Consider the following 55950-nt stretch of genomic DNA (forward strand, 5'->3'; position numbering starts at 1 on the left):
CGAGCAGTTCGGGCTGATCGACGCACTGCACCCCGGCCGGATCGACCTGGGGCTCGGCCGCTCGGGCGGCGTCCCGCGCACAGCGGCCGCTGCCCCGGCCGAGGGGTCCGGGAAGACCGGGGCCGAGGAGGCCGGGAGGGCCGAGGAGGCCGGGAGGGCCGAGGAGGCCGGGAGGGCCGAGGGCACCTTCACCGACAGCGGGCTCTACCTCCCGCCGAAGTACACCGGTTTCCCGAAGCTGCTGGCCTCGCCCCGCTTCCGGCTGCACCAGGAACTGCTGCGGCAGCCGGGCGCCACCACACCCGAGTACGCCGAGCAGATCGACGACATCCTGGCCCTGCTGGCCGGCGAGTACCGCTCGGCGGACGGGGTGGAGGCGCATGCCGTTCCCGGCGAGGGCGCCGACGTCGAGGTGTGGATCCTGGGCAGCAGCGGCGGTACGAGCGCGGAGACGGCGGCCGCGCGCGGACTGCCGTTCGCCGCGAACTACCACGTCAGCCCGGGGTCGGTGGTGGAGGCCGTGGAGGCGTACCGCAAGGCGTTCCGCCGCTCCCCCGCGCTGGCCGCACCACGGGTGCTGGTCTCGGCCGATGTGGTCGTCGCCCCCGATGACGCGACCGCGCGCCGGCTGGCCTCCGGGTACGGGCTGTGGGTGCGCTCCATCCGTACCGCCGAGGGGGCGATTCCGTTTCCGACGCCCGAGGAGGCGGCCCGGCACCGGTGGTCGGACGAGGACCGGGCGCTGGTGGCCGACCGGGTCGACACCCAGTTCGTGGGGGCGCCGGAGACGGTGGTGGAGCGCCTGGCGGCGCTGCGCGAGGCGACGGGCGCGGATGAGCTGCTGATCACCACGATCACGCATGGCCACGAGGACCGGGTGCGCTCGTACGAACTGCTGGCCGAGGCCTGGGCGAAGCGCGCGTGACCGGGCGCGGGCGGGGTGTTCCGCCGCGCCGCCCGCGCCCCGATGACCGATGACGCCGGAGAGATCCGGACAGATCAGCCCGATGCTGGAAGGACACCATGAAGTTCTCCGTACTGTCCCTGATCAGCCATGCCCCGCATCCATTGACCGGTGAGCTGCCCCCGGCCGCCGAGCGGTTCGAGGACGTCCTGGAGACGGGGGTGGCCGCCGAGCGGCTCGGTTTCGACGCGTATGCCGTCGGGGAGCGGCACGCGGGGCCGTTCCTGTCCTCGAGCCCCACGGTGGTGCTGGGCGCGCTCGCGGCCCGCACCTCCCGGATCAAGCTGCTCACCGGGGTGACCGTGGTGGCGATCCTGGACCCGGTGCGGGTCGCCGAGGACTACGCGACGCTGGACCAGATCTCCCGGGGCCGGATCGAGCTGGTGGTGGGCAAGGGCGCGGAGGCCGGGCACTTCGATCTCTTCGGCCTCGACGAGGACCGGCAGTGGGATCTCCAGGCCGAGAAGTACCAGCTGCTGCGGCGGCTGTGGAGCGAGGAGAACGTCACCTGGGAGGGGGAGTTCCGGCCGCCGCTGAAGGGGGTGACGACCGTGCCGCGCACCTACGACGGGCTGCCCAGGATCTGGCACGGCTCGGCCACCAGCCGCAACTCCACCGAGCTGGCCGCCCGGCACGGCGATCCGCTGTTCACGGCGAACGCCATCCAGCCGCGCTCGGCGTACGCCGAGCTGATCCGCCACTACCGCGAGCGGTTCGAGGCATACGGGCACGACCCGGCGGCCGCGTATGTGGCGGCCGGGTCCGGCGGGCTGTTCATCGCCGACACCACCCAGCAGGCGATCGCGCAGTACAAGGACTACTACGAGGCGCGGGTCCGGCAGAGCTTCAAGCCCCATCTGGCCGGCAAGCCGGGCTACAACACCCCGTTCCGCACCATCGAGGACGCGATCGAGAACGGGCCGCAGCTCATCGGGAGCCCGCAGCAGATCATTGACAAGATCCTCGCCTATCACGAGGTCTACCGGCACGACCTTCAGTCGATCACGGTCGACGGCATCGGGCTGAGCCGGGCCCGGCAGATCGAGACGTTGCAGAGGTTCGCCGAGGAGATCGCCCCGGTGGTGCGTCGGGAGGCCCCCAGCACCCTGTGGAGCTGAGCCGCATCCCTCCCCCAACGTCCGTCGCACGGAGGCGAGTTGGCGGGCCCCTTCCCGGGGGCCGCCACCTTACTCGCGCGTTAAAAATCAGCTGAATCGCTCTTGCCTTCTTCGGCGGTGCGCGCATCAATGACATCGCCCGTGGATGACGGGCAGTCAGGAACCCCCCACACACAAGCCGCACTTCCCCCACTCCGGAAGGCAGTCCCATGAGACGGATCAAGCTCGGGATCAGCACGGCAATGGGAGCAGCAGCACTGGCCGCCGGCGCGCTCGCGCTGGCCCCGACCGCGACCGCGGTCACCCCGACGACCGCCACCCTGACGGCCGATTGCGGGACCTTCGGATCGGGTCTGGCCACGCTGACGGCCACGCAGAGCGGGACGTCCGCGACCATCACCCTGTCCTCGTCGGCGATCACGTCGCCGATCGACGTCGCGGCGGGTTCGGTGAGCTCGACGCTGACGCTGTCGAAGAACGGCTCCGGGACCACGACCTTCACCGGCAATTCCAGCCCGGCGCTCCCGGCCGGCTCCGCCGTGAGCACCGGCCCGCTCAAGGGCACGGTGGCCGCGGGCGACGTCCTGGAGGCCACGTCGCTGAAGCTGGTGATCTTCGGCCTGATCACGGTGAACTGCACCGCCACCTCGGCCCAGTCGCCGGGTCCGTTCACCTTCTGAGCCGCCCACAGCCGACCGGCGGCGTCCCCGGCGGACGCCGCCGGTCCGGTCACGTCATGGCGCGCGCCATAATGGGCCCGATACATCGGAGGTTTAACTCCCGGGGAGGTCCACCATGGCGGTCACCGACGAGGCGATCGAGAAAATCAAGGGCATGATCGTCTCGGGTGCGCTGCGCCCCGGCGACCGGCTCCCCAAGGAGAGCGAGCTGGCCGCCGAGCTCGGACTGTCCCGCAACTCGCTGCGCGAGGCCGTGCGGGCGCTGTCGCTGATCCGGATCCTGGACGTACGGCAGGGCGACGGCACCTATGTGACCAGCCTCGACCCCCAGCTGCTGCTGGAGGCGCTGAGCTTCGTCGTGGACTTCCACCGCGATGACACGGTGCTGGAGTTCCTGGCGGTGCGGCGGATCCTGGAGCCCGCCGCCACGGCGCTGGCCTGCACCCGGATCAGCGACGCCGAACTGGACCGGCTCCAGGCGCAACTGGACGCGCTCGGGCCGGCGCCGTCCGTGGAGGAGCTGGTCGCCGGCGATCTGGAGTTCCACCGCGGCATCGTCCAGTGCTCGGGCAACTCGGTGCTCTGCTCACTGCTCGACGGGCTCTCCGGGCCCACCACCCGGGCCCGGGTGTGGCGCGGGCTGACCCAGGAGGACGCGGTCAGCCGCACCCTCACCGAGCACCGGGCGATCCTGGCCGCGCTGCGGGACCGCGACGCGGAGGCGGCGCGGTCCTGGGCGACGGTGCACATCGCGAGCGTGGAGCAGTGGCTGCGCGCCACGCTGTGAGTGCTCCCGGGCACGGGCGTCAGAGGCCCTCGGGGCCCCTGGGCCTACGGGCCTACAGGCGGAGGCGGTAGGAGCGGGCCGCGGTGCCGCCGAGGACGGCGGCCCGCTCGTCCTCGCCGAGCCCGAGGGTGGCGCGCTCCGCGAGGGACACCACCTCGTCGTAGGTCGCGGCCAGGGTGCACACCGGCCAGTCGGAGCCGAACAGCACCCGGCCCGGCCCGAAGACGTCCAGGACGTGCCAGGCGTACGGGAGCACCTGCTCGGGCCGCCAGCCGTCCCAGGCGGCCTCGGTGACCAGTCCGGACAGTTTGCAGTCGATGTTCGGCAGGGCCGCGAGCACGGCGAGCCGCCGGGCCCAGGGGTCGCGCTCCCCGCCGGCCACGGGCGGTTTGGCGGCGTGGTCGAGGACGAAGCCCAGCTGGGGCAGCTCGCGGACGGCGTCGATCGCCGCGGGAAGTTCCCTCGGGGTGATCAGCAGGTCGTAGACCAGGCCCGCGTCGGCCACGGCGGCGAGCCCGCGGCGGACGTCGTCGCGGGCCAGCCACCGCCGGTCCGGCTCGTCCTGCACCTGGTGGCGCACGCCCACCAGGTGCTCGCCGCCGGGCCCGGCGGCCAGTTCGGCGAGCACCTCGCCCACCCCGGGGTGGGTGAGGTCGGCCCAGCCGACGACGCCGGCGATACGGTCCCAGCCGTCGGCCAGGGCGAGGAGTTCCCGGGTCTCCTCGACGGAGGAGCTGGACTGGACGACGACGGTGGCGCCGATCCCATGGGCGTCCAGGTGCGGGGCGAGGTCCTCCGGGGTGAAGGTGCGGCGGATGGGGTCGGCCCACGGGCCGTCCATCCAGGGCTGTGCACGGCGGGTCAGGTCCCACAGATGGTGGTGGGCGTCGATACGGCGCGGCACGGGCACTCCTTCGGGTCGCCTTCGGGTCAGGCCGGCCGGACCGGCAGCGGGATGTCGTCGTCGAGCAGACCGCGCCGCACCAGGGTCCGCCACAGTTCGTCGGGGATGTCGCGGGTGAACAGCTCGGCGTTGTCCCGGACTTCGGCCGGGGATGCGCAGCCGACCAGCGCCGCGGCCACCGCGGGATGGCCGAAGGGGAAGCGCAGCGCTGCGGCCCGCAGCTCCACGCCGAACTCGGCGCACACCGAGGCCAGCCGCCGGGCCCGCTCGATGAGCTCGGCCGGCGCCCGCCGGTAGTCGTAGTGGGCCCCGGGGCCGGGGTCGGCGAGCAGCCCGGAGTTGTAGACCCCGCCGGCCACCACGGAGGTGCCGCGCCGCTCGCACACCGGCAGCAGGTCGTCGTAGGCGGTGCGCTCCAGCAGTGTCCAGCGGCCCGCGCACAGCACGACGTCCACGTCGAAGTCGGCGACGAACCGGGCGAGCACATCGCTGTGGTTCATGCCGAAGCCGATGGCCCGGACGAGCCCTTCCGCCTTCAGCTCGGCCAGTGCCGCGAAACCCGTCTCATGGACCTCACGGATGTGGTTCTCCGGGTCGTGGAGGTAGACGATGTCCACCGCGTCGACCCCGAGCCGCTCCAGGGAGGACTCCAGGGTGGCCCGGATGCCGTCCCGGGTGAAGTCCCACTCCCGGACCCGGTCGGGGGTGGCCGCGAACCCCTCCGCCTGGCCGGGCTCTCCCAGGAAGCGGGGCCGCAGCCGCCGCCCCACCTTGGTGGAGAGCGTGTACCCGGCGCGGTCGCGCCCGGCCAGCACCCGTCCCAGCCGTTCCTCGGAGAGTCCGACGCCGTAGTGCGGCGCGGTGTCCATATAGGTGAGACCGGTGTCGAATGCCGCCCTTACGGTCTCCCTGGCGCGCTCCTCCGGCACCGCCTCGTAGAGATTGGCCAGCGGCGCGCAGCCGAGGCCCAGGGGTGGCACCCGCACTCCCGAGCGCCCCAGTTCGCGCGGGCCGCTCGGGGCCCGTCCGCCGTCGACCGCCATGGCTCCCTCCTGCCCGTTGCTCAGTCCTGCTTCTCGCCGCCGGCATAGCGGGAGATGATCAGGGCGACGATGATGATCGAGCCATTGATGAACTGGTTCCACAGCGGCGGTACCCCGCCGAGGGTCATCACATTGACGACCAGTTGCAGAGTCAGCACACCGGTGAGCGCGCCGAAGAGCGTGCCCCGACCGCCCTTGAGGCTGATCCCGCCGATGACCGCCGCGGCGAACACCTGGAAGATCCAGCCGTTGCCCTGGGTCGCCGCGACCGAGCCGTAGTGGCCGGTGTAGAGGACGCCCGCGAAGGCGGCGAGAAGGCCGCCGACGCTGAGCACGATCCAGGTGATCCGGTCCACCCGGATGCCCGCCGCCCGCGCGGCCTCGGGGTTGCCGCCGATCGCGTACAGCGCGCGTCCGTGCCGCAGATAGCCCAGCGCCAGGCCGCCGACCGCGTACAGCCCCAGGCAGATCCACACGGCGGCGGGCACGCCCAGCCATTCGGCCTTGCCGAGGTAGCGGAAGGATGCGGGGACGTTGACGATCGACTGGCCCTCGGCGACGCCGACCTGGAGTCCGCGCAGCATGGTGAGCATGCCCAGGGTCGCGATGAAGCCGTTGACCCGCAGCTTGAGGATCAGGAAGCCGTTGGCCGCGCCGATCAGCGCCCCGACCGACAGACACAGCGGGATGGCGGTCCACACCGGCAGCAGCCCCAGGCCCTCGAACCGCGCCCCGTGCTCGGGCAGCACGAACCATAAGGCGATCACGGGCGCCACGGCGATGGTCGACTCCAGCGAGAGGTCCATCCGCCCGCTGATCAGGATCAGCGCCTCGCCCAGCACCAGCAGCCCCAGCTCGGTGGACTGCTGGACGACGCCGATCAGGTTGTCCTGGGTGAGGAAGGCGGGTGAGACGATGAAGCCGATCACCCCGAGGACGAAGATCACGGGGACCAGCGACAGATCGCGCCAGCGCGCGAGGTCGATCCGCGGCCGGCCCCGCCCCGCCGGGTCGTCGGCCACCGCCTCGGCGGTCCGCCGCCGTGCCGTATCGGTCATGGCTGCCTTCCTTCCGTGCGGTCTCCCGTGTCCCCTGCGCCCCTTGCATCCCCTGTGCCGCTTGCGTCCCCTGTGTCTCCCGCCGTGCCGTCCGGGCCCGTGGTGCCGGGTCCGGTCATGCCCTCCATGGCGGCCACCAGCTGACGGTCGCTCCAGCCGCCGCCGAACTCCGCGACTACCCGTCCGTGGAAGAACGCCAGGACCCGGTCGCAGATCCGCAGGTCGTCCAGTTCGTCGGAGACGATGACCGCGCCGCTCCCGGCCGCGGCCACGTCCCGTACGACGCCGAGCAGCGCGTCCTTGGACCTCACGTCCACCCCGGCGGTCGGGCGGATCGCGACCAGGACGCTGGGCTCACGGGCCAGCGCCCGCGCGATGACGACCTTCTGCTGATTTCCGCCGGACAAACCCGAAACCGGCTGTGAGGGGCCCGAGGTCTTGATGTCCAGGGAGGTGATCATCCGCTGGGCGAAGGCGCGGGTGCGGGAGGGCAGCACGGTGCCGTAGGGCCCCAGCTGGTCGGTGACGGTCAGCGTGGCGTTCTCGGCGACGCTGCGGCCCAGGACCAGGCCCTGGTCGTGCCGGTCCTCCGGGACGTAGCCGATGCCCGCGTCGACGGCGTGCGGCACGCTGCCGGGGCGCACCGGCCGGCCACGCACCGACAGCCGGCCGCCGGCCGGTGTGCGCAGCCCCACCAGGGTCTCGCCGACCGCCGTGTTGCCGCTGGCCGTGGCCCCGGCCAGACCGAGCACCTCGCCGGGGCGCACCACCAGGTCCAGCGGCTCGAACTCGCCCTTGCGGACGAGCCCTTCGGTGCGCAGCACCGGCTCCCCGCCCGGGGCGGCGTCCTTACGGGTGACGCGAACCCGGACGGCCGCCCGGGAGTCACCCCCGGACGCCGCGCCGTCGTCCCCGGTCATCGCCGCCACCAGCGCCTCCTTGGGCAGCTCGGCGACCGGGGCGGTCAGCACGTGCCGGGCGTCGCGGAAGACGGTGACGGTGTCGCAGAGTTCGTAGACCTCCTGGAGGTGGTGCGAGATGAACAGGAAGGCGACCCCCTGGCGGCGCAGCTCGCGCAGCTTGGCGAAGAGCCGCTCGATACCGCCCGCGTCGAGCTGGGCGGTGGGCTCGTCGAGGATGATCAGCCGGGCGCCGAAGGACAGGGCGCGGGCGATCTCCACGAACTGCCGCTGCTCGACGCCGAGGTCCTTCGCCCGCGCCCGGGGGTCCACCGCCACGCCGTACTCGGCCAGCAGCGCACGGGCGTCCTCGCGCAGGGCGTGCCAGCGGATGCGTCCCGTGCCCGGGAACCGGTTGAGGTACAGGTTCTCGGCGACCGTCAGCTCCGGGACCACCATCGACTTCTGGTAGACGCAGGCCACCCGGCGCTGCCAGGCGGCGGTGTCGCCGTAGCCCGGGGCGGGCTCGCCGGAGAAGGTCACCTCGCCCTCGTCCGGGCGCTCCATGCCGGTCAGGACGGACACCAGGGTGGACTTGCCCGCCCCGTTGCGCCCGACGAGCGCATGGGCCTCCCCGGGCCGTACGGCCAGCCGGGCGTGGTCCAGGGCGACGGTGGGCCCGAACCGTTTGACGATGCCCCGGGCCCGCACCACGGCGGGCTGCTCGACCGCGGCCATGGTCACTTCTTCTCGAGCTGGTTGGCCCACAGCTTCGTGTCGTCGACGTTCTCCTTGGTGACCAGCGGCGCCGGGAGCTGGTCCTCCAGGCCGTTCCCGATCTTGACGATCTCGGAGCCGTGATCGGTGGGGCCCGGGGTGAACGTCTTGCCGTCCAGAGCCGCCTTCGCGTAGTTCAGGGCCCACTGGGCGTAGAGGTCGGCGGGCTGGGAGAGGGTGGCGTCGATCTTCCCGGAGCGGATCGCGTCCAGCTCCTCGGGGATCCCGTCGTTGGAGATGATCGTGATGTGCTTGGCCGAACCGGCCGGTTTCAGCAGCCTCTTCTGCTCCAGCAGCGCGAGGGTGGGCTGGAGGAAGGCGCCGCCCGCCTGCATATAGATGCCGTTCACGTCCTTGTGCTGGGCCAGCAGGCTCTGCAGCTTGGCGGAGGCCACATCGCCCTTCCAGTCGGTCGGCAGCTCATGCACCGTGATGCCGGGGTACTTCTTCTTCATGCAGGAGGCGAACGCCTGCGAACGGTCCCGGCCGTTGATGGAGCTGAGATCGCCCTGGAGCTCGGCGACCCGGCCCTTGCCGCCCAGCTTCTCACCGAGGTACTCGCACGCCTTGGTGCCGTACGCCCGGTTGTCGGCCCGCACCACCATGTAGACCTTGCCCGAGTCGGGGCGGGTGTCCACGCTCACCACGGGGATCTTCTTCTCCGCCAGCTGTTCCAGGGTGGCGGAGACGGCCCCGGTGTCCTGGGGGGCCATGATGACCGCCTTGGCGCCCTGGTCGGTCAACGCCTGGACGTTGGCGACCAGTTTGGAGATGTCGTTCTGCGAGTTGGACAGGGGCAGCGCGGAGACCGTGCCCTTGTCGATGCCCTTCTCCAGGTACTGCTGGTAGGAGTTCCAGAAGTCGGTGTCCGTCCGCGGCATGTCGATGCCGACCTTGCCGCCGCCGGCGCCGTTGCTCTCACGGTTGCAGCCGGTGAGCGCCGCGACGGCCAGCAGCACGGCGCAGGCGGCGGTGCCGGTGGTGCGGAGTCTCGTCATCGAGTCCCGTCCTTGGTCGTTCCTGGTCGAGTCGTCCGGGTGGCGCTGCTCCTCGGCGGTTCGGCGGGGTGGACTGGAGAAGGCGGTGTCTCAGGAGGAGGCGGGGCGCAGCCGCAGGCCCTGCATCCCTCCGTCGACGGCCAGCGCGGTGCCGGTGACGGCCGCGGCGGCGGGGCCGGCGAGATACGCGACGGCGGCGGCCACCTCGTCGGCGGAGACCAGCCGTCCGGTGGGCTGCCGGGCCTCCAGGGCGGCCCGCTCGGCCGCCGGATCGGGAGCCTGGTCGAGCAGCCGGCAGACCCACGGGGTGTCCACGGTGCCGGGGTTGACGCAGTTGACGCGGATCCCCTCGCGGATGTGGTCCGCCGCCATGGCGAGGGTGAGTGACAGCACCGCGCCCTTGCTGGCGCTGTAGGCGGCGCGCTGCGGCAGTCCGGCGGTGGCGGCGATCGAGCAGGTGTGGGTGATGGAGACGGCGCCGGGCCGGTCGGCCGCGGCGGCGCGCAGATGCGGCAGCGCGGCGCGCGCGGTGCGGACCAGGCCCAGCACGTTGATGTCCAGCAGCCGGTGCCACTCCTCGTCGGAGTTGTCCTCGACGGTGCCGATCGCGCCGACGCCCGCGTTGCCGACGACCGTGTGCAGGGCGCCGAATTCGGCCACCGCCGCGTCCACCGCGCCCCTGATCGCCTCGTCGGAGGTGACATCGGCCTTGAGCGGCAGCGTGCCGTCCGGGGCGCCCGACGGGTCGCGGTCGAGCACGGCGACCCGCGCGCCGCGGTCGCGCAGCGTGGCGGCGATGGCGGCGCCGATACCGGAGGCGCCGCCGGTGACGAGCGCGGCCAGCCCTTCGAAGTCCCCGGTGGTCACTGGTGGTCCTCCTGTCGTACGGACGGTTCGTGCGCGGACGGTTCGTGCGCGGACGGATCGGGTGCGGGCGGTCCCTGTGCGGGCTGCCGGGCGAGGCGGGTCCGCCATTCGGGCCCGTCCGGATAGCGGTAGGCGGCGATCGACTCGGGGTACATACGAGCGGAGAAGCCCGGCGCGGTCGGTGCGCGGTAGCGGCCCGCCTCGATCACCACCGGGTCGGCGAAGTGCTCATGGAGGTGGTCGACATACTCGATGACCCGGTCGTCCCAGCTGCCCGAGACGGCCACGAAGTCGAACATGGCCAGGTGCTGGACCAGTTCGCACAGCCCCACGCCGCCCGCGTGCGGGCACACCGGACGTCCGTACTTGGCGGCGAGCAGCAGGATCGCGAGGTTCTCGTTGACCCCGGCGACCCGCGCCGCGTCGATCTGGACGAAGTCCACCGCCCCGGCCTGGAGCAGCTGTTTGAAGACCACGCGGTTGGCGACGTGTTCACCGGTGGCGACCCTGACCGGCTGTCCGGCACGGATGGCGGCGTGCGCGAGGACGTCGTCCGGGCTGGTGGGCTCCTCGATCCAGTGCGGGTCGTACGGCGCCAGGGCGCTCATCCAGCGCACCGCCTCCGCCACGTCCCAGCGCTGGTTGGCGTCCACCGCGATACGCACACCGGGACCGACCGCCTCGCGCGCGAGCCGCAGCCGCCTGAGGTCCTCGTCGAGATCGGCCCCGACCTTGAGCTTGATCTGGCCGAAGCCGTCGGCGACGGCCTCCTGCGCCAGCTTGACCATTTTCTCGTCGGAGTAGCCGAGCCAGCCGGGCGAGGTGGTGTAGGCGGGGTAGCCCCGCTCGCGCAGGCGCGCGGCCCGCTCGGCGCGGCCGGGCTCGGCGGCGCGCAGGATCGCGAGCGCCTCGTCGCGGGAGAGCGCGTCGCTGAGGTAGCGGAAGTCGACCAGCTCCACCAGCTCCTCGGGCGACATCTCGGCGAGGAACCGCCACAGGGGCTTGGCGGCGTGCCGGGCGGCGAGGTCCCAGGCGGCGTTGACCACCGCCCCGGCCGCCATATGCATGACGCCCTTCTCCGGTCCGAGCCAGCGCAGCTGCGAGTCATGGGTCAGCTCACGGTGCAGGGCGGCGAGGTCGGCGGCGGTCAACGGCACGGGGCGGCCCACCACATGGGAGCGCAGGGAGCGGATGGCGGCCGCGGTGACATCGTTGCCGCGGCCGATGGTGAAGACGAAGCCGTACCCCTCGCACGCCGTCCCGCCGGACGCCGTCCCACCGAACGCCGTCTCCTCGGACGCCGTGCCCTCCTCGGCGTCCGTGCGCAGCACGACATAGGCGGCGGAGTAGTCGGGGTCCGGGTTCATGGCGTCCGAGCCGTCGAGCTGCTCCGAGGTGGGAAATCGGATGTCGTGGACCTCGAGCTCGGTGACGGACGGACGCAGACTCAACGGGAACTCCCTAAACGATGCGCGCGAGAGAAGATCGGACCTTTCGCGGTGATCCGATGTATAGCGCCGCCCTAACGGTTTCGTCCAGGGGTGTGGCGGACATTTCGAAGGACAGATCGGATGAATGGAGGAACGCTCTGGTGCGGGGGCTGCGGCCGGAGACCCGGAAAGCCGTAGGCTTGGGTGGCACGCAATGGGAACTGCAGCTGGAGGCGGAATTGATCGGTCCGCCCCGGCCGGAAGGAGGCGCTGGGTGATCGAGCTTGAGGGGGTTCCCGAGCTGATCGACCCGGTCATGATCTGTGCCTTCGAGGGCTGGAACGACGCCGGAGACGCCGCCTCCACCGCGGTCGGGCACCTGGACCGGGAGTGGAAGGGCGAGGTCTTCGCCTCGCTCGACGCCGAGGACTACTACGACTTCCAGGTGAACCGGCCCACCGTGGCGCTGGACGGCGGGGTGCGCAAGATCACCTGGCCGACGACCCGGCTCTCGGTGGTCCGGGCGGACACCGGGGAGAAGTCCCGGGACCTGGTGCTGGTGCGCGGTATCGAGCCGAGCATGCGCTGGCGGTCGTTCTGCAACGAGATCCTCGGCTACGCCCATGAGTTGGGCGTGGAGATGATCGTCATCCTCGGCGCACTGCTCGGCGACACCCCGCACACCCGGCCGGTGCCGGTCAGCGGCGTCACCTCCGATCCGGACCTGGCCCGCAGCCTCGACCTGGAGGAGACCCGCTACGAGGGCCCGACCGGGATCGTCGGAATCCTCCAGGAGGCTTGCACCCACGCGGGCGTTCCGGCGGTGAGCCTGTGGGCGGCCGTGCCGCACTACGTCTCGCAGCCGCCGAACCCGAAGGCCACCCTGGCGCTGCTCAACCGCCTCGAGGACCTCATCGCGGTGCGCATCCCGCTCGGTGAGCTGACCGAGGACTCACGGGCCTGGCAGCTCGGCGTGGACCAGCTGGCCGCCGAGGACAGCGAGGTCGCCGAGTACGTCCAGTCGCTGGAGGAGGCGCGGGACACCGCCGAGCTGCCGGAGGCGTCGGGCGAGGCCATCGCCCGCGAGTTCGAGCGCTATCTGCGGCGGCGCGACGGCCAGCCCGGCCCCGGCGGCCACGCGACCGAGACCGGCGGTCTCGCGGACGGCCGGGAGGGCGGCACGGCGGGTCCTGGCACCGGCTCGGGCACCCCGTACCTACGCGACCCCGCCGGCGGCCAGGGCCGGCCGCGCAAGCCGTCCGCCAAGGACGACGAGGCGGACAAGGGCGACGCCGAGGACACGGACGGCACCGGGGCCGACGCCAAGGAGCCGGACGACAACGCCCAGGACACCGAGGACCGGGACGACTCGCACGGCGACCAGGGGGACGAAGGGGACCAGAGCGGCCAGGGGGACCAGGGGTCCGACTCCGGCCAGTAGCCACGGCCCCGCCGCCGTACGGCATACGACGCGCCGTACGGCATACGACGGGCGGCACGGCACACCGCGCGGCACACCTGGAACAGCGCTGAGCCCGCGCCGGGACGATCCCGGCGCGGGCTCTTGTTCTTACGGTCGCGGTGTGCCGGCGACGCGGCCGCGACGCCGCGTCAGAGGGCCACGCCCAGCAGCGCGTCCACGGCGCGCGAGACCAGTCCGGGCGCCCCCTCGTCCGTACCGCCGGCCGACGTCTGCGCGGCGGCCCAGCGGTCGACGGCGGCCAGGGCGGCGGGTGAGTTCAGGTCGTCCGCGAGCGCCTCGCGGATCTCCTCCAGCAGCACGTCGGCCGAGGGCCCGTCCGGCCGCGAGACGGCGGCGCGCCAGCGGCCGAGGCGCTCCTCGGCCTCCCGCAGCACCCCGTCCGTCCACTCCCAGTCCGCGCGGTAGTGGTGGGCCAGCAGCGCGAGCCGGATGGCCGCCGGGTCCACCCCATCGCGGCGCAGCGCCGAGACGAAGACCAGGTTGCCCTTGGACTTGGACATCTTCTCGCCGTCCAGGGCCACCATCCCGGCGTGCACATAGGTCTTGGCGAACGGCCGCTCTCCGGTGAGGACCTGAGCGTGCGAGGCGCCCATCTCATGGTGCGGGAAGGCCAGATCCGATCCGCCGCCCTGCACGTCGAAGCCCATGCCGAGGTGGTCCAGGGCGATGGCCACGCATTCGATGTGCCAGCCGGGGCGGCCGGAGCCGAGCGATCCGCCGTCCCAACTCGGCTCGCCGTCGCGGGCGGCCATCCACAGCATCGGGTCGAGGGGGTTCTTCTTGCCGGGGCGCTCGGGGTCGCCGCCGCGCTCGGCGGACAGCAGCCGCATGGCCTCGGCGTCGAGCCGGCTGACCGAGCCGAAGGAGGGGTCGGACTCCACGGAGAAGTAGATGTCGCCTTCGAGCTCATAGGCGGCGCCCAGGTCGCGCAGCCGCTCCACGAGCGGCACGATCCCGGGTATCGCCTCGACGGCGCCGATGTAGTGGCGCGGGGGCAGCATCCGCAGGGCCGTCATGTCCTCGCGGAAGAGGGCGGTCTCGCGCTCGGCGAGGGCCGTCCAGTCGTCGCCGTTCTGCTGGGCCCGCTCCAGCAAGGGATCGTCGACATCGGTGACGTTCTGGACGTAGTGCACCTGGCGCTTGGTGTCGAGCCATACGCGCTGAACGAGGTCGAACGCGTTGTAGGTCGCCGCATGACCCATGTGGGTCGCGTCGTACGGGGTGATCCCGCAGACGTAGATGCGCGCGACGGGGCCGGGGGTCAGGGTGATCCGTCCCCCGGTCGCGGTGTCGTGAATGCTCAGGTCGCGGCCACTGCCGGGCAGGGCGGGAACCTCAGAAGCGGGCCAGGCATACATGCAATGAGCGTAACCGGATGCAGCGTCCGTATACGAACCGGACCAGCCGTGTTGGCCGGATAGGCGGTCTTGCGCAGACGCCCGTGAGCTGCTTGCGCTCCTTGATCCGGGGACGACGGCGTCCCCACAGGGACGCTCCGGACCCCGGAGCGGGGCGGTCCGCTCAGACCGGCGGCCAGGGGATCGCAGGCCACTGACCGCTGGGCTCGGGGTGCTTCCGGGTCCGCAGCAAAGTGGCCACACGGGCCCGCAGCGCCTCGATCTCGGCCCCGGTGATCAGCTCCGCCAGCCGGGCGCCGAGCGGGCCGCCGTCGGCCAGCCGGTCCGCCAGCCGGCCCAGCACCTCGAGCACGTCGTCCGGCAGCGGCTCCCCGGCCCAGCCCCACAGCAGGGTGCGCAGCTTGTCGTCCGCGTTGAAGGTGACACCGTGATCAATCGCATAGAGCCGGCCGCCGGCCGCGGGCAGCAGATGGCCGCCCTTGCGGTCGCCGTTGTTGATCACCGCGTCGAGCACGGCCAGCCGGCGCAGCCGTACGTCGTCGGCGTGCACCAGCAGCGCGGTGCGGCCCTCGCCCACCTCGGCGTAGCCCACCGCCTTCCAGCCGGGCCCCGGATCGTCGCCCTCGACGAGCGCGAGCAGCTCGGTACCCCGGGTCTCCCCGGACCCGTGGGCCCCGTCGGCCTCTGCCCCGTCGGAGGCCGAGGCCGCCTCGACCTCTATCCAGAGCTGGCACATCCCCTGGCCGTACGGCCCGTCGCGCAGCACGGTGGGCGGGACCAGCCCCCAGCCGGTGGCCTCGGAGATCTCGTACGCCGCGACCTCGCGCTGGGCGAGCGTGCCGTCCGGGAAGTCCCACAGCGGCCGCTCCCCGGCCACCGGCTTGTAGACGCAGGGGGCGCTGTGGCCCTCGTACTCGACCGTGCAGTACAGCACCGCGTTGGACGCCTCCCGGACCCGGCCGCGCACCGTCAGCTCACCGAGAGCCAGCAGCTCGGACGGGGACGGCGGCGTCAGGCTCCGCGGCGGTATCCGTTCTGGCGCGGACATACGTGTCCCTCCGGGTCGAGCGGCAGACTGCACAGCGGGCAGGGCGGGCGGCCGGCGTTGACGACCTCCAGGGCGCGCTTGGCGAAGGCGCGCGCCTGCGTCCCGGTGAGCCGTACCCGCAGCATGGGCGGGCCGTTCACATCGTCTTGGAGCAGCCGCTCCTCGGCCTCGGCCAGGTCCTCCTCGGACTCGGCCTCCAGCTCGACCAGCGCCTGTGCCTCGACGATCATGCGCTGTTCCTCGCCGTCCCAGGCGAGTGCCATGGTGCCGACCCGGAACTCCTCCTCGACGGGGACTTCCAGCGGTGCGGTGTCGGTGAGTTCGGCCGGTGCGACGGCGGGGACCGGGGCGTTTCCGCCGGTGCGCCGCACCACTTCGTCCAGCAGCTCGTCTATCCGCTCGGCCAACGCGGCGACCTGCGTCTTCTCCAGCGCGACGCTGGTGGTCCGGCCACCGGCGGACGCCTGGAGGAAAAAGGTACGACGACCAGGCAGCCCGACCGTACCGGCGACGAAACGGTCCGGCGGGTCATAGAGGAACACCTGACGGGACAACGTCCTGCTCCATTTGGTTCGACTGCTCGGCTGACTGACTGCTGACCGCTGGGTGTCACGACCGCCCGGTCACGGCTGTCACGGCGCGCTCGCACCGCGGCACCACCCTACTGCGCACGGAGATCACGGTGCTCCCGCGTCGCCGCCGACCGCCGCGTCCCCGCCGCGGTCCGCGGGGGTCTCCTCGCGCGGCACCAGTCCGGCGAAGTCGCCGGTGTCCCCGAGCCGGACGAGGAAGGGCCGGGTCGGGGTGTAGCGGATCGCGGTGACCGAGCAGGGCTCGACCGAGATCCGCTGGAAGAGATCGAGATGCAGTCCGAGGGCGTCGGCGACCAGCGCCTTGATGAGGTCCCCGTGGGAGCACATCAGATAGACCGCGTCGGCGCCGTGCTCCCGCTCGATCCGGGCGTTCCACTCGCGCACCGCCTCGACCGCGCGCGCGTGCATGGCGCGCATGGACTCGCCGCCGGGGAAGGCGGCGGCGGACGGATGCTGCTGGACGACGTTCATCAGCGGTTCATCGGCCAGCTCGGCGAGCTTGCGGCCGGACCAGTCGCCGTAGTGGCACTCCCCGATCCGGTCCTCGGTGTGCAGCGGCAGTTCGGGGCGGGCGGCGAGCAGCGGGGCCAGGGTCTCCTGGCAGCGCTGGAGCGGGCTGGTGACGGCGGCGGCGAGGGGCAGCTGGGCCAGCCGGCCCGGCAGCGCCGCGGCCTGGGCCGCACCGCGCTCGTCGAGGGCGACACCGGGTGTCCAGCCCGCGAGGACGCCCGCGGTATTGGCGGTGGACCGGCCGTGCCGGACGAGGATCAGCATGGGCATGCCTGCCACCCTACGACCCCGGCGGCCGCCGCTCGCCCGGGTGCGCACCGGCTCCCGGTCCGGTCCCCCGTGCGGATCCGCGTCACCCGAGGCACAATGCCCGGCGTGATCGTGGATTGTGCCATCTACCGGGACGGGTGCCGCACCGAGGGACCCGCCGACTTCTCCGACGCCCTCGATCAGGCGCGCGCGAGTGGGGACGCCTTCTTGTGGATCGGGCTGCATGAGCCGACCGAGAACGAGTTCGAGCTGGTGACCAGCGAGTTCGGGCTGCATCCCCTGGCCGTCGAGGACGCCCTGAGCGCCCACCAGAGGCCGAAGCTGGAGGTCTATGACGATTCGCTGTTCCTGGTGCTCAAGCCGGTCCAGTACGACGAGAAGGCCGGTACCGTCACCGCGGGTGAACTGATGGTCTTCGTCGGTGACTCCTTCGTGGTGACCGTACGGCACGGCCAGGCCAATCCGCTCGGCTCGGTGCGCGACCGGCTGGAGAAGGCCCCCGAGGTGCTCCAGCACGGGCCGACGGCCGTGATGTACGCGGTGTCCGACGCGGTCGTGGACCACTATCTGGACGTCGCCGACGGTCTGCACGCGGATCTGGAGGAGCTGGAGACGGAGGTGTTCGCCCCGAACGGGACCGCCGGGCAGAACACCGCCGGGCGGATCTACGCCTTCAAGCGCGAGGTGATGGAATTCCGCCGGTCGGCCGGGCCGTTGGCGGACCCGATGGAGCGGCTCGCGGGTACCGGGGTGCCGTTCGTGCACGAGGGCTCACGGCCGTTTTTCCGCGATGTCAGCGACCATCTGACCCGGGTGAACGAGCATGTGGAGGGGCTGGACCGGCTGCTGTCGGACATCCTCTCCGCCCATCTGGCACAGATGGGCGTGCGGCAGAACGACGACATGCGCAAGATCTCGGCGTGGGCGGCGATGGCCGCGGTGCCGACGATGATCGCCGGGATCTACGGCATGAATTTCACGCATATGCCCGAGCTGAGACAGCCCTGGGGGTACCCGGGGGCGCTCGCGCTCATGGCGGGCGTGATCGTCCTGCTGTACCGCTGGTTCAAGCGGCGCGGCTGGCTCTGACCCGGCGCCGCCGCCCCGCCGGGCCCCGTGCTCAGACCAACTCGGGCGCCTCGGAAGCGGTCTGCGCGGACCCGCCCAGCGCGTTCCGCCGCTCGGGCATCCGCAGCGCCACCATGCGCCGCCAGCCGCCCAGCCGCTCATACCCGTACAGGGCGTGGATCCCGGCCGCGAGCAGCGCGCACTTCGCCCTGGACCAGCCGAGAACGCGCCCCATATGGGCCATCACGGCGAGGCTGACGTCCCGGTACACGGCGATCTCGACGAGCGCGCTCTCCCGCAGGGCCCGCTGGATGGTCCGGCCGTACCCGGCGGCGGCCAGGCGCAGTAGCTCCTCGTGGCAGTAGGCGAGATGGTTGTCCTCGTCCTCGGCGATCATGCGCACCGCGCGGCCGAGGTCGGGGTGGTCGCCGAAGTACCTGCGCAACATCACCATCTGCGCGGAGGCGCGCTGTTCGGTGACCCGGCTGTGGGTGAGATAGATCACGATGTCGTGCTCGGTGAGCCGCTCGTCGCGGCGCAGCTTGTCATGGGCGAGGCCAATGCCCCGCGCCTCCAGCAACATCGTGTAGTCGGCCTCGGGCGGCACCTCCATGGGCTCCAGAGCGCGCTTGCGGAGCAGTGCGTTGAAGATCCGGCCGTGTTTGTCCTCGTCGGCGCCGTGGCGGGCGATCTTGGGCGCGAGGTCGCGCAGACTCTCGGGCACGAGGGCGGCGATCCGGCCGTTCTCCCAGCCTCCCTGGGCCTCCCCGCTGGCCGCGACGGAGCAGAAGAGCCGGAACGACTCGTCGTTGTCGAGGATCTCCTGGAACACGCTTTTCGCCGAGAGCATCGCCGCCACCTCCGTGCGCTGGTCGTGCGCTGCCGTACGCCGCCGCGCGCTTGTCGTCCGTTAGCCGTGCGTTTGCCGTGCATGTGTCGTGCACTCGTCGTGCCGACGTCCGCGTCCGCGCGGGGGCAGCGCAGAAGACAGCGCAGAAAAAGTCAACGGCCCCCTCGGCGCGGCGGCAACAGCTCAGGCGCCCGGTTCGGCCGGACGGGGGACCTCTCGGGCACCGCGTCCGCGTAACCCCTGGGCGCCGGCGGCGTTGTGCTGGACGACGGCCGTGGCGGGGAAGACCCCCGAGCCCCCACCACGGCCGCTGAACCTTCCCGGCACGGCCTCGCCGGGGTTACGCGAGCCCGGCCCGCTCCAGGGCCTCGACGCCCGCCCGCAGCCCGGCCAGCCGCTCCTCCAGCGTGAAGCCCGAGGGGTTGAGCGACAAGGTGGTGACCCCGGCCTCCGCGTACGCCTGCATACGGTCGGCGATGCGCTCCACGGGGCCGAGCAGTGCGGTGGAGTCGATCAGGTCGTGGGGCACGGCCGCGGCGGCGCCCTCCTTGTCCCCGGAGAGGTACTTCTCCTGGATCTCGGCGGCCTCCTTCTCGTACCCCAGGCGCTGCGCCAGCTTGTTGTAGAAGTTCTGCTTCGCGCTGCCCATACCGCCCACGTAGAGCGCGGTGTACGGACGGAACTGGTCGGCCAGGGCGCGGACGTCGTCGCCGAGGGCCACGGGGACGGTGGGCACCACGTCGAAGCCGTCGAGGTCCTTGCCCGCCGTGGCCCGGCCCGCGCGCAGATGGCGGAGGGTGGTCTCCTCCGCGTGCTCCGGCGCGTAGAACAGGACCAGCGCGCCATCGGCGATCTCGCCGGTCTGCTCCAGGTTCTTCGGGCCGATGGCCGCGATGTAGAGCGGGATGTGCTCCCGCACCGGGTGGACGGTCAGCTTGATGGGCTTGCCGGGGCCGCCGGGCAGCGGCAGGGTCCAGTTCTGGCCCTCGTGCGTCAGCCGCTCGCGCGACATCGCCTTGCGGATGATCTCCACGTACTCGCGGGTGCGGGCCAGCGGCTTGTCGAACCGTACGCCGTACCAGCCCTCGGACACCTGGGGCCCCGAGACGCCGAGTCCGAGGCGGAAGCGGCCCCCGGAGAGGGTGTCGAGGGTGGCGGCGGTCATGGCCGTCATGGCCGGGGTGCGGGCCGGGATCTGGAAGATGGCGGAGCCGACGTCGATGCGCTCGGTCTGCGCGGCGACCCACGAGAGCACGGTGGCGGCGTCCGAACCGTAGGCTTCGGCGGCCCAGCAGACGGCATAGCCGAGCCGGTCGGCCTCGCGGGCGACCGCGAGGTTGTCCGCGTCCATTCCGGCGCCCCAGTAGCCGAGGTTGATGCCGAGCCTCATACGCACCCCTTACTGATCAGTAACGTCGCTGTTGCGGGGACTCTAGCGCGCACGGCCGGGATGCGTCAGGGGTGGGTTATCCACAGGCTGCCACGGGGCGCATTCCGGCCAGTAATCTCGACGTTCATGGAGCTAAGGCACCTCGGCCGCACGGGCCTGCGCGTTTCCCGGCTCGGGCTCGGCACGCTCACCTGGGGGCGGGACACCGACGAACACGACGCCGCCGATCAGCTCAAGACGTTCTGGGAGGCGGGCGGCACGCTTGTCGACACCGCGGATGTGTACGCGGACGGCGGCGCCGAATACCTCCTGGGGCAGCTGCTGGAGGGGCTGCTGCCGCGGCGCGATCTACAGATCGCCACGAAGGCCGGCAGCGTGCCCGATCCCGACCGCCGCTTCGACGGTTCGCGCGGCCATCTGCTGGCCGCGCTGGACGCCTCCCTGGAGCGGCTGGGCACAGACTACGTCGACCTGTGGCAGGTGCACGCCTTCGACCCGTTCACCCCGCTCGAGGAGACCTTGCAGGCGCTGGACATCGCGGTCAGCAGCGGCCGGGCCCGCTATGTGGGGGTGTCCAACTTCAGCGGCTGGCAGCTCGCGAAGGCCGCCACCTGGCAGCTGGCCTCCTCCGGGGCCCACACCCCGCTGGCCAGCACCCAGATGGAGTACTCGCTGCTTCAGCGCGGTGTGGAGCGCGAGGTGCTGCCCGCCGCCCTCGACCTCGGCGTCGGGCTGCTGCCGTCCTCGCCGCTCGGCCGCGGTGTGCTGACCGGCAAGTACCGCCATGCGACCCCCGCCGACTCGCGCGGCGCCTCCGAGCTCGCGGCCTTCGTCGCGCCGTATCTGGACGAGGAGGCGGGCCGGATCGTGGAGGCGGTCGCCATAGCCGCCGACGGCCTGGCCACCACCCCGCTCAACGTGGCACTGGCCTGGGTCCGCGACCGCCCGGGTGTGACCGCGCCGATCGTCGGCGCGCGCAACGCACAGCAGCTCAGGGCGGCGCTGTCGGCGGAGAGCCTTAGTCTTCCGGACGAGATCTGCCAGGCGCTCGACGATGTGTCGGCGCCCGTGCACCGCTATCCCGATCAGGACTGGAGCACGCTGTGAGTACCGACCGCCTCGCCGGCGAGGCCGCATCGGCGCCCGAGGAGGCCGGCCCGAAGCCCGAGCCGGCGGAGCCGGAGCACACCGGCCCCCCGGAGCCGGGTTCCCCCGGCGAGCCCGCCCCGGACGGCCCCGGCACCGCGGAGGCCCCCGCAGAGGCGGGCCCGAGTGACGCGGCGGCCCCGGCCACCGGGACGCACCCGGACCCGGACCGCACCGGAGCCGCGCCGGGCGACCACAGCGAGCCCGGCGCCGCGGACGCCCCCGCAGGGGCGGACCCGGACGACCCGGCGGCGGCCACCGGTCGCGCCGACGATGCCGAGGCCCCCGCTGCCGGGGGCCCGCACGGCGCCCGAGGCGCCCACGGCCAACAGCCTCCGGCAGGCGCTCCCGACGGCCCCGCCACAGAAGCCGGCCCCCACAGCACGGACACCGGCCCTGGGCAGACCCCGCCCGCCGGGCACGGCTCCGACCCAACGGCAGACCAGGACGGCCCCGAGGACGCGACAACGCCGAGCCCGGCCGAGGCGAGCGGGGACACGGCCCCGGACACGACAGCCGAGGCTTCCGCGCCCACCGGACAGGGCGCACCCGGCACCGCTGAAGCCTCCGCCCAAGCGGGCCCCCACAGCACGGACACCGGCCCTGGGCAGACCCCGCCCGCCGGGCACGGCTCCGACCCAACGGCAGACCAGGACGGCCCCGAGGACACGACAACGCCGAGCCCGGCCGAGGCGAGCGGGGACACGGCCCAGGGCGGACCCGGCGGCCCCGAAGGGAGCCCACGCCGCGCGAGCGGCGAGGGTGCGGAGGGTCCGGCTGCCCCCGGTGGTGGGGGCGGAGCGGTCGGTAAAGGCAAGCGGTCGGCGGCGGCCGAGGCGCTGGCCGCCGCCGTACGGGCCGTGGAGAGCGGTGAGCGGTCGGCCGCGTCGTTCTTCAACGACGCCCCGGCCTCCCGACCGGCGGCGCCCGCCGCCCCCGCCGCGCCGGTGCGCGAACAGCCCCGTGCGGCGGCCCCCGCCCCCGCCCCCGTGCGGCGGCCGTCGGCCCGCCCGGCGCCCGGCCCCGGGGGCGAGATCCCCGGCAGCGGCGACGTCCGGCAGGTCCTCGCGGCGGGCGGCGCGCCCGAGACCCTGGCCGCAGCCGTCGTCGAGACCCTCGGGGAGCGCGCCGCCGAGGCGCTGCGCGCGGACCCCTGGCGGCTGCTGGCCGTCCCCGGTGTACGCCCGGACCACGCGGACGGCTTCGCCCGCACTCTCCTCGGCCCGGCCTGTGAGCCCGGCGACGAGCGCCGTGCGCTGGCGCTCACCGGCTGGCTGCTGGAGCGCGCCGCCCTCGAGGGCCACACCGCGCTGGAGTCGTCCGCGCTGCGTGAAGCCCTCGCCAAGAGGTCCGTGCCCGATCCGGACGAGGCGCTGCGCACCGCTATCGCGGAGGGCGCGGTGCTGGTCTTCCAGGACGCGCTCGACGCCCCGGCGGGGTCCCGCTCCCCGGCCGCCGGCGAGGAGGACGCCGAGCAGCCGGTGCGGGTGCTGCTGGGGCTGGACCGCTATGCCCTGGCGGAGGAGAGCCTGGCCGACGGTCTCGCCCGGCTGGCGAGCACCTTCGCCACCCCGCCGGGCGGTGCGGCGGCCGATGCCACGGCCGATGCGGCGCCCGCGGGCGAGCCCACCGCGAGCGATCCCACCGCGCCCGGCTGGGAGAGCGCGGCCGCCGCGGCGCCGACCGCCTCCGCCGCGGAGCTCATCCGCACCGTCGCGGCCCACGGCCTGGTCGCCCACAGCGGTGGCGAGGCGGCGCGCGCCGAACCGGCGGCGCTGGTCGCCGCGGCCCGTGCCATGGGCCTGCGGGCCTACGCGGCCGCACACAGCGAGGACGGCAGGCGGCGGCTGGCCGCGGCGCTGGGCGAGGCCCCGGGCGCCGGCCCGGAGGCCGCCTCGGCGGCCGTCACCGTCGCCGGGCTGCTGGCCGACTCCCAGGGCCCCGGGCGCGACGAGGAGGGGGCGCTGGCGCTCGATCTGCTCGCCGTGCTGGACGCCCCGCAGCTCGATGTGGAAGCGGCCGCGATGCTCGTCGAGTCGCTTCCGGACGGCGCCCGTCTGGTGCTGAGCGGGGACCCCGGGGTGCTGTGGTCGGCCGGTCCCGGCCGGGTCTTCGCGGATCTGGTGGCGGCCCGTCGCTGTCCGCAGGTCGTCTCCCGCACCCCCGATCCGGGTCCCATCGGCGAGCTGGTCTCGGGCATCGGGATCGGCGAGCTCAATCAGGTGGAGGCGCCCGGCAAGGAGGTCGTGATCGTGCCCGTGCGGGACGCGGGCGAGGCGGTGCACCGCACCGTGCAGCTCGTCGCCGACTCGGTGCCCCGTGCGATCGGCGTCCCGGCGGAGCAGACCCAGGTGATCACCCCGGGCCACGGCGGCGCGGCCGGCACCCGTGCGCTCAACGCCGCCCTGAAGAACCGCCTCAACCCCGGCCCCGGCCGGTTCGGCGGCTTCGACCCGGGCGACCGCGTGGCGTACACCCCGGCCCCGGGGCGTACGGTGCCGGGCACCGTGGTCTCGGCCGACGCCGAGGGGCTGCGTCTGGACTGCGCGGGCGCCCCCGTGCTGGTGCCCCGCGAGGAGGTGGGCGAGCTGGTACGGCACGGCTGGGCCGTCACCGCCCACCAGGCGTGCGGCACGCGCTGGCCCGCGGCCGTGGTGGTGCTGCCGGGCGACGCGGCGGCGGGCCTGACCCGCGCCTGGGTCTACACGGCCTTCGGCCGCGGTGAGCGCCATCTGTCGGTGGTGCACGGCGCGGAGGCGGCGCTGCCACGGGCGGTGGCGGAGATTCCCTTCAAGGAGCGCACCACCCGGCTGCGCGCCCTGCTCCAGGCCCAGGTCCCGGCCGAGTCCGCCGGCTGACCAGCGACCCCGGTCCCGGCCCGGTCCCCGGCCGGACCCCTGGTACGCCACGGCCCCGGACCGCTCGCCTCGTAGCCGAGCGGTCCGGGGCCAGGCAGTCCGGGGGGGCCGCGGTGCTCAGCTGCCCGGCTCCAGCACCTCCAGGTCGTCCTCGTCCTCCTCGTCGAGCTCCTCTTCGTCCAGCTCCTCGTCGAAGACCGAGCTCACATCGAAGCGGCACACGACCATATGCGGATCTGCCTGATCGAAGGGGGCGGACAGCCACTCCCCCGGTTCCGGGGGCTCCTCGTCCGCCACCACCCAGAGCGTGGAGTCGCCCTCCTCCAGGCCGAACTCCTTGTGCCGAGAGGCGATCTCGTCCGCCTCGAACTCGCCGAAGACCACACCCAGCGCGGTGTGCACACTCTCCCCGGCGGCCGCCCCGCCGCCCTGCCCGTCGTTCCCCGTGTCGATGTCCGGATCCAGGTCGGCGATCCGCTGCGCCTGCGAGAGCAGCCGCTGCGGTTCGACGACGACATAGTCCCTGCGGATCAGCACGCTCAGCGCGCTCGGCTCCTCCGGCCCGGCGTAGGCGGGGAGGCTGTCGTCACCAGGGATCTCGAAAGGCGTCACCTCGTCGTAGGCGTCATAGAGCAGTTCGTCGTAGACCTCGGCTGCCGCGGCCAGTTCGTTGAACGCGGCATAGACGGCCGGGTCGCCTTCCCCCGACCGGCGTTCGACAGCCTCGAGGTGACGGTCCAGTGCGGCTTTCACCGCTTCGGCGGCGGCGCGTACCTCGGCAGCGGATGGCTGCGCAGCATCAGACATAGTGCAGACGCTATCCGTAGCAGGGCAGTTCCCGCACAATAGATGCGATGCCGGAATACGAATTCTGTGATGTGTACGTGCCGCGCGGTGTTTCCCGCAAGGCCACGACCCGCCTGCTCACCGACCATGCCGAGTACGGACACTGGGAGTTGGACCGCCTGAGACTCAACCCCGACGGCAGCCGCAGAGTGCGATTGCGGCGCCGCATCATCCGCCAGCTCCGGGCCACCTGGTAGCGGGCCGGGACGGACGACACCGAGCGGGCCCCGCTTGTCGCGGGGCCCGCCGGACGTGACGCCACGGTCACCCGGAGTACGAGGTCCGGTGTGTGCCGCGCGGTGTGTGAGGTGTGGTGTGCGGTGCCTGGTCAGCGCTGCGCCGCACGGGCCCGCCGGTAGAGCACCGTGCCCGCGAGCAGCATGCCCGCGGCGGCCGGAATGGCCAGCTCCACGGGGCCGGCGCCGGTCTGTGCCAGCTGCTCCTTGCTGCCGAGGTTCGCGGACGGGTCGAGGCCATGGACTCCGGTCTGGTCAGCCTGGTGCCCCGGCGAGGAGGAGCCGGGGTCCGAGCCACCGCCGGGGTTCGAACCACCGGAGTCGCCAGGGTTGCCGGGCTCGTCCGGGTCACCGGGGTTGCCCGGGTTCCCGGGGTTGCCCGGGTTACCGGGCTCGCCAGGGTTGCCGGGGTTACCAGGCTCACCCGGATTTCCGGGGTTGCCGGGCTCACCCGGGTTACCAGGCTCTCCGGGATTCCCAGGCTCGCCAGGGTTACCGGGCTCACCGGGGTTACCGGGCTCGCCCGGCTCCTCCGGGTTCTCCGGAACGGCCGGGACCAGCTGGCCGCAGTCGCCACCGCCGCTGCTGTTGCCGGTCCCGATCACGTTGATGCCGTTCCCGCAGACGTTGACCGGGACCTCGGCCGGAACCTGGATGTTGTTGCCGGAGCCGATTCCCGGCGAGCCGCCGGTGCTGCCCTGCGCCTGCGAGCCACCGGTCTGCGCACCGCCGCCGGACGAGCCGCCCGAACCACCGCCGGACCGGTCGCCGCACTGCCCCCCACCGGCGCCATTGAGGAAGCCGACGACGCTCACCGTGTTGTTGCACAGGTTCACCGGCACCCGCACCGGGACCTGGATGTTGTTGCCCGAGACGACACCCGGCGAATGGGCGGCGCCGCCGTCCGCCCCCGAACCCGCCGCCTGGGCGTAGCCGCCGGTGACGGCGAGAACGCCGCTCGCCGCGGCCACGGTGATCAGGCCCTTTTTCGCAACCTGTCGCATAACTTTCTGCTCCCCTAGCCTTCCGTCCGGCCGGAGTGCGCGCGGGCGGTCTCGCCCGCACCCCCATCCCCGGGCGCCCGGAGCGCGCACACTCCGAGACCGCCCGGTTCGCACTCCGGTGGACCGTGACCCGATGTCACGTGATCGATGCGGTAGTTGCCGAAGGCGGGGCACAGCACCACCCCCTTGTCGGCATCGCGGCCCGGTTACGGGCCGCACACCCCATGTAACGAGGAAGGAGCAATCAAGCTATCAAGCTACGACACCATTCACCCTTTTTGGTTCCTTCGGTATGTGTGATCGATTAGGCCGATCGTGCGGCCCTCAGCAGGCGTCCAGGAACCGGTCCAGCACCCTGACGCCGAACTTCAGCCCGTCCACCGGCACCCGCTCGTCGACCCCGTGGAACATCCCGGCGAAGTCCAGCTCGGGGGGCAGCCGCAGCGGCGCGAAGCCGAAGCAGCGGATGCCGAGGTCGTCGAAGGACTTCGCGTCGGTACCGCCCGAGAGGCAGTACGGCACGGCGCGGGCGATCGGGTCCTCGGCCTTCAGCGCCGACTGCATGGCCTCGACCAGCGCCCCGTCGAAGCTCGTCTCCAGCGCCTTGTCCGCGTGCACGTCCTCCCGCTTGACGCGCGGGCCGAGGATGCGGTCGAGGTCGGCCAGGAACTCCTCCTCGAACCCCGGCAGGAAGCGCCCGTCCACATGCGCGGTGGCCTGCCCGGGAATGACGTTGACCTTGTAGCCGGCGCTGAGCATGGTCGGGGCGGCGGTGTTCTGCAGCGTGGCCCCGATGATCTTCGCGATGCCGCCGAGCTTGGCGAGCGTCTCCTCCATGTTCTCCGGGTCGAGCGGGGTGCCGAGCGCGTCGGACAGCTCGTCCAGGAAGGACCGCACGGTCTTGGTGACCCGCACCGGGAACTTGTGCCGCCCGAGCCGCCCGACGGCCTCGGTCAGCTCGGTGATGGCGTTGTCGTTGTTGGTCATCGAACCGTGCCCGGCGGTGCCGTCCACCGTGAGCCGCATCCAGTGCATGCCCTTCTGGGCGGTCTCGATCAGGTAGAGCCGCAGGTCCTCGTTGACGGTGAACGAGAAGCCGCCGACCTCGCCGATCGCCTCCGTCACGCCCTCGAACAGGTCGGGGTGGTTCTTGACCAGGTGCTTGGCACCGTAGACGCCGCCCGCCTCCTCATCGGCGAGGAAGGCCAGCACGATGTCGCGCGGGGGCTTGCGGCCGCTGCGCAGCCGGTCCCGTACGACCGCGAGGGTCATCGCGTCCATGTCCTTCATGTCCACCGCGCCCCGGCCCCAGACGCAGCCGTCCGCGATCTCGCCGGAGAAGGGGTGGTGGGTCCAGTCCTCGGCGTTGGCCGGTACCACGTCGGTGTGGCCGTGGATGAGCAGCGCCGGGCGGGACGGGTCCTCCCCCTCGATCCGCGCCACGGTCGACGCCCGGCCCTTGTGCGACTCGAAGATCTTCGGCTCGAGCCCCACCTCGGCGAGCTTCTCGGCGACGTACTCGGCGGCCGCGCGCTCACCGGGGCCGGAGTGGTCGCCGTAGTTACTGGTGTCGATCCGGATCAGGTCACGGCAGAGGTCGACCACCTCGTCCTCGCCGCTGACCGTCCCGGTCGTCGTCGCGCCCGAAAGCGACTCACTCACGATGCCTCCTTGTCGTTGCGCTGCCGCGAGAAGCCCAGGTACGGCCCGCCCACGGCAGGGGTCACCTGCCCCATCCTCCCCCGCTCGCCCGCCAAGCCCAAGGCAGCAATACCGCCGTCATGTCCCCGTCACACACCCACGCCCCCGTCCCGGCCGGGGACCGGCCCCGGTACCGCCCTCCGGGGCGTGAGCTGCCGTGATCGAGCACGTCCCGATGTTTGCTATGGTTTTCCATGTCGGAACGGCCACGGGCCGACCGGCAGACACCTGGTCCGGGTGGCGGAATGGCAGACGCGCTAGCTTGAGGTGCTAGTGCCCTTTATCGGGCGTGGGGGTTCAAGTCCCCCCTCGGACACAAGAGTGAACAGGCACGCGAACGGTGCCGACCGGAATCCGGTCGGCACCGTTCGCGTTTTCGTGCGGTCCGGATGCCGTCTCCCCCCTCCTCCCTCCTCTCCCCCAACGCCGCAGCGTACGGCCATCTCCTGCTCGGGCAGGGCGACTTGACACGGGGTCCGCGCCTGGGGAAGCCTTCCCTTACGCGATATGACATTCATATTCATCTGGAGGTGATGCGCGGACATGCGCACCGCGTTCGTCGGCAAGGGCGGCAGTGGCAAGACCACCCTCTCCGCCCTCTTCGCCCAGCACCTGGCCCGTTCGCACGCCCCCGTCGTGGCGATCGACGCCGACATCAACCAGCATCTGGGCACCGCCCTGGGGCTGGACGGGAACGCGCTGCGCGAGATCGTGCCGCTCGCCGACCGCACCGCCGAGATCAAGGAGTACCTGCGCGGCGACAACCCGCGCATCGCCTCCCTCGACGCCATGGTCAAGACCACCCCGCCGGGACGTGGGTCCCGGCTGCTGCGCCTGCTCGGCTCCGACCCGGTGCACGCCCGGCACGTACGGGACGTGGACGGAGTGCGGCTGATGACCACCGGGGCGTTCGCCGAGGAGGACCTCGGCGTGGCGTGCTACCACTCCAAGCTCGGCGCCGTCGAGCTGTATCTGAACCATCTGGTGGACGGCGCCGGGGAGTACGTCGTCGTCGACATGACCGCCGGTGCCGACTCCTTCGCCTCCGGGCTGTTCACCCGCTTCGACATGACCTTCCTGGTCGCCGAACCCACCCTCAAGGGCGTGTCCGTCTACCGCCAGTACAAGGAGCACGCCGCCGAGTTCGGGGTGCCGCTCGCCGTGGTCGGCAACAAGGTGGCCGGCGAGGACGACCGGCTCTTCCTCAAGGAGCACATCGGGGACGACCTGCTGGTGTGCCTCGGCCACTCCGACTGGGTCCGCGCCCGGGAACAGGGCCGCGCCACCGGGGAGCTGGAACCCGAGCACCGCCTGGCCCTGGAGCAGCTGCGCGCCGCCGTGGACTCCCGGCCCAAGGACTGGGACACCTTCCAGCGGCAGGCCGTCTCCTTCCATCTGCGCAACGCCCGTGCCTGGGCCGATCGCGCCACCGGCCAGGACCTGAGCGCCCAGGTCGATCCCGCGTTCCGCCATGGACCGGCCGCACTCGCCGACGCCGCCGCATCGCACTGACCACCGCCCGCCGTCTTCACGACCCGACCGATTGGGGCACCCTTCGCATGTCACTGACCGTCTCCCCCGAACTTCTGGCCCAGGCCGAGCAGGGCGAGGTCTCCGAGCGGGACTTCGTCGCCACCGTGCGCGACTCACTGCCGTACGCCTATGACCTCATCGCCCGTCTGGCGGACGAACTCCGTTCCGGGGACGCGGAGTTCACCGACAACCAGACCCCGCCGCCGTCCGAGGCCGAGCGGGGGCAGCTGCTGCGCGCCCTGGCCAGCGACGCCATCCGCGGCAGCCTGGAACGCCACTTCGGCATTACCCTCGCCTTCATGAACTGCCATCGGGTGGCCGCGTTCCGCCCCGGTGCGGAAGAGGGTCCGGCCTACGCCACCTTCGTCTCCACGCGGTCCCAGATCCTCAACCAGTCGCCCGAACTCCGCGACTGCTGATCCCCGGTCGCCCGAGAACCCGCGCAGCCCCAGGCCATTGGCCTGGGGCTGCGCCTACGTGATCCCGTAGTGCCCGCAGGCGGCCCCCATCCGTACCGTCATTGGTGTCCGGAAACGCGGAGCCGATTCCGGACCGGTCGAATCCCTCGTCATCATCGGGAAGGGAAAGCCATGCCGGTAACGGTCGAAAAGAACACGGTCTGCCTCGTCTGCGACAGCGAGCTGGAAATTGAGAACGGCGCGGAGACGGGCGAGATCATCGAATGCGGGACGTGCGGTCAGGAGCACGAGCTGACCAGCGGGGCCGACAACGGCTACCAGGTCGCGCTGGCGCCGGAGGTCGAGGAGGACTGGGGCGAATGACCGTCGCAGCCACCGACGTCCTGCTGTCGGTGACCGTGCTGCGCCCCGACGAGCGTCGGCTCCTGGACGCCTTGCGCGCCCAGGGGCTGACGGCCCGTCCGGTGCTGCCGCCGGACATCGCCGAAGTCCTCTCGGACGAAACGGCCCGACCCGAGATCGTCCTGCTCAGGAACCTGTCCCACCGTGAGGCCATCGGTACCGCCCGCCGGCTCGAGCAGGCCGGGATCGAGACCCTGAACAGCCCCTCGGCCATCGAAGTGTGCAACGACAAGGGCCTTCAGGCCCTGCTCTTCGCGCGGCACGGCGTCCCCCACCCGGTGACCCGGCACGCGTTCAGCTACGACCAGGTCCGCTCCGCCGTCGTCGAGCTCGGCCAGCCGGTGGTGGTGAAACCGCCCTCCGGCTCGTGGGGGCGCGGGGTCACCCGCCTGGCCGACGAGGGCGAACTGGAGGCGTGGACGGGCGGGCGGGAGTCCGCCGACGCGGCCGGGAAGCTCTTTCCCGTGCTGGTGCAGGAGTACGTGGACAAGCCGGGCCATGACCTGCGCGTCGTGGTGATCGGGGAGACCCCGGTCGTGGCCTTCCGCCGGAAGTCCGACAACTGGCGCACCAATACGCATCTGGGCGCCGAGGTGGAACGCGTCGAGATCACCGCGGACATCGAGCGGCTGTGCGCCCTGACGGTTTCCGCCCTCGGCCCCGGTTTCTACGGGGTGGACCTGGTGGAGGACCGCCTCACGGGTGAGCTGACGGTTCTGGAGATCAACGCCAATCCGGAATTCGCGCGCTCCTCCGAAGCGCATGGCGTCGATGTGGCAGGCCGTTATGCCGAATACGTCGCCGGTCTCCTCGGCTCCCGGCGGCTCTCGGTGGCCGCCTGAGCCATCACGCCACCGGCATCAGTAACACCACGGGGAATCTCCAGAACCACTGTCACCTTTTCAAGGGGATATTTCATGGAACAATACGACGCTGCGCTCGTTCTGACCCGGGTACTGACCTCCGGTGTCGTGATGAGCATCGAGAAGAACGACAAGGAGCTGCCCTCTCTGGAGAGGCTGCTGGCCAAACTCGGCGGCCGTGCCAGGGTGGTTCTGGTCAACAGCCGGACGGCCGCGATCCACGCGGCGCTGTGCGGCCAGGGCATCGGGCACGGTGACCACGCCGTGCTGCCCGAACTCGATCGGCGCGACCGCTCCTTCGTCAGCTGGCTCGGCGTACAGGAGGCCGTCCAGGAAGCCGGATCGGAGGCCGGCGGACCGGCCTTCGACCTGTTGAGCCTCACCCCCGAGAACGCCGGCCGGTTCCGGGAGGCCGCCGCGGCCGCAAGCGCTCCGGCGCTGGCCGTGGACTTCACCGGGCTCGGCTTCGGGCCGGCGGCGGCCCTGCTCACCGATGACGAGCGGATCTGGGCGCGGGCCGAGCGGCTGAAGATATTCGGCGCCTTCGATCTGCGCACGATGTGGACGCAGGAGGAGGCCGAACCCGGCCTGGCCCCGGGCGTCCAGTTCAACTACCGGCTCAGCCCGCTGGTCGCGGCCTGCATCCGGATGGCACTCAGGCAGGTCGGCCCGCGTACGCCCGTCAAGACCGGAGGGACCAACTGATGATCACGGACTTCCCGTCGGCTCCGCTCCCGCTGCCCGACCCCGCGGAGGTCGCGGCCGAACTCGCCGAATTCGGCGGCGGGGCGATGATCCCCAAGGAGATGCGGCGCACCATCTTCCCGGTGATCACCAAGGAGGATGTCTTCACCATGCTGCTGGCGCAGCGGTCCGCCCCGGACAAGGTGGTGGCCGACTTCGCCGAGAGCTACCGCGCCTACGTGGGCGCCCACCGGGCGCTCCCCACCGCGAGCGGTACCTCCAGCCTCCATCTGGCCCTGATCGGGGCCGGTGTGCAGCCCGGTGACGAGGTGATCGTCCCCGCCTTCACCTTCATCGCCACCGCGCAGGCGGTCGTGGCCGCCAAGGCCGTGCCGGTCTTCGTCGACATCGATCCGCGGACGTACTGCATGTCGGCCGAGGCCGCCGAGGCGGCGGTCACCGAGCGCACCCGGGCCATCATGCCGGTGCATGTCCACGGGCTGCCCGCGGACGTCGCCGCGCTGCGCGCGGTCTGCGGCCGGCACGGGCTGGCGCTGGTGGAGGACGCCTCGCACGCCCACTCCGCGAAGATCGGTGAGCAGATCTGCGGCTCCCTCGGGGACGCCGCCGGACAGAGCCTGATGGCGGACAAGAACTTCCCGCTCGGCGGCGAGGGCGGTATCGCCTTCTTCGCAAGCGACGAGGCGTACGACCGGACGACGGAGTTCCTCGACCGGAACGGCATCGACTACGGGATGTCCTGGGTGGCTGCCGCGTTCGGCGCGAGCCAGCTGGCCCGGCTGCCCTACTACGACGCGATACGGGCCCGCAACGCGGCGCTGCTGGCCGACGCGCTGCGGGAGACCGGTCTGTTCACCCCGCCGTACGTGCCGGACGGCCACGTCCACGCGTACAACATGTACCGCGTCAATCTGGTGCCCGAGGCCGTCGGCCTGGAGGACCTGCCCGTCTGGGCGGTGAAGGAGGCCGTGCACGAGCTGCTCACCGCCGAGGGCGTGCCGGCCCGCGAGTGGCAGAACACCCCCATCCCCTGCCACCTGCCCTTCCGGGAGCGGGCGGGCTTCGGCAACGGCTACCCGTTCACGCTCAACCCGGCCGCGGTCCGGGACCACGAGCCGCAGGACTTCCCGAACGTGGTCGCCATGCTGGACCGCACCGTGGTGCTCTGCCGTGAGCTGCGCTCCCCGGTGGAGTACGAGCGGGCGACCCGCTACGCGGACGCCTTCCGCAAGGTCGCCGCCCGTCCCGACGCCATCCGCAAGCTCGTCGCCGAGCGTGAGTACCGGCGGCCCTATGAGAAGGCGGCCCGCCTTGGCTGACAACGACCGGCTGCGGGTGGCCGTACTCGGCGCCAGCGGCTACACCGGTGCGGAACTGGTCCGGCTGCTGCTGGACCACCCGCGAGTGGAACTCGCCTATCTGTCCTCGGAGCGCTACAGCGGGCACCCCATCACCTCCGTGCTGGCCGGGGTGCGCAATCACCCCGCCGCCGCCGGGTTACGGTTCCAGCCGCTGGACGCCTGCGACGAGGTGGACGTGGCCTTCGGCTGCCTGCCCACCGGGGCGCTGCCGCCGCGGATGCCCAAGCTCTCGGAGCGGGCGGAGCGGGTGATCAACCTGGCCGGGGACTTCCGGCTCACCGACCCTGAGGAGGCCGCCGCCCACTATCCCGAGTCGGCCGGGTGGGACCAGCCGTTCCACTACTTCGTCCCGGAGTTCTCCCCGCCGCCCGCCGACGCCCGGTTCATCAACCTGCCCGGCTGCATGGCCGTCACCACGCTCTACGCGCTGCAACCGCTGGTCGCCGCCGACCTGGTGGGTGACGAGGTCGTCGTGGACGCCAAGACCGGGGCCAGTGGCAGCGGAGCGAAGTCCTCGGAGCACCCCGCGGAGCGGATCGGCAACTTCCGGGTGCACAAGCCGTTCGGGCACCGGCACGCCCCGGAGATCGTGCAGGCGCTGCACACGTTCTCCGGCCGCGCCCCGCGGCTGCGGTTCTCCACCTACAGCCTGGACGTCTCGCGGGGCATCCTGATCTCCGCGTACGGTCCGCTGCGCCCGGAGGTCTCCCGGCTGGACGTCAAACGTGCCTACGGCAAGACGTACGCGAAGACCCCGTTCGTCCGGGTGCGCACCGCGCTGAAGACGCCCGGGGACTTCCCGATGCTCAAGAGCGTGGTCGGCTCCAACATGGCCGAGGTGGCGGTGTCGGTCCGCGAGGACCGGTTCGTGGCCGTCGCCGCGCTCGACAACCTGCTCAAGGGCGCGGCCGGACAGGCGGTGCAGGCCCTCAACCTCCTCCACGGATTCGAGCAGTCCACAGCCCTTCCCTTCACGGCGGTGACACCATGAGCGGACGGCCCCTGTATGTGATCAAGGTCGGCAGCAGCACCCTGCTGCATCCCCAGGTCTTCGACGAGATCGCCGCCGTCCGCCGGCGCGGGGCGCGGGTGCTGCTGGTGGCCGGGGGCGCCGAGGGCATCGAGCGCCACTACCGGTCCATCGGCCGGGCCATGCCCGAACTCACCCTGCGCAACGGCGACACCGTGCGCTACTGCCCTCCGGCGGAGATGCCGCATATCGTCGCCGCCTACCAGCAGGTCACGCTCCCCATGGTGGAAGCCGGCCTCACCGCGCTCGGCCTGGCGGTCTTCACCGCCGTGGCGGCCCACGGCGGCCTGGTGACCGGGGTCGTCAACCGTCCGCTGCGGGTGATGGCGGACGGCCGGTCCAAGGTGATCAGGGACCACCGCGCGGGCACGGCGGAGGGCGTGGACACCGAGCGGCTCACGGCGCTGCTGGACGCCTACGACGTGGTCTGCCTCTCCCCGCCGGTGCGGGACACCGCCGGCGGCAGCGAACTCAACGTCGACGCCGACGTGCTGGCCGCGACGCTGGCCAACGCGCTGGGCGCGGACCATCTGCGGCTGGTCACCGGGACCGCGGGGATCCTCACCGACCCCGCGGACCCCGGCTCCACCCTGCGCGACGCGTTCCCGGGCACGGCCGCCCAGTACGCGGGCGGCCGGATGAAGCAGAAGGTGCGGGCGGCGGAGCTGGGGCTGCAGGGCACGGCGGACGTCGCGGTGACCGGGCCGCACACCATGGCTGATCCGGACGGCTGGACCCGGTTCTGGGCGGCCGAGGAACCGGCCGCGGACCTGGCCCTGCTCAGCCGGACCGTGCAGATCCCCTCCACCTCCTACGACGAACACGAGCTGGTGGACTACCTGGTGCACTGGTGCCGGCAGCGGGAGCTGCGGGCCTGGCGCGACGAGGCCGGCAACCTGGTCGCGGAGCGCGGCACGGGACCGCGCACCCTGCTGCTCCTGGGCCATCTGGACACCGTCCCGTTCACCTGGCCGGTGCGCTGGGAATCCGGCGCCGCGGATGACGCGGGCACGGATGACACGAGCACCGGGGACGCGGTGCTGCACGGGCGGGGCAGCGTGGACGCCAAGGCGTCCATGGCCGCCTTCCTCGACGTACTGGCCGACGCGACCGTCCCCGAGGGCTGGCGGCTGCGCGTCGTCGGCGCGGTGGAGGAGGAGGTCTCCTCGTCCAAGGGGGCCTTCCACGTACGCGACCACTATCCGGCGGACGCGGTCGTGGTGGGCGAGCCGAGCGGTTCGGCCGCCCTCACCCTCGGCTACTTCGGGCTGTTCAAGCTGCGGGTGACCGCGACGGTGCGCAGCGGCCACTCGGCCGGCTTCCAGGCCCGGTCCGCGCCCGACCACCTGATCGAGTCGCTGGAGGCGATCCGGGCGGCCGTGCTGAAGGAGGCCGACGACGCCCTGAGCGCGGTCATCGACGTCAGCTGCTCGGCCGATGCCGGCAGCCAGTCGGCCACCGCGATCCTCAACTTCCGGGTACCGCCGGCCGCGGACCTCGACGCGCTGCGCGCCAGGGCCCTGGACGCGGCGGGCGAGGACGTGCGGATCGAGTTCCTGCGCGCCACGCCGGGCTTCACCGGCCCCCGCTCGACGCCGCTGGCCAGGGCCTTCAGCCGCGGTTTCGGCCGCAGCGGCATCCGTCCCCGATTCCTGCTGAAGAAGGGCACATCCGATATGAACACCCTGGCCACGACATGGCGGGGGGTACCCATGGTGGCCTACGGACCGGGCGACTCGGCCCTGGACCACACCGAACACGAGCACATCGACGCGGCCGAGTACCGCAGGGCCCGCACCGTGCTGCACGAGGCGGTCACCGGGTTCTTCGCGCTCAGCGGCGCGGGAGCCGACGACGGCGGGCGCGCCGCCCGGACCGGGGAGGAGGCGGCATGACGGCGACCGTCACGGAGGCCGGGCCGCACGGTGTCGGCGGAGCCGTCGCCGAGCGACCCGCCCCCCACCGGACCCTCCCCGATGTGCTGCGGGAGCGGGCGCTGACCGCCCGCCGCATGGTGATCGACATGGCCGCCTCGCCGACCGGCTGCCATCTCGGCGGCAGCCTGTCGGCGATGGACATCCTGATCGCCGCGCTGGACCGGACGGCCTCGTCCGACGACGGCAGCCAGGTGGTGCTGAGCAAGGGGCACGCCGCCGCGGGGCTGTACGCGGCGCTGTACGTGACCGGAATCCTCCCGGAGGACCCGGTGCCGCACTACGGCGCCCCGACCCACCACTTCACCGGTCATCCGGGGCCCGCCGTGCCGGGCGTCCGCTTCCCGACCGGAAGCCTCGGCCACGGGGTGCCCTACGCGCTGGGCTGGGCCCTGAGCCGCAGGCTCTCCGGCTCGGGCGGCCTGGGCATCGCCGTCGCCGGGGACGGCGAGCTCCAGGAGGGGCTGGTCTGGGAGACCTGCCAGGTCGCCGCCGCGCAACAGGTCGGCAATCTGGTGCTCTTCGTGGACCGCAACGGCGGCCAGAACGACGGCCTGGTGGCGGACATCTCCCCGCAGCCGCGGCTGGCCGAGCGGTTCGAGGCGTTCGGCTTCGAGGTGCGCGAGGCGGACGGGCACGATGTGGCCGCCCTCCGGGAACTGCTGGAGCCGGACCGGTCGGCCGCCACACGGCCGTTGGCGATCATCGCGGACACCGTCAAGGGCAAGGGGCTCCGCCCGGTCGAGGGCAAGGCCGCCTCGCACTACGTGACCATCGACGCCGCGCGGGCCACCAACTGGAAGAGGATCGTGCGATGACACTGCCCGGACGTACCGCCTACCGCGAGGAACTGACGAGCATCGCCGCGGACAACCCCCGGATCCTGTGCCTGGAGGCCGACCTCGGCGGCCGTTCCCACCCCTTCGCGACCGCGTATCCCGACCGCTTCTTCAACGTCGGCATCGCCGAGGGCGCCATGGTCGACATGGCCGCCGGGCTGGCGGCCGGCGGCTACCAGCCCTTCGTCTCCACCTTCGCGCCGTTCGCCGCGCTGCGCGCGGCGGAGAGCCTGAAGCTCGCCCTGGGCTACCTGGGCGCCGGTATCACCGTGGTGGCCCCGTACGCCGGGGTGTCCGGCGGCTGGTTCGGCACCACCCACCACTGCCTGGAGGACTTCGCCGTCGTACGGGCGATACCCGGCGTCACGATCGCCGCCCCCTACGGGGAGCAGGAGATGCGCGCGGTCATCCGCCGGGCCGCGCGCACCGGCACCCCGCACTACGTGCGCACCGGGCGCAACGCCGCCCCGGTGAGCCTGCCGTGGCAGGGGACGGACCCGCCGGTGGTCAACTGGGACGACGCGGGCGCGCGGCCGGACCGTACCTGCCTGGTGTCGGTCGGTGAGGTCGGCACCGAGCTGTGCCTGGCGGTGCGCCGGGCCGACCCCGGGCTCGCGCACGCGCATCTGTGCTTCGTCGACCAGCCGCATCTGGAGCTGGCCGCCGCGGAACTGGCCGGGCGGTACGACAGGTTCGTCGTGGTCGAGGAGCACCGGCCCGCCGGGAGCGTCGGCTCCGCGCTCGCCCTGCTGCTGTCCGGGCGCGTGGTGCGCTCGGTGAACGCGGGCGAGGGCTGGCCGAGCCGGGGCGGCAGCCATGAGCAGGTGCTCGACCAGCTGGGACTGAACGAGGCCGCGGTGTGGGAGGCGCTGGCCCCGTGGGAGGAACCGCCGCTCGCGGGCGGGACGGAGATGGGGACGGTAAACGGGATGGGGAAGGGGAAGTCGACATGAGTACGCAGCACCGGGTGGGGCTGGGGCAGGGGACCGCGATCTACGTGGGCGCGATCCTGGGCGCCGGCATTCTGGCGCTGCCCGCGCTCGCGGCGCGGGCGGCGGGCCCCGCCTCCCTGCTGGCGTGGCTGGCGCTGCTGCTGTTCTGCGTACCGGTGGCCACGAGCTTCGCCGCGCTCGGCGCGCGGTACCCGGACAGCGGCGGGGTGGCCACCTTCGTGTCCAAGGCCTTCGGGTCACGTCTGTCCGGCGCGGTGGGGTACTGGTTCTACTTCGCCCTGCCCGCCGGGGCACCGGCCACGGCCTACGTCGGAGGCCAGTACGCGGCCCACGCGCTGGGTGCCGGACAGCGGGTCACGCTGGCGGTGGCCGCGGGCCTGCTGCTGGCGGCGTTCGCCAGCAACGCGGTGGGGCTGCGGATGTCGGCCCGGGTGCAGCTGGTGCTGGTGGGGCTGCTGGCGGTGCTGCTGCTGATCGCCGTGCTCACCGCGCTGCCCCACGCCCGCACCTCGAACCTCACCCCCTTCGCGCCGCACGGCGGGGCGGCCATCGGACAGGCCGCCAGCCTGCTGTTCTTCACCTTCGCGGGGTGGGAGGCGGTCACCCATCTGTCCGGTGAATTCCGCGATCCGCGCCGGGATCTGCGCCGGGTCACGGCGGCCACCTTGGTGGTCATCGGGGTGCTCTACCTGGGTCTCGCGGTGACCTGTGTGCTGGTGCTGGGGCCCGAACTCGCCGAGTCCGACGCCCCGTTGACGCTGCTGCTCCAGCGCGGTATCGGCTCGTCCGCCTCCGCCATCACCGCGGTGATGGCCATGCTGCTCACCTTCGGCACCATGAACTCCTACCTGGCCGGGGCCTCCCGGCTCGGGGCGGCGCTCGCCCGGGACGGTGTGCTGCCGGCCCCGCTCGCCAAGGGCCACCGGCCCGGTGAGGTGCCGCGCCGCAGCCTGGCCCTGCTGTTCGTGCTCAGCGGGCTGGTGTGCGCCTTCGCGCTGCTGACGGACACCGGTCTGGGGAAGGTCATGCTGGCCGCGTCCGCGTGCTTCATCGCGGTCACGGTGGCCGGTCTGGTGGCGGGGGTGCGGCTGCTGCCCCGGGGCAGCGCCGTGTGGTGGGGCGCGGTCGTCGCGGCCGCGGTGATGAGCGTCGTCCTGGCGTTCTCCGGGTGGTTCCTGATCCTTCCGGTGGTGCTGGGAGCGGCGGCGGTCGGCGGGCAGTGGTGGTCGGCGCGGCTCCGGGAACGGGTGCGGACGGCCGGCTCGCCGAAGTCCGAGGCGCCGAGGATGGTGAACGCCTGCGCGCCGCTGCCGGAGCGGGCAGAGTAAGTGGCCGGAAGACGTCCGAGGAGGGTGCAGTGGATCTGGGGCTGAAGGGGCGGGTCGCGCTGGTCGCGGCCGGTACGAGCGGCATCGGGCTCGCGGTGGCCCGCCGGCTGGCCGGGGAGGGCGCCACCGTATCGGTGTGCGGGCGCTCCCCCGCCCGGCTGCGGGAGGCGTTGAGCCTGCTGGAGGAGGAGGCGCCCGGGGCGGTGCACGGGAAGGCGCTGGACGTCACCGATCACGCCGCGGTGGAGGGCTGGGTCGAGGAGGTGGCCGGTCTGCACGGCGGGCCGCATGTGGTGGTCGCCAACGCGGGGAGCCCGCCGGAGGGGGGTGCCGAGCGGTTCGGCGTGCCGGACTACCGGGCGGCGGTGGAGCTCAACCTGCTCTCCGCGATCACCCTGACCCGGGCGGCCCTGCCGCATATGCGGCAGGCGGGCTACGGCCGGATCCTCTTCGTCACCTCGCTGGCCAGCAAGCAGCCGATTCCCGGGCTCGCGCTGTCCAACACGGTCCGCCCGGCGGTGGTCGGTTACGCCAAGGCGCTGGTGCACGAACTCGCCGAGGCCGGGGAGCGTGCGGTGACGGTCAATGTGCTCGCCCCCGGTATGACGCGTACGCCCACGCTCCAGGCGTGGGCGGAGGAACTCGAGGGCGGTGTGGAGCGGTTGAGCGCGGACATTCCGATCGGGCGGCTGGCGGAACCGGACGAGGTGGGTGCCGCCGCCGCCTTCCTCGCCTCGTCGCTCGCGGGAGCCACCACCGGAGTGGTGCTGCCGGTGGACGGCGGCGCCACCCGCGGCCTGCTCTGAGAGTGGGCCGGTGGCGCCGCTCGTGCCGTCGGGTCAGGCGGCCACGGGGGGACGTCCGTGCAGGGCCACGGCGAGTTGGGCGCGGCGGCTGATGTCGAGTTTGCGATAGATCCGGGTGATGTGCTGTTCCACGGCGCGCGGGGAGACCCGCAGCCGCTCGGCCATCTGCTGGTTGGTGAGACCGTCGAGCATCATCCGGGTCAGCCGACGCTCGTGGGCACTCAGTTCGCCCGCCTCGATCTCCGGCCGCCCCGCGTCCGGGACATGGGGGCCGGCCGGCGCGGCGGAGCCGCCGGTGAAGACCTCGTCCAGCTCCCTGGCGCGGGTGCTCAGGACGATGCGTTCCCGGACGTAAGGGTCCCCGCCCAGCACGCTCCGCAGCGCGGCGTGGTCGTCGACCTGGAGCAGCAGCGTGTCGCCCTGCCCCCCGGCCCAGGCCCCTCCGTACAGCAGGATCTTCTCGTGGGCCATCCGCCGCCAGTACAAACGGTGGCTCGGCCGCGTACGGCGCAGGTCCTCTCCCGTGCGCAGTTGGCGTTCTACGAAGAATCTCATCGTTGCTCCCGGTGCCAGGACGGTGCCCACGGGGCCCGGACGCTCCGTGGTACTGCGCCCGTAGCGTCCAGCGACGGACTCCCCAACGCTTCCCGTCCCGATACCGGCCGACCGAACACCTGTCGGTAATGGTTATATTTTTTTCGCTGACTGGTCGTTACAGTTAGTACATGAGCGCTCGCCGAGGGGGCACAGGTTGACGGAGCAGAAGCGGGACCCGGTCCGGTTGAATGTGCTCGGCTCGCTCGAATGCCTCACGGACGACGGGACTCAGCTTCCGCTCGGCGGGCCCGTCCATGAGCGGGTACTCGTCGCCCTGCTGCTCTCCCCCAACCGTGTTCTGCCGGTCAGCCGGCTGGTCGAGGCCGTCTGGGACGAGGATCCGCCCGCCACCGCCTCGCACCAGGTGCGCAAGGCCGTCGCCGCGCTCCGCCGCCGCATCCCGGCGGGGCATGAGCTGATCCTCACCGATGGTCCCGGCTACCGGGCGGTGGTGGCACCCGAGCGCCTGGACCTGAGCATGTTCACCGAGGGGCTGCGGCGGGCCCAGCAGGAAGCGGCCGAAGGGCGCACCAGGGCCGCGGTCGACACCCTGAGCACGGCTCTCGCACTGTGGCGCGGCCCGGTTCTGGCCGGGGCCGGCGGTGCGGTGATCGCGGCCGCCTCCGCCGCTCTGGAGGAGCGCCACCTGGCGGCGACCGAACAGTACTACGAGCTGCGGCTGTCCCTGGGCGAGAGCGGCGAACTGGTCGGGGACCTGCGCGATCTGATCGGCTCCCACCCCTTCCAGGAGACGCTCCGCGGACTGCTGATGCTCGCCCTGTACCGGTCGGGGCGGCAGGCGGAAGCGCTGGCGGAGTTCGACTCGGTGCGCAAAATGCTCTCCGTGGAGCTGGGCATCGACCCGAGCGAGCGGCTGACCGCCCTGCACGAGGCGATCCTGCGCAACAGCCCCGAACTCGCCGCCCCCAGCCGTCCGGCGCCCGTGCCCCCGGCCACCGCGGCGGCCGCCACCCCCACCGGCCACTCACCGCCCCCCTTATCCGCTCCCTTACCCACCCCGCCCCCACCGGCGCCGACCGGCCCGCACTGCTGCACCCTGCCCTACGACCTGCCGGACTTCACCGGCCGGGACCGGGAGCTGCGGTATCTGCTGGAGGGCTCCTGGGGGCCGGACGGCCAGGGCGGTCCGGGTCCGCGCCCCGGACGCGGCCCGCGCATCGTGGCCATCGACGGCATGGGCGGCACCGGCAAGACCTCGCTCGCGGTGCGGGTGGCCCATCAACTCGCCGACTACTGGCCCGACGCCCATCTCTACGTCGACCTGCGCGGTTTCACCCCAGGCGAGCCGCCGCTCCAGCCCGGCGCGGTCGCCGAGGCGATGCTGCGGACGCTCGACGTGCCCGGCGAGCGCATCCCCGAGGACGAGGCGGGGCGGCTCGCCCTGTGGCGTACCACGGCGGCACAGCACCGGCTGGTACTCCTCCTTGACAACGCTGTCGACAGCGCGCAGGTCCGGCCGCTGCTGCCGGGCACCTCCGACGCCCTCGTCCTGATCACCAGCCGTTCCCGGCTGGTGGAACTGGACGGGGCCCAGTGGATCTCCCTCGGGATGATGCCCCCGCAGGACAGCACGGCACTGGTCGCCAGGATGCTCGGCGAGGAGCGCATGGCGGCCGAGCCGGTGGCGGTGGCCGAGCTGGCGGAGTTATGCGGCCACCTGCCGCTCGCGCTGCGGATCGCCGCCGCCAGGCTCCGCAACCGGCCGCGCTGGACCGTCCGCCACCTGGTCGACCGGTTGCGGGACGAGACCCGCCGCCTGGACGAACTGCGCTCCGGGGAACGGGGCGTCACCGCGACCCTGACCCTGTCCTACGAAGGGCTCGCCCCGGCGCACCGCACCGCCTTCCGGCTGCTGGGCAGGCATCCGGGCGCGGACGTCGACCCGTACTCGGCCGGCGCTCTGCTCGGCACCGACCCGAGCCGGGCCGAGGAGGTGCTGGAGCATCTGCTGGACACGCATCTGATGCAGCAGCACGAGACCGGCCGCTACGCCTTCCACGACCTGGTGCGCAGTTTCGCGCAGTGGCTGACGAAGCAGGAGGGCCAGGAAGAGAACACGGCGAACGAGACGGCGGACGCCACGGCGGATGCCACGGCCACCCAGCGGCTGCTCGACTACTACCTGGCCGCCACCGAAGCGGCCTGTGACATCGTTTTCCCGGGCCGGGCGCCACTGAGCGCCGGACCCGACGGACCGGTCCTGCGGCCGGCCGCCGTGGTCCCGCCGCTCCAGAACATCGCCCGCGCCCGGGAGTGGCTGGACCGGGAGAAGGACAGCCTGCTGGCAGCCGTCACCCTCGCGGACCGCCAGGGCCTGTACCGGCACGCCGCCGAGCTGGCCCGCAACGTCGTCTTCCAGCTCGACAGCCGGGGGCGCTACGAGGAGTTCCGGCAGGTGGCGGGCGTCGCGGTGACCGCCTCACGGGCGCTGGAGGACCGGTCCCTGCTGGCCCTGAGCCTGTCGAACCTGGCGGTCGCCGACTGGAAGCTGGGGCGCTTCCCGGAGGGGCTGACGGCCGCGGAGGAGAGCCTGGGGCTTTCGGTGTCGCTGGGGGACCGCAGGGGGGAGGCCAAGAGCACCGGAATGCTCGGGCTGTTGCTGGCCACGGTCGGCCGCTTCGACGAGGCGCTGCCCCACCTGATGCAGTCGATCTCCCTCAAGAGGGAGCTGGGCGCCCCGCGCGCGGAGGCCGAGTCCCTGACCAATCTCAGCTCGCTCTTCGAGCACCTGGGCAGATACCGCGAGGCCGCCGATGCGGCGCGGCGTGCGGTCGAGCTCAACCAGCGGATCGGCGCCCGGGACAACGAGATGGTGGCCCTGACCGACCTGGCCCTCGCCCTCATCGGCCTCGGCGCGGACGAGGAGGCCCGCGCCTGCCTGGACCGGGCCCTGGAGATGAGCGACGACTCGGACTCCCTGGGGGACGTGGCCCTGGTCCTCGCGCTCTCGGCCAAGGTACGGCGCCGCCTCGGCATGCCCGCGGGGACCCCGGACCACGCCGAACGCGCCCTGGAACTGGAGCGCGAGAGCCGCGCGCCGATCCGGCAGGCGACGGTCAAGAACATCCTGGGCCGGCTGTGCGGCCACCGGCGTGACCACACCACCGCCCTCCAACTGCACACCGACGCCCACCGGATCGCCTCGGCGGTCGGCTACCGCATCGAGATGGCGCGCGCCCTGTCCGGTATGGCCCAGGCTTGTGAGGCGCTCGGTGACGCGGCGGCGGCCGATGACCACCGCCGCAGAGCCGACGCGCTGTTCGACCAGATGGGCGTGGCGGAAGCGTTCCGCCGGCACGGTTGACACGCCGGTGCGGCATCAGGCGGCGGCGAAGGCCGGCCCCTCACCCGAGAGGGGAGCGACGGCCGGCCCCTCACCGGAGGCGAGGACATGGCGCGCGCTGGGGTGCCCGGTGATGGCCGTCGTCCGGTACTCGTGCGCCGCTCCGGCAGTGGAAGCGAACGTCATCGCCGCGATGAGTCCGACCAGTGTGGCGCGCGTGGCTCGCATGAGTGGTACCCCCTCAATCGGTGACCGCTGTTGACATCTCCGATGCTGTCCGCGGCCGTTCCCGAACGCGTCCGGTCTCGTTACCGGCCGCCGCACGCCGTGGCGTGCCGCAACGGGAACCCGCGGTATCCGGCGGCGGACAGGGGCGGCGTACCGCCCCGGCCCGCCGGCCGGTCCCGGCTCACAACGGGCCCATCAGACCCAATCCGGCGTCGGGGGAACAGGGGCGCGAGGCGGAGTCGTGGTGGTGGCCGGGTTCGCAGTCGCGGACCACGACGGTGACGGCCTCGACCGGGCAGCCGGCCACCCGGGATACGGTCGCGGCCAGCTCGGACACCAGGACGGCGCGGCGTTCCCGGTCGTTCCCCTGCCACCAGTCGACGGTGACCACAGGCATGTCGGTACTCCTCAGGAAATAGGTAGGGCGGATGGCACAGGCCCTGAATGGCGCGGCTCGCCATGAGGGTCAGCCATCCTCCCGACCCGGGTTCCTGAACGGTTCCCGCGCCGTTCCCTCTCACGGAGGCGGGACTGGGTACCGCGGATACCCCTCTCTTCCGCACCGCGTCCGTACGCGGACATCACCGTCGCGGCGGGGGCGGCCGGCGGCCCCGGCGCTCATCGCACCCGGCGGTCCCGGATGGCCGCGCCCCTGCTGGGCGACCGGATCGCCGTGGTGGGGGCGGGGATGGTGGGTGCCTGCGTCGCGGCGGTGCTGGCCCGGGGCGCTGGCCGGCGCCCCGGCTGGGCGGCCCGCAGCTGTGGATCCTGCACGACCGGGACCCCGATCCGCTGGACCGGGCGGCCGTGCGGATGCCCCGGACCACCACCGACGGCAGCCGCGTCACCATCGCGACGGCGCGGGGCGACCTCGCCCGGCTGACCGGGAGCGGCGGGACCGCATGGACCACTGTCTGCCGCATCTGGACGCCGTGGTCCAGCGCACGTGACCGCGCGCTACCGCCGGATGGGCGATCAGTGCACATATGTCCGAGAATGGTGGTGCCCGTGACGTCCCCCGCGACGTCCCGACGGACGACGATCAAGGGTAGGGATCATGGACCTGGAGATCGAGCTCAGGGTGGACGGGACCGAGCACCGCCTCACCGTCGACACCCGTACCACGCTGCTGGACGCCCTGCGCGAGCGGCTGGGGAACACCAGCCCCAAGAAGGGCTGCGACCACGGACAGTGCGGCGCCTGCACCCTGCTGCTCGACGGCCGCCGGGTCCTCGGCTGTCTCGCGCTGGCCGTCGCCCACCAGGGCTCGGACATCATCACGGCGGCGGGACTCGCCGACGGTGAGCTCCACCCGCTCCAGCGGTCGTTCATCGCGCACGACGCCTTCCAGTGCGGCTACTGCACACCCGGTCAGATCGTCTCGGCGGCCGGGATGCTGCGGGAGGCCGGGGCGGGCTGGCCGAGCGCCGTGAGCAAGGACCCGAACGCCACCGAGGTGGTGCTGGACGACGAGGAGATCGCCGAGCGGATGAGCGGCAACCTGTGCCGCTGCGCCGCGTACGCCAACATCGTCCCGGCGATCGCGGAGGTGGCGCACCGATGAGGCCCTTTCGCTACGAGCGCGCCGGCGGGGTGTCAGCGGCCGTCACCACCCTGGTCCGGGAGCCCGAGGCGGCCTATCTGGCCGGGGGCACCAATCTGGTCGATCTGATGCGGCTGGAGGTGACCACCCCGGAGGTGCTGATCGACGTCCGGCGGCTCACCTCCGACCGGATCGAGGAGCTGCCCGACGGCGGACTGCGCATCGGCGCGGCGGTGACCAACAGCGATCTGGCCGCCGACCCGCGGGTCCGGCGCCGCTATCCGGTGCTCTCCCAGGCGCTGCTCTCGGGCGCCTCGGGCCAGCTGCGCAATCTGGCCACCACCGGCGGGAACCTGCTCCAGCGCACCCGCTGCCCGTACTTCCAGAACGTCACCACCCCCTGCAACAAACGCGCACCGGGCTCGGGCTGTTCGGCACTGGAGGGCTACCAGCGCGACATGGCGGTCCTCGGCGCCTCCCCCGCCTGCGTGGCCACCCACCCCTCCGACATGGCGGTCGCCCTGGCCGCACTGGACGCGGTGGTGGCGGTGGCCGGACCGGACGGTCAGCGGCGGATCCCGCTGACCGAACTGCACCGGCTGCCGGACTCCGCCCCCGAGCGCGACACCGTGCTCGAGCGCGGTGAGCTGATCACCGATGTGGAGCTACCGCCCCCGCACGCCGCGACCCGCTCCCGCTACCGCAAGGTGCGCGACCGCGCCTCGTACGCCTTCGCGCTGGTCTCGGTCGCCGCCGCGCTGGACGTCGCCGACGGGGCGGTACGGGACGCGCGCATCGCGCTGGGCGGGGTGGCGCACAAGCCCTGGCGGGCCACCACCGCCGAGGCGGCGCTGCGCGGCGCGCCCGCCACCCGGGAGAGCTTCGTGGACGCGGCCGCGGCCGAACTGTCCGGGGCGCGGCCGCTGCCGGGCAACGCCTTCAAGGTGCCGCTCGCCCGCAACACGATCGTCGCCACCCTGCTGGAACTGCTGGAGGAGGCGCGATGAGCGACGTCACGGCCCGCCCCCGCGCCATCGGTATCCCGATGGATCGCGTCGACGGCGTGCAGAAGGTCACCGGCACCGCCACCTACGCCTATGAATGGCCCCTCGATCAGCCCGTCTACCTCTATCCGCTCCAGTCCACGATCGCCTCCGGGCGGGTGACCGGGGTGGACAGCGCGCTCGCGGAGGCGGAGCCGGGGGTGCTGGCCGTGCTCAGCCACCTCAACGCCCCCACGCTGACCCGGCCCGACGATCCGGAGCTGGCCGTCCTCCAGTCCGACGAGGTCGCCTGGCGCGGTCAGTTCATCGGCGCGGTGGTGGCCGAGAGCCTGGAGACCGCGCGCCGCGCGGCGGGGCTCGTCCGCGTCACCTACGAGAGCAGGACCCCCGATGTGGTGCTGCGCGCCGACCGCGACGACCTCTACACCCCGGCGCACGCGGCCACCTTCGGCACCGGCGGCGGAGAGCTCCAGGACGGCTCGCCCGCCGACAGCCTGCTGGGGGACGTCGAGACGGCCCTGGCGGCCGCGCCGACCATGGTGGACGCCACGTACACCACGCCGATGTACCACAACAATCCGATGGAGCCGCACACCGCCGTCGTCACCTGGTCGGACGGGGAGCTGATCGTGCGCTGCTCCACCCAGGGCGTCTCCTTCAGCCAGGCCCTGATCTCCGGGGTGCTGGGTCTTGAGCCGGGGCGGGTGCGGGTGGTCTCCCCGCATGTCGGGGGCGCGTTCGGCTCGAAGGTCTACCCCCACTCGTACGCCGTCCTGGCCGCGATGGCGGCCCGGACCGTCCGCCGGCCGGTCAAGTTCACCCTCACCCGCCAGCAGATGTTCGCCCTGGTCGGGTACCGTCCCGCGTCGATCCAGCGGATGCGGCTGGGCGCCGACCGGGACGGCAGGCTGATCGCGCTCGCCCATGATGTGATCGAGCAGACCGCCAAGGCCAAGGGGTACGCGGAGCAGGTGGCCGTCTGCTCCCGGATGATGTACGCGGCGCCGCACCGGCGCACCACCCACCGGCTGGCCCCGCTGGACGTCCCGGTGCCGACGATCATGCGGGCGCCGGGCGAGGCGCAGGGGATGTACGCGCTGGAGTCGGCCCTGGACGAGATGGCGCTGGCCTGCCGGCTGGACCCGGTGGAGTTCCGCATCCGCAATGAGCCGGAGGTGCATCCGGAGTCCGGGCTGCCGTTCTCCAGCCGCCATCTGGTGGCCTGTCTGCGCGAGGGCGCCCGCCGGGCCGGATGGGAGCGGCGCGATCCGGCCCCCCGGTCGCGGCGCGAGGGGCGCTGGCTGGTGGGCACCGGCGTGGCCGCCTCGACGTACCCCTCCCCCCGCTTCCCCGGGAACGCGGCCACGATCCGGATCGGCCCGGACGGCCACTACACGGTGCGGATCGCCGCCGCCGACCTGGGCACCGGCACCTGGACGGCGCTCACCCAGATCGCCGCCGACGCACTGGGCGTCCCGGTCGGGGAGGTGGAGATGCGGATCGGGGACACGGCGCTGCCGGCCGCGTCGGTCGCCGGGTTCTCGGCCGGCATCAACAGCTGGGGCAGCGCGATCTGGGAGGCCGCGGACCGGCTGCGGGCCCGGCTGCGGACCGAGCACGGCGGTATCGCGCCACCGGGCGGCCTGGAGGCCACTGCGGAGCTGCCGGGCGGCAACCCGGACGCCGAGCGCTACGCGATGCACAGCTTCGGCGCCCAGTTCGCCGAGGTACGGGTCGACCAGGACACCGGGGAGGTGCGGGTGGCGCGGCTGCTGGGGATGTTCGACGTGGGCCGGGTCATCAACCCCAAGACGGCGCGGTCCCAGCTGATCGGCGGGATGACCCAGGGGATGTCGATGGCGCTGTACGAACACAGCGTGCTCGACCCGCGGTTCGGGCATGTGGTCAACCAGGACTTCGCCCAGTACCACATCGCCTCCCACGCCGATGTGCACGCCGTCGAGGCCCACTGGCTGGACGAGTCCGACCCGCACACCAACCCCATGGGCGCCAAGGGCCTCGGTGAGGTGGGCATCGTCGGCACGGCCGCGGCCATCGCCAACGCCGTGCACCACGCCACCGGTGTCCGGGTCCGCGAACTGCCCATCACCCTCGACAAACTGCTGCCCTGAGCCATGGCCGGGTCCGGTGCACCGATCCTGGTGACCGGCGCCGCCGGGAGCGTCGGGGCCGTCGGCCGCGGCGTGGTGGCGGAGCTGCGCCGGCGCGGGCTGCCGGTGCGCGCCCTGGTCCACCGCGAGGACGAGCGGGCGGCGGCCCTGCGCGCGACGGGCGCGGAGGTGGTGGCGGGCGATCTGACCCGCGCCCCGGACGTGGTCCGCGCGCTGGACGGCTGCGGACGGATGTACTTCGGCATGAGCGTGTCGCCGCGCTACCTGGAGGCGACGATGACCACGGCGGTGGTCGCCCGCGCCTCCGCACGGCTGGAAGCGCTGGTCAACATGTCGCAGATGACGGTCTCCCAGATGGACCTGACCAGCACGGCGGAATCCACCCAGCACCGTCAGCAATGGCTGGCCGAACACGCGCTGAACTGGTCGGGACTCCCGGTCACGCACATCCGGCCCACCGTCTTCATGGAGAACCCGCTGTTCGAGGTCTTCGTCTACGCCTCGATCGCGCAGGAGGGCACGATCCGGCTGCCGTTCGGCACCGGGCGCACCTCCCCCGTCGCGGCGCGGGACGTGGCCGCGGTGGTGGCCGAGGTCCTGGCGGACCCGCCCGCCCACATCGGCAGGGTCTACCAGCTGACCGGCCCGGCCTCGCGCGATATGACCGCCATGGCCGAGGAGTTCAGCAGTGCGCTGGGGCGTCCGGTCAGCTATGTGGACGTCTCCTACGAAGCCTGGGTCAACCACGACCTGGGAGCGCTGGGCCTGCCCGCCCATGTCGCCGACCATCTCGCCACGATGGCGCGGCTGCACGCGGAGAACCGCTACGACCGGGTGACCGACGACATCGAAAGGATCACCGGAAGGCCCGCGACGGGGGTGCGGGAATTCGTCCGCGACCACCCCGGGAAGTTCACGGAAGGAGCGGGGTGAGCGGCGAGGCGGCAGCCTCCCGCACGGTGCCGGCCCGCCGCTTCACCGCGCCGGCGGGGCCGGCCGCCCCATGGCGTATCCGACCGGCTGACGACCGGCGCTCACGGCGGACCTGCTGCCGGACCCGCGTCCCCACCGGCAGGCGGCCGGGCCGCGGACGGCCGAGCCCGAACGGCGAAGGAGCGGACGGGTCAACGGCGCGGCGGGGACACCGGATCAGCCCATGGGCGCACCGCCGAGCGGCGCCCGCCGACTGACCGCGCCCGGCGGGCAGCCGATGGGGCGTCAGGCGGCCGGGCACCGCCCGGTACCGCCGGGTCTGCGGGGGCCGGTTCAGTTCGCGGGGGCGCCGCGGCGGGGTGTGGGGCGGCCGGTGGGTGGCACGCGGAGGCAGCCGTCCGGGCCGCAGGTGGCGGTGCGGTCGTACAGATCCATCAGGCGGCGGGCCGCGCGGGCGATGTCGTAGCGGTCGAGGGCGTCCGGGACCGGGTAGCGCAGGGGGCCCGCGGCGGCCTGCCGGCGCAGGGCGTCGGCGAGGGCGGCCGGGCCGGGGGCGATGCGGCGGGCGCCGGGGGCGGCGCCGGCGGGGAGTTCGTCGAGGGCGGGGCAGACGGTGTGCAGCACCGGCAGCCCGGCCGCGAGCGCCTCCAGCGCCGCGAGGCCGAACGCCTCCTCGACGGAGGGCGAGACCAGGACGTCCATGGCGGCCAGCAGTCCGGGCAGCCCCGCGGGCCGGTCGTCGGCCGGGGCCACCGCGCCGTCGCGCTCCCCCAGCAGCCGGACCCGGTCGGCCACGCCGAGCCGGGCGGCCAGGTCCTCCAGCGCGGGGCGCTCGGGGCCGTCGCCGACCAGCAGCAGCCGGGCGCCGGGCACGTCGGCGACGGCCCGTACCGCCGCGTCGAACCGCTTGTCCGCCACCAGCCGGCCGACCCCGCCGACCACGAAGGCCCGCTCGGAGATGGCGAGACGGGCGCGGGCGGCCGCGCGGGCGGTCGGCTCGAAGTGGAAGTGGCGGGCGTCGATCCCGTTGGGCACCAGGTGGATCCGGGGGTTGGGCACCCCCAGGTCGCGCAGCCGGTCGGCGACGGCGGCCGAGACGGCGACGGTCGCCGAGCCCAGCCGTTCGGCGGCGAGGTAGCGGGCGCGGAGGGCGGCGGTGAGCGGACGGCCGTCGATCCGCCGCTCACCCAGGCTGTGTTCGGTGGCGATCACCGCCCGCACCCCGGCCAGCCGCGCGGCGATCCGGCCGAGCACACAGGCCCGGTAGAGGTGGGTGTGCACCAGGTCGTAGCCGCCGGACCGGATCATCCGCGCCAGTCTGGGTACGGCGGCGAGCTGCCGCGCACGCCCGCCACCCGGGAGCCCGCCGCCCAGAGGCTCACCGCCCAAGGGCTCGCCGCCCAGGGGCAGATGGGTGACGGGGACGCCGTCCGCGCGGATGCCGTGCGCGGTGGCGCCGGGGCCGGAGAGGGCGATGACGTCACAGCGCACCGGCACATGGCGCAGGAGCAGCCTCAGTTGCTGTTCGGCTCCTCCGGCCCCGAGGCGGGAGATGATGTGCAGAACTCTCATCGGGCGACTGCGCCCCATCTCGGTGTGCCAATGTGACGTCGATCGGCTCCGACCCTGCCAGACGTCGGGATGTAAATCACGTAAGACGCGCACCGCTGGGCCGTCGGAGTGGACATCTCACGGACCGTCAACAGGGCGCGCCGAATTTCCGATGTGCGCCGCCGCGCCCCGTGCGATTGTTACCTTCTCATCTCGCGCGATGACCTGAAGAATGAATGACCCATATGGGCCATCAGGACGCGACATTCGGTTCCAGCCAGACCCGCGGGAGTGCCCAGATGTCTGCACCGACCCCCGTCAGAGATTCCCCCCGGAAAACCGGCGCACGCCCCGTGCACGCCGGGCCGCCGCCCGCGCGTACGGCGTCGGATTCCCGCGTTCCGCACCATCGCCCCGCCCCGGTGTACGAGTACAAGCGGTACAGCGAGTTGGCGGGCCCGCTGACGGAGCCCCCCGCGAACCGCCCCTACCGGGTGCGCTGCCGGAGTCTGCTGGCCCAGGAGCCGCACCGGTTCCGGGCCGCGCTGCTGCTGTGCGCGGCGCCGGTGTGCTCGGCGCTGCTGCTGTTGTGGCTGCTGCGCCCCGACCACTGGGTGCGCCGCGACTACGCACCGGCGTGGCAGTGCGCGGCGGATGTCGCGATGCTGGTCTCGATCGCGCTGATCGAGAGCTTCCGCCTGTTCACGGTCGTCTCCAACGCCCATGCCACCCTGGTGGCGCGGGATCCGGTGCCGGTGGTGCCGGAGCCGGGGACCCGGGTGGCGTTCCTGACCAGCTTCGTGCCCGGCAAGGAGCCGATCGCGATGGTCCGGGCCACGCTCGAGGGAGCGGTACGCATCCGGCACACCGGGCCGCTGGACGTCTGGCTGCTCGACGAGGGGGACGACGACGAGGTCAAGGCGCTGTGCGCGCGGCTGGGCGTACGGCACTTCTCCCGCAAGGGCGTCGAGAAGTGGAATCAGCCCAAGGGCGCTTTCCGGGCGCGGACCAAGCACGGGAATTACAACGCCTGGCTGGACGCCCATGGCGACGCATATGAATTCATGGCGTGTGTGGACACCGACCATGTGCCGCTCCCCAACTTCCTGGAGCGCATGCTGGGTTACTTCCGGGACCCGGATATCGCCTTTGTTGTCGGACCGCAGGTCTACGGGAATTACGACACCCCGGTCACCAAGGCCGCCGAAAGCCAGCAGTTCCTTTTCCACGCGCTGATCCAGCGGGCGGGAAACGCGTATGGCGGCCCGATGTTCGTGGGCACCAACAATGCCGTACGGATCAGCGCGCTGCGCTCGATCGGCGGACTGTACGACTCGATCACCGAGGACATGGCCACCGGTTTCGAGCTGCACCGCCGCCGCAACCCCGCGACCGGGAAGAAGTGGCGCTCGGTCTACACCCCCGACGTGCTGGCGGTGGGCGAGGGACCGAGCGCCTGGACGGACTTCTTCACCCAGCAGATGCGGTGGAGCCGCGGCACCTACGAGACCCTGCTCAAGCAGTTCTGGAAGGGCCTGTTCACCCTGTCGCCGGGCAAGCTGCTCAACTACTCGCTGATGATCGCGTACTACCCGATGACCGCGCTCAACTGGATGCTCTCCGCGCTGTCCTGTGCGCTGTTCCTGATGCTGGGCGCCGCCGGGATCCACGTCCCGGCCGAGATGTGGATGATGCTCTACAGCGACGCGGCGATGCTCCAGATCGGCCTGTACGTCTGGAACCGGCGGCACAACGTCTCCCCGCACGAGCCGGAGGGCTCCGGCGGGCTGGCCGGGATGCTGCTCTCGGCGCTGTCCGCCCCGATCTACGCCAAGTCGCTGTGCGACGCGGCGCTGCGGCGCACCAGCCGGTTCGTGGTCACGCCCAAGGGCGACTCGTCCAGCCCCGACCGGCTCTCCACGTTCCGTATCCATCTGCTGTGGGCGGGGGTGTTCGGCTCCTCGCTGATCGGTTCGTTCTTCCTGGGCCACACCCATGCGGTGATGCGCGTCTGGGCGGTGCTCGCCCTCGCCCTGTGTCTGGCCCCGGTGGCGATCTGGTCGGTGGGGCTGGTACGCCGCGGGCGACGGCGCCCGGCGCGCGGAACGGTGCCGTCGGCGCGCGCGGACAGCCCGTGCCCGGCGGCGGCCAAGGAGAAGGACAAGGAGAAGGCCCCGGTCTGCGCGCTGTGACCGGCCGGCAGGGCGGGCCGTGGCACGGGGCGCCCCCCTTCGCCCCCTTTGAGGTCAGGCCCTAGCGGTGGTGGCCGGCGTTGCGGGCCAGGTCGAGCGCGTACGCGGTCCACCAGTGGCCGGCCGGGGGGCCGCCGTTGCAGGTTCCGTCGGACTCCCCGGGCCGTTTGATCCACAAGTACGCGTCCACCCGGGGGTCACCGGTGTGGGTGCTGGGCGGTTCGCCCAGCGCCCGCCCCGGTGGGTTGCACCAGGAGTTCCGGGCCCTGACCCCGTGCCGGGCCGCGCCGCGCGGCCGCAGCGGCCCGTTGCCGTTCCGGCTGGTGTCGATGACGAAGTGGGTGCCGTCCAGGGCGCGGGAGAGCCGGTGGCCGTACGCCCTGATGACCCGGGTCGGCTGGAAGTTGGCGACGTTCAGCGCGAAGCCGTCCGCCTGCTCGATGCCGCCCTCGCGCAGCGGCTTCACCAGCCGGGCGGGGTTCTTGATCCAGCCCGGGTTCCCCGCGTCCACGTACACCCGGACGTGGGGCAGCGCGGCGAACATGGCGACCGCGTCGCGGATCATCGCCAGCCGGGCGGTGCGCAGCCGGGCGGGCACACAGCCGTCGACGATCTGGGCCACCGCGTCGGGTTCCAGTACGACGATCGCTTTTCGATCGCCGATGCCCAGGGTGATCTGCTCGATCCACTTCCGGTATTCCCTGCCGTCCTTCGCGCCGCCCGCGGAGTACCGTCCGCAGTCGCGGTACGGGATGTGATAGGGCACCAGGACGGGGGTGGACCCGGTGCGCGCCGCGGATTCCGTGATGAAGCGGACCCGTTCGCGCGGCGGCGCGGGGCCGAGCCACTCCGCGACCGGCTGCTGGGCGATCCGCCGGATGAGCTCGGCATCGCCGTTCTTCCCCGCCCTCTCCCGCTCATGGGCCTGCCGGGCGGCCGGGCTGTCCGGGTTCACCCAGAGCCCGCCCCGCCGCGGGGAGTCGAACCATTGGCATCCGCTCAGCGGAAGCGTCGCCATGACGCACACGGCGGCACACACCCCATGCCGCACAACGGTCTTTCTGGCACCTTTCTCGCGCATGCGTCGAATCATGGCACCGCGTGCCGCCGGTTCAGCGGACGCGGCGCTCGTGGTCTCCGATGTCGTGCCCCGCGCCCGGCCGGCCGTCGCCCGCGTCGCCCCCGTCGTCCTCCGGGCGGCCGCCCGCGTCGCCCTCCGGGTGCCACAGCGGATGCTCATGGGCCGCCCACGCCCGCTCGACGCTGCCGGTGCGCATACCGCGCCGGGCCTCCGGATCGGCGAGCGCCTTGCCGATGTGGCCGAGCAGGACGACGCCGACCGCCAGCGCCAGCCAGTCGTGGACGAAGGTGGCACTGGTGCGCCACACCAGCGGAGCCAGTCCGGTGAACCACATGAGCAGCCCGGTGCCCGCCATCACCAGCACCGCGCCCGCGAGGTATCCGGCGTAGAGCTTCTGCCCCGCGTTGAACTTGCCCGCGGGCCGCTCCGCACGGCGGTGGTCGCGCCGCAGCGCCGCGCGCAGCCAGCGGCGGTCGTGCGGGCCGAACCGGTTGAGGCGGGTGAGGTCGGCGCGGAAGGCGCGGGAGGCGAGCCCGAGCAGGGCCGGGAGGGGCGTCAGGATGCCGGACCACTCGTGGACGGTGACCACGAGCGCGCGCCGGCCCACGAGTTCGGCCAGCTGGGGCAGGTACAGACAGGCCGCGCTCAGCACGCACGCCCCCAGCAGGGCGGCCGTGGTGCGGTGGATCCAGCGCTCGGCGGGGCTGAACCGGAGCACCCGGGACCCGGACCGGGATCGGGACCCGGACCAGGGCCGGTCGCCGTGCTCAGGCGGTGGGGTCATCGTCACGCCCGTTCGACCTGCCGACCCAGGCGTCGACGTCATAGCCCCGGTCCTCCCAATAGCCGGGCCGCACCTCATCGGTGACGGTGATACCGGAGAGCCACTTCGCCGACTTGTAGAAGTACATGGGTGCCACATACAGCCGCACCGGCCCGCCGTGCGCGTGCCCGAGCGGCTCGTCCCGCAGCTTCAGCGCGACCAGCACATCCGGGCGCCGGGCCTGGTCGAGCGTCAGGCTCTCGGTGTACGCGCCGTCGAAGCAGGTGAAGCGGACGGCCTTGCCCCGCGGGCGCACCCCGGCCGCGTCGAGCAGCGCCGACAGCCGCACCCCCTCGAACGGGGTCGCGCGCACCCGCCAGCCGGTGACGCACTGGACGTCGCGGACCAGACGGGTCTGCGGGAGCGCGCGCAGATCGGCGAGGCGGTACTCGGCGGGCTTGTCGACGAGCCCGCCGACGGTGAGGCGGTAGCTGCCGGCGTCCTTGTGGGGCACGGAGGAGGTGACGGAGTAGTAGCGGAATCCCCCGCCGTTGGGGAGGAGG

General features: G+C 72.7%; 50 protein-coding genes and 1 tRNA gene (2 of these 51 only partly in view). 28 read left to right on the top strand and 23 right to left on the bottom strand.

The window, feature by feature from the left end; all coding sequences use genetic code 11:
• The 4 genes from N6H00_RS09010 to N6H00_RS09025 form a co-directional block, all read left to right on the top strand.
• Positions 1-925: the 3' portion of an LLM class flavin-dependent oxidoreductase gene (locus N6H00_RS09010; RefSeq protein WP_268971062.1), read on the top strand. 272 nt of this gene lie to the left of the window's left edge; 925 of the gene's 1197 nt are visible here — the last part of the coding sequence; its start codon lies off the left edge, out of view; it ends in the stop codon at positions 923-925.
• Between the two features lie 98 nt (positions 926-1023).
• Positions 1024-2082: an LLM class flavin-dependent oxidoreductase gene (locus N6H00_RS09015; RefSeq protein WP_268971063.1), complete on the top strand. Its 1059-nt coding sequence runs from the start codon at positions 1024-1026 to the stop codon at positions 2080-2082.
• 209 nt (positions 2083-2291) lie between these two features.
• Entirely contained in the window at positions 2292-2762 is a 471-nt protein-coding gene (locus N6H00_RS09020; protein ID WP_268971064.1) for a hypothetical protein, read from the top strand.
• A 115-nt stretch (positions 2763-2877) separates the two neighbouring features.
• On the top strand, positions 2878-3549 hold the full coding sequence (locus N6H00_RS09025; RefSeq protein WP_268971065.1) for a FadR/GntR family transcriptional regulator: 672 nt from the start codon (positions 2878-2880) through the stop codon (positions 3547-3549).
• 52 nt (positions 3550-3601) lie between these two features.
• Here the strand turns inward: N6H00_RS09025 and N6H00_RS09030 are convergent, their stop codons facing one another.
• The 7 genes from N6H00_RS09030 to N6H00_RS09060 form a co-directional block, all read right to left on the bottom strand.
• Positions 3602-4453, bottom strand: a complete 852-nt coding sequence (locus tag N6H00_RS09030; protein WP_268971066.1) for an amidohydrolase family protein — start codon at positions 4451-4453, stop codon at positions 3602-3604.
• A gap of 26 nt (positions 4454-4479) precedes the next feature.
• Positions 4480-5496: an aldo/keto reductase gene (locus N6H00_RS09035; RefSeq protein ID WP_268971067.1), complete on the bottom strand. Its 1017-nt coding sequence runs from the start codon at positions 5494-5496 to the stop codon at positions 4480-4482.
• A 20-nt stretch (positions 5497-5516) separates the two neighbouring features.
• The gene (locus N6H00_RS09040; RefSeq protein WP_268971068.1) at positions 5517-6554 is read right to left on the bottom strand and encodes an ABC transporter permease; all 1038 of its coding nucleotides are present in this window, start codon (positions 6552-6554) and stop codon (positions 5517-5519) included.
• Positions 6551-8191, bottom strand: a complete 1641-nt coding sequence (locus N6H00_RS09045) for a sugar ABC transporter ATP-binding protein (protein WP_268971069.1) — start codon at positions 8189-8191, stop codon at positions 6551-6553. The genes N6H00_RS09040 and N6H00_RS09045 overlap by 4 nt, the downstream gene beginning before the upstream one ends.
• Positions 8192-8193: 2 nt before the next feature.
• Positions 8194-9228: a sugar ABC transporter substrate-binding protein gene (locus N6H00_RS09050; RefSeq protein WP_268971070.1), complete on the bottom strand. Its 1035-nt coding sequence runs from the start codon at positions 9226-9228 to the stop codon at positions 8194-8196.
• Positions 9229-9318: 90 nt separating this feature from the next.
• Positions 9319-10095, bottom strand: coding sequence for an SDR family NAD(P)-dependent oxidoreductase (locus tag N6H00_RS09055; RefSeq protein ID WP_268971071.1), 777 nt, complete (start codon positions 10093-10095; stop codon positions 9319-9321).
• Complete coding sequence (locus N6H00_RS09060) at positions 10092-11540, bottom strand: enolase C-terminal domain-like protein (RefSeq protein WP_268976885.1); 1449 nt, start codon at positions 11538-11540, stop codon at positions 10092-10094. Before N6H00_RS09060 ends, N6H00_RS09055 begins: the two co-directional genes overlap by 4 nt.
• A gap of 259 nt (positions 11541-11799) precedes the next feature.
• On the opposite strand from N6H00_RS09060, the gene N6H00_RS09065 reads away from it, so the two are divergent.
• The gene (locus N6H00_RS09065; protein ID WP_268971072.1) at positions 11800-12966 is read left to right on the top strand and encodes a PAC2 family protein; all 1167 of its coding nucleotides are present in this window, start codon (positions 11800-11802) and stop codon (positions 12964-12966) included.
• A gap of 170 nt (positions 12967-13136) precedes the next feature.
• Here the strand turns inward: N6H00_RS09065 and mshC are convergent, their stop codons facing one another.
• The 4 genes from mshC to N6H00_RS09085 form a co-directional block, all read right to left on the bottom strand.
• Positions 13137-14366, bottom strand: coding sequence for a cysteine--1-D-myo-inosityl 2-amino-2-deoxy-alpha-D-glucopyranoside ligase (mshC, locus tag N6H00_RS09070; RefSeq protein WP_268971073.1), 1230 nt, complete (start codon positions 14364-14366; stop codon positions 13137-13139).
• A 163-nt stretch (positions 14367-14529) separates the two neighbouring features.
• The gene (locus N6H00_RS09075; RefSeq protein ID WP_268971074.1) at positions 14530-15414 is read right to left on the bottom strand and encodes an SCO1664 family protein; all 885 of its coding nucleotides are present in this window, start codon (positions 15412-15414) and stop codon (positions 14530-14532) included.
• Complete coding sequence (locus N6H00_RS09080) at positions 15378-15968, bottom strand: DUF3090 domain-containing protein (RefSeq protein WP_268971075.1); 591 nt, start codon at positions 15966-15968, stop codon at positions 15378-15380. The genes N6H00_RS09075 and N6H00_RS09080 overlap by 37 nt, the downstream gene beginning before the upstream one ends.
• Positions 15969-16091: 123 nt before the next feature.
• Positions 16092-16787 carry a histidine phosphatase family protein gene (locus N6H00_RS09085; protein ID WP_268971076.1) on the bottom strand — a complete coding sequence of 232 codons (696 nt, stop codon included), beginning with the start codon at positions 16785-16787 and terminating at the stop codon, positions 16092-16094.
• 96 nt (positions 16788-16883) lie between these two features.
• On the opposite strand from N6H00_RS09085, the gene corA reads away from it, so the two are divergent.
• Positions 16884-17876 (top strand): magnesium/cobalt transporter CorA, encoded by a 993-nt coding sequence (corA, locus tag N6H00_RS09090; protein ID WP_268971077.1) that lies wholly within the window; start codon positions 16884-16886, stop codon positions 17874-17876.
• 31 nt (positions 17877-17907) lie between these two features.
• On the opposite strand, the gene N6H00_RS09095 is transcribed toward corA, so the two are convergent.
• Complete coding sequence (locus tag N6H00_RS09095) at positions 17908-18705, bottom strand: ferritin-like domain-containing protein (RefSeq protein ID WP_268971078.1); 798 nt, start codon at positions 18703-18705, stop codon at positions 17908-17910.
• A gap of 340 nt (positions 18706-19045) precedes the next feature.
• Complete coding sequence (locus N6H00_RS09100) at positions 19046-20095, bottom strand: LLM class F420-dependent oxidoreductase (RefSeq protein ID WP_268971079.1); 1050 nt, start codon at positions 20093-20095, stop codon at positions 19046-19048.
• 126 nt (positions 20096-20221) lie between these two features.
• Between N6H00_RS09100 and N6H00_RS09105 the strand changes: the two genes are divergently transcribed.
• Both N6H00_RS09105 and N6H00_RS09110 read left to right on the top strand, forming a co-directional pair.
• Entirely contained in the window at positions 20222-21202 is a 981-nt protein-coding gene (locus N6H00_RS09105; RefSeq protein WP_268971080.1) for an aldo/keto reductase, read from the top strand.
• Entirely contained in the window at positions 21199-24099 is a 2901-nt protein-coding gene (locus N6H00_RS09110; protein ID WP_268971081.1) for a helix-hairpin-helix domain-containing protein, read from the top strand. Before N6H00_RS09105 ends, N6H00_RS09110 begins: the two co-directional genes overlap by 4 nt.
• A gap of 117 nt (positions 24100-24216) precedes the next feature.
• Here the strand turns inward: N6H00_RS09110 and N6H00_RS09115 are convergent, their stop codons facing one another.
• The gene (locus N6H00_RS09115) at positions 24217-24906 is read right to left on the bottom strand and encodes a hypothetical protein (protein ID WP_268971082.1); all 690 of its coding nucleotides are present in this window, start codon (positions 24904-24906) and stop codon (positions 24217-24219) included.
• A 47-nt stretch (positions 24907-24953) separates the two neighbouring features.
• Here N6H00_RS09115 and N6H00_RS09120 point away from each other — a divergent pair, with 47 nt between their 5' ends.
• Complete coding sequence (locus N6H00_RS09120) at positions 24954-25142, top strand: DUF5703 family protein (RefSeq protein ID WP_014059547.1); 189 nt, start codon at positions 24954-24956, stop codon at positions 25140-25142.
• 131 nt (positions 25143-25273) lie between these two features.
• Here the strand turns inward: N6H00_RS09120 and N6H00_RS09125 are convergent, their stop codons facing one another.
• Entirely contained in the window at positions 25274-26185 is a 912-nt protein-coding gene (locus N6H00_RS09125; protein ID WP_268971083.1) for a chaplin, read from the bottom strand.
• 324 nt (positions 26186-26509) lie between these two features.
• Positions 26510-27847, bottom strand: coding sequence for a M20/M25/M40 family metallo-hydrolase (locus N6H00_RS09130; protein WP_268971084.1), 1338 nt, complete (start codon positions 27845-27847; stop codon positions 26510-26512).
• 270 nt (positions 27848-28117) lie between these two features.
• Here N6H00_RS09130 and N6H00_RS09135 point away from each other — a divergent pair.
• The 13 genes from N6H00_RS09135 to N6H00_RS09195 all read left to right on the top strand — a co-directional run bounded on the left by N6H00_RS09135 (position 28118) and on the right by N6H00_RS09195 (position 40059).
• Positions 28118-28202, top strand: a tRNA-Leu gene (locus N6H00_RS09135).
• Between the two features lie 227 nt (positions 28203-28429).
• Positions 28430-29398 (top strand): ATP-binding protein, encoded by a 969-nt coding sequence (locus tag N6H00_RS09140; RefSeq protein WP_268971085.1) that lies wholly within the window; start codon positions 28430-28432, stop codon positions 29396-29398.
• A 47-nt stretch (positions 29399-29445) separates the two neighbouring features.
• Positions 29446-29838 (top strand): SCO5389 family protein, encoded by a 393-nt coding sequence (locus N6H00_RS09145; protein ID WP_268971086.1) that lies wholly within the window; start codon positions 29446-29448, stop codon positions 29836-29838.
• Positions 29839-30009: 171 nt separating this feature from the next.
• On the top strand, positions 30010-30201 hold the full coding sequence (locus N6H00_RS09150; RefSeq protein WP_268971087.1) for a lysine biosynthesis protein LysW: 192 nt from the start codon (positions 30010-30012) through the stop codon (positions 30199-30201).
• Positions 30198-31082 carry a RimK family alpha-L-glutamate ligase gene (locus N6H00_RS09155; RefSeq protein WP_268971088.1) on the top strand — a complete coding sequence of 295 codons (885 nt, stop codon included), beginning with the start codon at positions 30198-30200 and terminating at the stop codon, positions 31080-31082. Before N6H00_RS09150 ends, N6H00_RS09155 begins: the two co-directional genes overlap by 4 nt.
• A gap of 75 nt (positions 31083-31157) precedes the next feature.
• A complete protein-coding gene (locus N6H00_RS09160; RefSeq protein WP_268971089.1) occupies positions 31158-31808 on the top strand; it encodes a degT/DnrJ/EryC1/StrS aminotransferase in 651 nt (216 codons plus the stop codon).
• On the top strand, positions 31808-33127 hold the full coding sequence (locus tag N6H00_RS09165) for an aminotransferase class I/II-fold pyridoxal phosphate-dependent enzyme (protein WP_268971090.1): 1320 nt from the start codon (positions 31808-31810) through the stop codon (positions 33125-33127). The genes N6H00_RS09160 and N6H00_RS09165 overlap by 1 nt, the downstream gene beginning before the upstream one ends.
• Positions 33120-34160: an N-acetyl-gamma-glutamyl-phosphate reductase gene (argC, locus tag N6H00_RS09170; protein WP_268971091.1), complete on the top strand. Its 1041-nt coding sequence runs from the start codon at positions 33120-33122 to the stop codon at positions 34158-34160. The genes N6H00_RS09165 and argC overlap by 8 nt, the downstream gene beginning before the upstream one ends.
• Positions 34157-36094, top strand: coding sequence for a M20/M25/M40 family metallo-hydrolase (locus tag N6H00_RS09175; RefSeq protein WP_268971092.1), 1938 nt, complete (start codon positions 34157-34159; stop codon positions 36092-36094). Before argC ends, N6H00_RS09175 begins: the two co-directional genes overlap by 4 nt.
• A complete protein-coding gene (locus tag N6H00_RS09180) occupies positions 36091-36951 on the top strand; it encodes a transketolase (RefSeq protein ID WP_268971093.1) in 861 nt (286 codons plus the stop codon). Before N6H00_RS09175 ends, N6H00_RS09180 begins: the two co-directional genes overlap by 4 nt.
• Positions 36948-37925, top strand: a complete 978-nt coding sequence (locus N6H00_RS09185) for a transketolase (protein WP_268971094.1) — start codon at positions 36948-36950, stop codon at positions 37923-37925. The genes N6H00_RS09180 and N6H00_RS09185 overlap by 4 nt, the downstream gene beginning before the upstream one ends.
• Positions 37922-39253 (top strand): APC family permease, encoded by a 1332-nt coding sequence (locus N6H00_RS09190; RefSeq protein WP_268971095.1) that lies wholly within the window; start codon positions 37922-37924, stop codon positions 39251-39253. The genes N6H00_RS09185 and N6H00_RS09190 overlap by 4 nt, the downstream gene beginning before the upstream one ends.
• Positions 39254-39282: 29 nt before the next feature.
• A complete protein-coding gene (locus N6H00_RS09195; RefSeq protein WP_268971096.1) occupies positions 39283-40059 on the top strand; it encodes an SDR family NAD(P)-dependent oxidoreductase in 777 nt (258 codons plus the stop codon).
• A gap of 33 nt (positions 40060-40092) precedes the next feature.
• On the opposite strand, the gene N6H00_RS09200 is transcribed toward N6H00_RS09195, so the two are convergent.
• Positions 40093-40614, bottom strand: coding sequence for a helix-turn-helix domain-containing protein (locus N6H00_RS09200; protein WP_268971097.1), 522 nt, complete (start codon positions 40612-40614; stop codon positions 40093-40095).
• 196 nt (positions 40615-40810) lie between these two features.
• Between N6H00_RS09200 and N6H00_RS09205 the strand changes: the two genes are divergently transcribed.
• Positions 40811-43981: an AfsR/SARP family transcriptional regulator gene (locus N6H00_RS09205; protein WP_268971098.1), complete on the top strand. Its 3171-nt coding sequence runs from the start codon at positions 40811-40813 to the stop codon at positions 43979-43981.
• A gap of 15 nt (positions 43982-43996) precedes the next feature.
• On the opposite strand, the gene N6H00_RS09210 is transcribed toward N6H00_RS09205, so the two are convergent.
• Positions 43997-44188, bottom strand: coding sequence for a hypothetical protein (locus N6H00_RS09210; protein ID WP_268971099.1), 192 nt, complete (start codon positions 44186-44188; stop codon positions 43997-43999).
• 181 nt (positions 44189-44369) lie between these two features.
• A complete protein-coding gene (locus N6H00_RS09215) occupies positions 44370-44585 on the bottom strand; it encodes a tautomerase family protein (RefSeq protein WP_268971100.1) in 216 nt (71 codons plus the stop codon).
• A 660-nt stretch (positions 44586-45245) separates the two neighbouring features.
• Between N6H00_RS09215 and N6H00_RS09225 the strand changes: the two genes are divergently transcribed.
• Genes N6H00_RS09225 through N6H00_RS09240 form a run of 4 tightly spaced genes read left to right on the top strand, consistent with a single transcriptional unit; the run spans position 45246 to position 49800 of the window.
• Positions 45246-45752: a (2Fe-2S)-binding protein gene (locus N6H00_RS09225; protein ID WP_268971101.1), complete on the top strand. Its 507-nt coding sequence runs from the start codon at positions 45246-45248 to the stop codon at positions 45750-45752.
• Positions 45749-46738, top strand: coding sequence for an FAD binding domain-containing protein (locus N6H00_RS09230; protein WP_268971102.1), 990 nt, complete (start codon positions 45749-45751; stop codon positions 46736-46738). Before N6H00_RS09225 ends, N6H00_RS09230 begins: the two co-directional genes overlap by 4 nt.
• A complete protein-coding gene (locus N6H00_RS09235) occupies positions 46735-48867 on the top strand; it encodes a xanthine dehydrogenase family protein molybdopterin-binding subunit (protein ID WP_268971103.1) in 2133 nt (710 codons plus the stop codon). Before N6H00_RS09230 ends, N6H00_RS09235 begins: the two co-directional genes overlap by 4 nt.
• Positions 48868-48870: 3 nt before the next feature.
• Positions 48871-49800, top strand: coding sequence for an NmrA family NAD(P)-binding protein (locus N6H00_RS09240; protein ID WP_268971104.1), 930 nt, complete (start codon positions 48871-48873; stop codon positions 49798-49800).
• Positions 49801-50133: 333 nt separating this feature from the next.
• On the opposite strand, the gene N6H00_RS09245 is transcribed toward N6H00_RS09240, so the two are convergent.
• Positions 50134-51372: a glycosyltransferase gene (locus tag N6H00_RS09245; RefSeq protein ID WP_268971105.1), complete on the bottom strand. Its 1239-nt coding sequence runs from the start codon at positions 51370-51372 to the stop codon at positions 50134-50136.
• Positions 51373-51650: 278 nt separating this feature from the next.
• Between N6H00_RS09245 and N6H00_RS09250 the strand changes: the two genes are divergently transcribed.
• A complete protein-coding gene (locus N6H00_RS09250; protein ID WP_268971106.1) occupies positions 51651-53543 on the top strand; it encodes a glycosyltransferase family 2 protein in 1893 nt (630 codons plus the stop codon).
• A gap of 61 nt (positions 53544-53604) precedes the next feature.
• Here the strand turns inward: N6H00_RS09250 and N6H00_RS09255 are convergent, their stop codons facing one another.
• The 3 genes in view from N6H00_RS09255 to N6H00_RS09265 are tightly spaced (at most 31 nt apart) and all read right to left on the bottom strand, a layout consistent with a single transcriptional unit that may run on beyond the window.
• Complete coding sequence (locus tag N6H00_RS09255; RefSeq protein WP_443072918.1) at positions 53605-54624, bottom strand: glycoside hydrolase family 6 protein; 1020 nt, start codon at positions 54622-54624, stop codon at positions 53605-53607.
• Between the two features lie 31 nt (positions 54625-54655).
• Positions 54656-55450 (bottom strand): cytochrome b/b6 domain-containing protein, encoded by a 795-nt coding sequence (locus tag N6H00_RS09260; RefSeq protein ID WP_443072919.1) that lies wholly within the window; start codon positions 55448-55450, stop codon positions 54656-54658.
• A protein-coding gene (locus tag N6H00_RS09265; protein ID WP_268971109.1) for a molybdopterin-dependent oxidoreductase crosses the window boundary here: on the bottom strand, positions 55392-55950 show its 3' portion. It continues 176 nt past the right edge of the window; only the last 559 of its 735 coding nucleotides appear in the window; its start codon lies beyond the right edge, outside the window — the gene reads right to left on this strand; its stop codon occupies positions 55392-55394. The genes N6H00_RS09260 and N6H00_RS09265 overlap by 59 nt, the downstream gene beginning before the upstream one ends.

Origin of the sequence: Streptomyces sp. S465, assembly GCF_026898115.1 — a bacterium.
Taxonomy (GTDB): Bacteria; Actinomycetota; Actinomycetes; order Streptomycetales; family Streptomycetaceae; genus Streptomyces; species Streptomyces luomodiensis.

Excerpts from the sequence above, each read along its gene's own strand:
- N6H00_RS09015 (WP_268971063.1), top strand. The coding sequence starts at position 1,024 with ATGAAGTTCTCCGTACTGTCCCTGATCAGCCATGCCCCGCATCCATTG.
- N6H00_RS09020 (WP_268971064.1), top strand. The coding sequence starts at position 2,292 with ATGAGACGGATCAAGCTCGGGATCAGCACGGCAATGGGAGCAGCAGCA.
- N6H00_RS09025 (WP_268971065.1), top strand. The coding sequence starts at position 2,878 with ATGGCGGTCACCGACGAGGCGATCGAGAAAATCAAGGGCATGATCGTC.
- N6H00_RS09035 (WP_268971067.1), bottom strand. The coding sequence starts at position 5,496 with ATGGCGGTCGACGGCGGACGGGCCCCGAGCGGCCCGCGCGAACTGGGG.
- N6H00_RS09040 (WP_268971068.1), bottom strand. The coding sequence starts at position 6,554 with ATGACCGATACGGCACGGCGGCGGACCGCCGAGGCGGTGGCCGACGAC.
- N6H00_RS09045 (WP_268971069.1), bottom strand. The coding sequence starts at position 8,191 with ATGGCCGCGGTCGAGCAGCCCGCCGTGGTGCGGGCCCGGGGCATCGTC.
- N6H00_RS09050 (WP_268971070.1), bottom strand. The coding sequence starts at position 9,228 with ATGACGAGACTCCGCACCACCGGCACCGCCGCCTGCGCCGTGCTGCTG.
- mshC (WP_268971073.1), bottom strand. The coding sequence starts at position 14,366 with ATGTATGCCTGGCCCGCTTCTGAGGTTCCCGCCCTGCCCGGCAGTGGC.
- N6H00_RS09075 (WP_268971074.1), bottom strand. The coding sequence starts at position 15,414 with ATGTCCGCGCCAGAACGGATACCGCCGCGGAGCCTGACGCCGCCGTCC.
- N6H00_RS09085 (WP_268971076.1), bottom strand. The coding sequence starts at position 16,787 with ATGCCCATGCTGATCCTCGTCCGGCACGGCCGGTCCACCGCCAATACC.
- corA (WP_268971077.1), top strand. The coding sequence starts at position 16,884 with ATGCCCGGCGTGATCGTGGATTGTGCCATCTACCGGGACGGGTGCCGC.
- N6H00_RS09095 (WP_268971078.1), bottom strand. The coding sequence starts at position 18,705 with ATGCTCTCGGCGAAAAGCGTGTTCCAGGAGATCCTCGACAACGACGAG.
- N6H00_RS09100 (WP_268971079.1), bottom strand. The coding sequence starts at position 20,095 with ATGAGGCTCGGCATCAACCTCGGCTACTGGGGCGCCGGAATGGACGCG.
- N6H00_RS09105 (WP_268971080.1), top strand. The coding sequence starts at position 20,222 with ATGGAGCTAAGGCACCTCGGCCGCACGGGCCTGCGCGTTTCCCGGCTC.
- N6H00_RS09115 (WP_268971082.1), bottom strand. The coding sequence starts at position 24,906 with ATGTCTGATGCTGCGCAGCCATCCGCTGCCGAGGTACGCGCCGCCGCC.
- N6H00_RS09120 (WP_014059547.1), top strand. The coding sequence starts at position 24,954 with ATGCCGGAATACGAATTCTGTGATGTGTACGTGCCGCGCGGTGTTTCC.
- N6H00_RS09125 (WP_268971083.1), bottom strand. The coding sequence starts at position 26,185 with ATGCGACAGGTTGCGAAAAAGGGCCTGATCACCGTGGCCGCGGCGAGC.
- N6H00_RS09140 (WP_268971085.1), top strand. The coding sequence starts at position 28,430 with ATGCGCACCGCGTTCGTCGGCAAGGGCGGCAGTGGCAAGACCACCCTC.
- N6H00_RS09145 (WP_268971086.1), top strand. The coding sequence starts at position 29,446 with ATGTCACTGACCGTCTCCCCCGAACTTCTGGCCCAGGCCGAGCAGGGC.
- N6H00_RS09150 (WP_268971087.1), top strand. The coding sequence starts at position 30,010 with ATGCCGGTAACGGTCGAAAAGAACACGGTCTGCCTCGTCTGCGACAGC.
- N6H00_RS09155 (WP_268971088.1), top strand. The coding sequence starts at position 30,198 with ATGACCGTCGCAGCCACCGACGTCCTGCTGTCGGTGACCGTGCTGCGC.
- N6H00_RS09160 (WP_268971089.1), top strand. The coding sequence starts at position 31,158 with ATGGAACAATACGACGCTGCGCTCGTTCTGACCCGGGTACTGACCTCC.
- N6H00_RS09165 (WP_268971090.1), top strand. The coding sequence starts at position 31,808 with ATGATCACGGACTTCCCGTCGGCTCCGCTCCCGCTGCCCGACCCCGCG.
- N6H00_RS09175 (WP_268971092.1), top strand. The coding sequence starts at position 34,157 with ATGAGCGGACGGCCCCTGTATGTGATCAAGGTCGGCAGCAGCACCCTG.
- N6H00_RS09180 (WP_268971093.1), top strand. The coding sequence starts at position 36,091 with ATGACGGCGACCGTCACGGAGGCCGGGCCGCACGGTGTCGGCGGAGCC.
- N6H00_RS09185 (WP_268971094.1), top strand. The coding sequence starts at position 36,948 with ATGACACTGCCCGGACGTACCGCCTACCGCGAGGAACTGACGAGCATC.
- N6H00_RS09190 (WP_268971095.1), top strand. The coding sequence starts at position 37,922 with ATGAGTACGCAGCACCGGGTGGGGCTGGGGCAGGGGACCGCGATCTAC.
- N6H00_RS09200 (WP_268971097.1), bottom strand. The coding sequence starts at position 40,614 with ATGAGATTCTTCGTAGAACGCCAACTGCGCACGGGAGAGGACCTGCGC.
- N6H00_RS09210 (WP_268971099.1), bottom strand. The coding sequence starts at position 44,188 with ATGCGAGCCACGCGCGCCACACTGGTCGGACTCATCGCGGCGATGACG.
- N6H00_RS09215 (WP_268971100.1), bottom strand. The coding sequence starts at position 44,585 with ATGCCTGTGGTCACCGTCGACTGGTGGCAGGGGAACGACCGGGAACGC.
- N6H00_RS09225 (WP_268971101.1), top strand. The coding sequence starts at position 45,246 with ATGGACCTGGAGATCGAGCTCAGGGTGGACGGGACCGAGCACCGCCTC.
- N6H00_RS09230 (WP_268971102.1), top strand. The coding sequence starts at position 45,749 with ATGAGGCCCTTTCGCTACGAGCGCGCCGGCGGGGTGTCAGCGGCCGTC.
- N6H00_RS09235 (WP_268971103.1), top strand. The coding sequence starts at position 46,735 with ATGAGCGACGTCACGGCCCGCCCCCGCGCCATCGGTATCCCGATGGAT.
- N6H00_RS09240 (WP_268971104.1), top strand. The coding sequence starts at position 48,871 with ATGGCCGGGTCCGGTGCACCGATCCTGGTGACCGGCGCCGCCGGGAGC.
- N6H00_RS09245 (WP_268971105.1), bottom strand. The coding sequence starts at position 51,372 with ATGAGAGTTCTGCACATCATCTCCCGCCTCGGGGCCGGAGGAGCCGAA.
- N6H00_RS09250 (WP_268971106.1), top strand. The coding sequence starts at position 51,651 with ATGTCTGCACCGACCCCCGTCAGAGATTCCCCCCGGAAAACCGGCGCA.
- N6H00_RS09255 (WP_443072918.1), bottom strand. The coding sequence starts at position 54,624 with ATGCGCGAGAAAGGTGCCAGAAAGACCGTTGTGCGGCATGGGGTGTGT.
- N6H00_RS09260 (WP_443072919.1), bottom strand. The coding sequence starts at position 55,450 with ATGACGTCGACGCCTGGGTCGGCAGGTCGAACGGGCGTGACGATGACC.